This window comes from Ruegeria sp. YTSA144 (assembly GCF_059610125.1).
Genome location: NZ_JBXWNA010000003.1, coordinates 281,825 through 337,706, shown reverse-complemented (window position 1 = coordinate 337,706; position 55,882 = coordinate 281,825). Strand labels below are relative to the sequence as shown.

Sequence of the window (55,882 nt, the reverse complement as noted above, 5' to 3'; positions counted from 1 at the left end):
CTGCGCAGGCTGTTTGCCTTGCCGCATGGTCAGGTCAAAACCTTCACGCATGACATCAACGACTAAGACACAGTGACGCTCACCCGAGCGTCACTCCCCCACTGGACGCTGTTGCAGGTATTCCCTATATAATCACTCAGGCAACTGACCCGAGGCAAAGATGACCCACCCGAGCGAACAGTTTGAAGGCACCCCGCTGATTGCGCCGTCAACGATTGAACACCCGCTTTACGAGGCTGTCGTCGAAGCGTGCCGCACGGTTTACGATCCGGAAATTCCGGTCAACATCTATGACCTGGGCCTGATCTATACGATCGACATTTCTCCGGACAACGCAGTGAAGGTCATCATGACCCTGACAGCACCCGGATGTCCGGTCGCAGGCGACATGCCCGGCTGGATTGTCGAGGCCATTGAGCCTGTTGCAGGCGTCAAGGAAGTTGATGTCGAACTGACCTGGGAACCGCCCTGGGGCATGGAGATGATGTCAGATGAGGCGCGCCTGGAATTGGGCTTTATGTAGCCATCCGGCACAGGCCCCAGCCAACTGTCACGAAACTTTGGCATTTTCGTCACCTTATCATGCAGTCCCTGTCACATTCCTGACGGATAACATCTGACGGTGGCATTCGCGTTTGCTGTGCCATCGGCTGGGTATGCCATGACCGCCCCCCGCGTCCCAGCTCAAGAACATGGGCCGTTCTTGCCCGAGAACGGTCCTTTTTTCATTTGCCGTTCCGACAACGGCGATCAATTCAGTTTGCAGGTTTCCTTGATCTCTGCCGCTCTGGCGTCCAGTTGCTTGATGTAGTCACCTGACAGCATTTGCAGCCTTTTTTGCTCGGTCCCCGTGACCAGCCCCAACAGAGCACCGGCAGGAGTTATGGCAGCAATGCTTTCCAATTGTTTGTCTTCCGCATGTTTCTTTTCCGATGCAATCGCACGCAGATCCCCTTCCGCCGTTGCGCAATTCACCGGATGCCGTTCTGATCCCGTGGCTGCCAAAGCCTCGACAGACACCACACAGGCGGTCATGGAAACCAGTGCCATCATGAGCGTTGATGCCTTAATATCGACAGTTAACTTATTCATTTTATTTCTCTTTCTTTCTGCACGAGCGCCCAAATGAAGGGTCATCAATCCATTGGGCCAATGCTACTCCTGCATCGTGCATCAAAGCAAGTTTGCGGATCGGCTGCGCGGACACACCAGAGCTTTACAGCGAATTCGGATTCTTTGCGCTTCATTGCCTTGAGCATAAGAGCCTTGGACCCTAGATTGGGTGTAACGCGCGACAACGGAGACTTACATGTTCGGCATCCCCGGCAAACAGGCTGTGACCATGACGCCCAAAGCCGCAGAGCAGATTACCCGCCTGATGAAATCAGGCGGTCACGCTGGTTTGCGCATCGGCGTCAAAAAAGGCGGCTGTGCAGGCATGGAATACACCATGGAATATGTCGATCAGGCAGATCCTCATGACGAAGTCGTCGAACAGGATGGCGCGCGCATCATGATTGCGCCCATGGCCCAGATGTTCCTGTTCGGAACCGAGATCGATTACGAAGTGTCGTTGTTGGAAGCCGGCTTCAAATTCAAGAACCCGAACGTCGTCGATGCCTGCGGCTGCGGAGAATCGATCAAGTTCGATGAAAACATCGCCCAACAAGGCTAAGCCCGCCTCATTACCTTTCAATTGAACGTCGCATGCGGACCGATCTTCGATTTTTCCGCCCGGGATCAACCTGCGAGCAGAATTGTAAGATGGTCCTGACAATGCTATCCGCATCCCAAAATCATCGGATGATCAGGGAGATACCGAAATGCGGCAGAAACTGGCGGCTGGGAACTGGAAAATGAATGGGACCGGCGCTGAGCTGACCGAGTTGAAGGCGCTGTCTCAGATCCACCCGGCAGCATCGGTGGATATCCTGATTTGCCCGCCGGCCACATTGCTCAGCCGCGCATCAATTGCCGTTCAGGGCACTGCCATCTCTGTCGGCGGTCAGGACTGTCATGCCGAAAAATCAGGCGCGCATACCGGAGATATCAGTGCGGATATGCTGGTGGATGCCGGTGCAACATCGGTCATCCTGGGCCATTCCGAACGCCGTGTGGACCACGGAGAACATGACGAGGATGTGCGGGCCAAGGCGCGCGCAGCGATGGATGCGGGGCTGAAAGCGATCATCTGCGTCGGCGAAAGCCTTGAGCAGCGCGAAGCGGCCAATACGCTCGACATCATCGGCGGCCAGATGTCCGGGTCGATCCCGGATCAGTCGACCGGCGAGAACCTGATCGTCGCGTATGAACCGATCTGGGCAATTGGCACCGGCAAAGTTCCCACCCTGGAAGAAATCGGGGAAGTTCACGACTTCATGCGCGCCCGACTGGAGCGCCGCTTTGGCGAAGGTGTGGGCCGTTCCGTCCGCCTGCTTTATGGCGGTTCGGTGAAACCCGGCAATGCGGCCGAAATTTTCGGCGTGTCGAACGTGGACGGTGCGCTGGTCGGCGGGGCCAGTCTGAAGGCCCGTGATTTCTCGGGCATCATCTCGGCGCTCGAACAGGCCTGACCCATCTACTGCCACTTGAATGCGGCCTGGCCGCACGATCACCCGAAACCTGGGACCGGAAACAATGAAAGTCTGTGTCATCTGCATGAAATGGGGCGATGCCTATGGCCCCGAATACGTGAACCTGCTGTACAGGGCGGTTCAGGACAACCTGTCGCTTGAACATGATTTCATCTGTATTTCCGATGATTTCACGGGGCTCGAACTCGGCATCAAACAGCAGCCCTTTGCCTTTCCCCAGCTGGACCGCCCGCTGTGGGCGCATGGAAAATGGCCCAAGCTTCAGATGTTCGACCGCCGGATCGTCGGCCAATACGATGCGGCACTGTTCCTGGACCTCGACCTGCTGATCACCGGTGATCTCGATCCGCTGTTCCAGATTACGCTGGACAAGGGCGGGCTGTATCTTATGCCCAAGTTCCGGGGCTTCGTCTGGCGGATGATTCCGGCTGGCGTCTGGGATCTTGTGCCGTGGCTGATGAACAAGGTCACCCGTGGCAATTCATCCGTGGTGGCCTTTTTCCCGTCAGAGCAGTTCCACCTGTTCGACGCCTTTGACGGTGACATCCATTTGCCGAAATACGAAAACGACCAAGACTATATCTCGGCCCAGGCCTACAAACGCCGGTGTTTCCCCAAGAACTGGTGCACCGGCCTGATTCACCTGGTGCCGTACTGGCCGTTCGGCCTGATCTACAAGCCATACCGGAAACTGCCGCGACGTCCCAAGATCGTGATCTTCAACGGACGGCCCAATCCGCACGAACTTGTCAATGACGACATCGGATCCTGGGGCGCGCGCCGGCGGCGGGCGTACGGAGGCATCCGGTGGGTCAGGGACTATCTGGCGAAATACGGCCACCCGACCTGAGGGTTCCGAACCGGCGCGCCGGTTCGGAACGGGTTTTTCCTGCTAGTTCGTTATGATCTCGGGGCCCATGAACGTGTTGGGCAGGAAGGTCGAAATCCACGGAATATACGTCACCATGATCAGGAAGACGAACAGCACGGCCAGGAACGGCAGCGCCGCCTTCACAACGCTCATCATCGGCATACCCGCAACGCCCGAAGTCACGAACAGGTTCAGACCGACCGGAGGCGTGATCATCCCGATCTCCATATTGACCACCATGATGATACCCAGATGGATCGGGTCGATGCCCAGCTCGATAGCGATCGGGAATACCAGGGGCGCCACGATGACCAGCAGGCCAGACGGTTCCATGAACTGACCGCCGATCAGCAGGATCACGTTCACCACGATCAGGAAAGCGACCGGGCCAAGACCCGCCGACAGCATCGCCTCGGCAATATGCTGCGGTACTTGCTCGTCGGTCAGAACATGCTTGAGGATCAGCGCGTTGGCGATGACAAACAGCAGGGTGACCGTCAGCTTGCCCGCCTCGAACAGCGTATGCTTGGTGTCCGGATGAAAGAACGCCGTGATCAGCGCATAGGGCTTTTTCAGCAGCGGCAGGTTCCGTGAGCCTTCTTCCGTACTCAGCGGGCCCATGTCCTTGTACACAAAGCTGGCAATGAAGAACGCATAGACCGCGGCGACTGCGGCGGCTTCGGTCGGGGTGAAGATACCACCATAGATACCACCCAGAATGATGACGATCAGGAAAAGCCCCCAACCGGCTTCACGGGCCGAGGCAAAGACCTCTCCCCAGCCTTTCCATTCACCCTTGGGCAGGTTCTTGACCTTGGCCATGACGTAGATGGTGATCATCAGCATCAAACCGGCCATCAGACCGGGGATGACCCCTGCAAGGAACATGCGCCCAACCGAGACCTCAACGGCTGCGGCATACACGACCATCACGATGGATGGCGGAATCAGAATGCCCAACGTACCCGCGTTACAGATCACACCGGCGGCGAACTCCTTGGAGTAACCCACCTGACGCATCCCTGCGATGACGATCGAGCCGATGGCGACCACGGTCGCCGGGGACGACCCGGACAGTGCTGCGAACAGCATGCAGGCAAACACACCGGCAATCGCCAGACCGCCGGGCAAATGCCCGACACAGGCAATCGAGAACCGAATGATCCGCCGCGCTACACCGCCGGTCGTCATGAAAGACGAGGCCAGAATGAAGAACGGGATCGCCAGCAGGGTAAAGTGCCCTTCAAAAGCCTCGAACAGAGTGCCCGCCACAGATGCGAGCGAACTGTCGGAGTAGATCAGCAGGAACAGAGTCGAGCTGAGGCCAAGCGCAACTGCAATCGGAACACCGATCAGCAACAGGCCAATGACCATCGAGAAAAGAAGTACGACGTCCATCAGTTGTGCTCTCCCTGCTGAGCGCGGACTTCTTCGATCTCGTCCTCGACTTCGTGGCTGGCAACAAGGCGGTCTGTTTCACCACGCCAGATCTGAACGGCAACCTGGGCGAACCGGATCACCAGCAGCAACATCGACACCGGAAGCACCAGGTATGGCACAACCTTGGGCAGCTTCTCGTACCCTTCGCCATAGTTGATCAGGTCTTCCAGAAACCGCAGCGGAGCGACCATTGGGATATCGTCCACTTCGTAGAAACTCTGGCTGCGGGCGTCGAAATTGAACCCCGTCGGGAACCAGCGTCCGGATGTCGGCGGCAGATCCGCGAAGACGGCCCAGTAATCGTAGGCGCCTTTCAGCAACAGCAGCGAAAACACCAGACAGCACCCCACGGCGATCAGCGCGAGAATGCGACGCGGCGCCGGGGCCAGCATGTTCAGAATCGCGTCAACACCCAGATGAGAGTGTTTCTTGACCGCATAAGAAGCGCCAAGCAGCACCAGCCAGCCAAAAGTGAACACCGTCAGTTCAAGCGCCCACAGGATATTGGAATTGAAAACAAACCGCGCGATCACGTTGGCAAATGTCACGACCGTCATCAGGCCCAACAGGCACGCGATCAGGGTTTCTTCGATATGGTCGACCAGCCCGCCTTGGCCGGAATTCGCACCAGACATCTCTCTGTCCCCACATTTTTATTGATGAGAAGGGTTGGGGCGGGCTTCGTCAGCCCGCCCGGCCTGCGCGTCGATAACTCCCCAGTCCCCGGACGCGCGGCCTTATCCGGATCAGAATCCGGCGTTGATTGCCTGTGCGGCGTCGATCTTGTCCTGACCCACGTCACCAGCGAACTGTTCCCAGACCGGCTTCATCGCATCAACCCATGCCTGACGCTGTTCCGGGGTCAACTCGCGGATGACACCACCTGCTTCAACGATCGAAGCTTTGGCTGCTTCGTTCACTGCAAAGGCTTCTTTGTTCCGCGTCTCGGTCACTTCGGCCAGAATGGTCAGGAACTGGTCACGCACGTCCGGATCCAGGCTGTCCAGCCAGTCCACAGAGGTTACTACCAGATAGTCGATGATGCCGTGGTTGGTCTCGGTGATGCCGTCCTGCACCTCGAAGAACTTCTTGCCATAGATGTTCGACCAGGTGTTTTCCTGCCCATCCACAACCCCCTGTTGCAGCGCGCCGTAGACTTCCGAGAACGCCATTTTCTGCGGGCTGCCTCCAATGGCCTCCATCTGTGCCACCAGAACGTCCGAAGACTGCACGCGGAATTTCAGGCCGTTTGCATCCGACGGATCGACCAGCGGCTTGTTGGCCGACATCTGCTTCATGCCGTTGTGCCAGAAGGCCAGCCCCTGAAGGCCACGGCGCTGCATGCTGTCCTTCATCGCCTGACCATCAGCCGAAGCCTGGAATGCATCCACAGCGTCGACATTCTTGAACATGAACGGCAGGTCAAACAGGCGGAACTGCTTGGTGAACTTTTCGAATTTCGACAGCGAAGGTGCGGCCAGTTGAACGTCGCCCTGCAACATCGCTTCCAGTACCTTGTCGTCGTTGTACAGGGTCGAGTTCGGATAGACCTCCATGCACATCACGCCGTTCATCTCATCATTGACGCGCTGTTCCAGCAGCGATGCGGCGATGCCCTTGGGGTGCTTGTCAGTGTTGGTCACATGCGCGAACTTGACGACGATTTCACCATCGTCACAGGCTGCCATGCCTGCGGTGGCTGTAACTGTCAGCGCCAGAGCGGTTGCGGCTGTTGTCAGGAATTTCATCTGTCTTTTCCTCCCAGACTTCCTTGAAACTGTTCTTCGACACCAATTCGGTATCAGATGCAGCGAAGTGAAACGAATCGGCACAATCCACTCAACGTTTTGTTTTTTGCCCCTCGATTTTCTATTTAGCTATTTTGTTTCAAGAGCTTAAAAAGCACTTTGCAATGCACCGTCGACGCACTCAAAACCCCGAGTGCGAGATTCCGCACAGCAATTTTCCAGTTTGTGCGAAAATCCGCACACCCTGCGAATCAAATCCCCCGAATCAACCGAGGCGAATCCGCAGCCCGCATCTGCGGGCTGCCCGGCCCAACAGCTTTAGACGCATGTTTATGCGGAAAAAGGTGGCGGGAGCCGGGCCGTTACCGCCGATAATCTTCGGCCCGAATCTGGTACCGTGCCAGTTTGTCGTAAAATGTCTTGCGCGGGAGTTTCAACGCCTTCGCCGCATCTGATGCCTTGCCGTTGTGACGACCCAGCGCCGCGATGAGCAGCGACCGCTCCACCCGCGCCATCTGTTCGCTGAGGCCCAGGTCTGTTGCCTGCGCGACTTCTTCCGGCATTCCCAGCACGAAGCGCATCGCGGCTGACATCAAGGATCGCGCATTCCCCGGCCAGTCGCTGGCCATAAGCGACGCCAGATGCTCGGACGAGATGTCCGGCGCCACGATCCCCGCCTGTTCCGCGGCCTGTGCAACGTAATGGCGGAAGATCACCGGAATGTCGTCGGGACGTTCTGCCAGCGATGGAATACGCACCCGCATGACATCCAGCCTGTAAAACAGGTCAGCATTGAACCGGCCTTCGGAACTCAGCGCCGACAGATCAGCGGTCGTTCCCGCAATGATACGCCCGCCCGGCCCCTGCTCGATGATCTCCAAAGCCGCAAATTGCGTGGCATGGGGCATGGCCGAGACTTCGTCCAGAAACAATGACCCACCTGCCGCATCCTCGCAGCTTTTGGCCAGGTCGTCGGGGCTGAGGCTGGAGGCCGTGCGTTTGACAAACGGGCCCTGCCCTGCCGGCGACATCAGATGCACGACCTCGGCGACCTTCGAGATGCCGCTGCCTGGCGGTCCCGTCACAAGAACTTCGGCACCTGTCGGAGCGACGGTCCGAACCCGCTCGCGCAGGGCCTCGGCCTGCGGCGACAGACCGAACAGCAAACGCGCGGCGGGGTCTCCTCGTTCCAGCTCGGATTTCGCCGCCCTTTGCTCCAATACTTGCGAACGGGATGCAAAGGCGCGTTCAAGCACCTCCAGAAGGTCGGACGCGGCACATGGCTTTTCCAGAAAATCGAACGCACCCTTTCCCATGGCATCGACGGCCATGGGAATATCGCCCTCACCCGTCAGAAGAACCACGGGAAGATCCGGATCGACCTCTCGGGCATATGACAAAAGATGGAATCCGTCCCGCCCCGGCATGCGGATATCCGAGATGATGACACCGGGAAAATCGCGACTGATGTGATCCTTGGCCGCCACAAAAGACCCCGCAGTCGTTGGCAGATAGTCCGCCAATTCCAGAGTCTGAGACAGGGCCTCGCGTACGGCTGCATCATCATCGACCAACAAAACCCTGCGCATCATGCGGCCTCTTCCTTGTCGCAAGGTTCCAGTTCGACGGTGAACATGGCCCCATCCTCTGTGTTCGCGCCCCGAATATCACCACCGAAACTTTGAACCAGCCCGTATGAAATCGAAAGCCCCAGCCCCAAACCTTCCGACGATCCAACGCTTTTCGTCGAATAGAAGGGCTCGAACATCCGATCGGGGTCTTCAATGCCGGGGCCTGTGTCCTGTAGGGAAACACTCAGCCGGGCACCTTTTCGCAGCGTTATCGTTATAATCCGTTTTGGTCGCCCCAGCATTGCATCCGCCGCATTGTTGATCAGATTCACGAATACCTGCACCAAACGTACTTCACCCCCCCAAACATACACAGCGCCATTCGGGGGGGCCCAGTTCAGGGTTACATCGTCGTCTCGCAGGCGGGCCTCTGTCAGTTCAACAGCGGTGTTGAGTACCTGTATCAGGTCAACCCGCCCCATCGGTTCGCTTTCGTTGCGGGCAAAGGCGCGAAGGTTCTTGATGATCCGCGCCATCCGCGCCGCCATTTCCGAGATCCGGCCCAGATTCTCGGCGGCCATTTCAGGTTTTCCCCGCGTCATGAACGCTGAGCCGTTATCAGCAAATTGCCGTATGGCCATAAGCGGCTGGTTCAGTTCATGACTGATCCCCGCCGACATTTGCCCCAAAGCGCTGAGCTTCCCCGCCTGAACCAGGTCCGCCTGGGCCCGCCGCAGCGCCGCTTCGGCTTCTTCCCGTTCCGTCACTTCCTTGCGCAAGCTGGCATTTGCTACCGTCAGGTCATGGGTACGTTTGGCCACGCGGCTTTCCAGAACGGTATTCGCTTCAGCCAGTGCCCGCCGCCGCTCCATCGCAAGAAAGAGCATTGCCCCGAAGGCCAGACAGATCGCCGCGACGGCCGCCGCCTGTAGCCTGGCAAGCTGAAGGGCCGGTGCCACGTCCACCAGAACCTCGGCAGTCATGTCGATAACCGGCAAATCAAGGGTCAGATGCAGCGCATCGCGTGGCAGGTAACGCCCCCAGTTCAAATGCCACAACTCGTGCCTGCCGACCTGTTTTGAAGAAAAATCAACGGTCGCGCCATCTGGCGGCATCAATCCCGCCTCACCGTCCGCCCGGCGCCAGAACAACAGGTCGGATCTGTTGGAAATGAAAACGACACCATCTGAATCGACAAAGAAAACCGCCTCGGTACTGCCGCGCCACGTCTGTTCAACGTCCTGAACATCAGCAACAACCATCAGCGCGCCTTCGATCTGGCCAGACGGGCCAAAAGCGGGGGCGGCGTAGGAATAGATCCGGTCATCGCCCGAAGGTACAACCTCATGCGCACTGCCCAGGGCGCCCTGCATCGCGCGGCGGAAAGCTGGGTGCCCGGCCATGTTGCGCTGGGAGACCGGCTGCGCCGATACCAGCACCTGCCCGTTCGTATCCAGGTACATCATGTTTACGGCGGCAGTCTTGTCTGCAACGTCCAGCAGCATTTCCCGAGCCTGGCGTCTGTCGGCCTGTGTTTCCAGTTCATGCAAAACGGGATGTGTCGCCATCAGCACGGCAAGTTCCTGGTACACCTGCATCTGCGTGCTCAGCCGGTCTGCCGCCAGCTCAAGATCGGCCTCTGCCTTCTCGCTCAACTGAGACAGGGCCTGTCGATAGCCATAAGACCAGACAAACCCCGACAATAGCCCGACGGCGAGCAAAAAACCGGAAATGAACCAAACCCTGTGCATAGACAGGGTCTTGCATTCAACGCGCCGCATGGCAAGTGTGCGGCGCATGAAGTCTTTTTCGCAATCGCCGACAGACCCGGGTTTCGTCCAAAACCCCTACCCGTTCTACGACAAGACACGACGCGCAGGCGATCTGTTCTATTGGCAGGACTACGATATGGTCGCCGCGGTTTCATACCGCGCGGTTCGCGCCCTGTTTCGGGACCGCAGGTTTGGCCGCGAGGTACCGCCCGAACTGGCAGAGCAAGGTCCAGCCCATCTGGCGCCCTGGCTGGCCATCGAGGCCCATTCACTGCTTGAAGCAGAACCACCCAGGCACACACGCCTTCGGTCGTTGGTTATGCGCGCCTTCACGTCACGGGCGATTTCTGCGCTGCAACCGTCCATCGAAGACCTTTGCCACGACCTGATCAAAGGCTTCCCTCATAAGTCGTTCGATCTGTTGGAAGCCTATTGCACTCAGGTGCCCGTGATCACGATCTGTCGGCTTCTGGGCGTCCCTGAAGCCATGGCGCCCGACCTGTTACAGTGGTCACACGATATGGTTGCCATGTATCAGGCCAACCGCACGCAGGACACCGAAGACAGGGCCGCCAAATCATCACGGGAGTTCACCGAATTCCTGAAGGAATACATAGCGTTGCGGCGCAATGATCCACGGGACGATCTGATAACCCGGTTGATAAGCGCCGAAGAAGAAGGCCAGAAACTGTCACTGGACGAACTGGTTGCCACCTGCATCTTGCTGCTGAACGCAGGCCACGAGGCTACCGTGCATTCACTGGGGAACGGGGTGAAAACCCTGTTGCAGACTGGTGCCGCCCCCGACGTCCTGGCACCGGATGGACTCGACGCAACCATCGAAGAGATCCTGCGCTATGACCCGCCTCTGCACATGTTCACGCGTTACGCCTATGAGGACGTCGACCTGTTCGGCCATTCATTCAAACGCGGCGATCAGGTGGCATTGTTGCTTGGCGCAGCCAACCGCGACCCCGCTGTCTGGGCTGAACCGAACACGTTTCAGCCAAGCCGTCCGATTGAAGTCAACACAAGCTTTGGGGGCGGGATTCATTTCTGTGTGGGGGCACCTCTGGCGCGTCTGGAAATGCGTATCGCATTGCCGATCCTGTTCGAAAGCTGTCCAGACCTGCAACTGGCTGCACCACCGCATTATTCGGACAGCTATCACTTTCACGGGTTGAATCAGCTGTTGGTCAGAACTTGACCATTCCAACTCGCGCAGATTGGCGATGCCTCTGGCGCTTATGAATCCGGCCGGATGAAAACCCCCATCAACTCATCTGACTCAAAACACCTCGAAGGACGCGCGCGGAACGGGTGGAGGCGGCAGAGCCTCGATTTCTAAGCCCCTTTGGCCAACGCATTCAGCGGCAGCATCGTCGTGGATTTGATCTCTTCCATGGACAACAACGCCGTGACGTTGTGCACGCGCACCTCCGAGATGAGCGACTGATAGAACTGATCATAGGCACGTGCGTTCTTGACCCGGACCTTCAGAATATAGTCGATATCACCCGCCAACCGGTGCGCCTCTTGCACTTCGGGGTGATCCTTCAATGCTTTCAGGAATTTACGTTGCCAATCCGCCTCATGTTCCGAGGTGCGGATCAAAACAAAAAAGGTGGCTTCAAACCCAAGTGCCTCGGCATCCAGCAGAACCGTTTGCTGGCCGATGATTCCCGCCCCTTTGAGCTTGCGAATGCGATTCCAGACAGGCGTCTTTGAACTGCCGACCCGAGCCGCAATTTCGTCCAATGATTGGCCTGCGTCCCGTTGCAACTCGGCCAGAATTTTTCGATCCGTGTCGTCTATCCGCACCGACATTCCAATTTTCCTTCTGTTTCGATGCCCCTGTTCCGGTTTTCCCGAATTTCGGAACATTTGTCCTTATTTCAGCGGCGATATGGCGCTTTGGTGGGAATATTTCCTATATTGAGGGTCAAGTCAAACAACACCCGAGACGATCCGATGCAGGATTTTCACACACTCAACCCCATAGGCCATGTCGACTTTGTCGGCGCTGGGCCCGGTGACCCCGAGTTGCTGACGCTCAAGGCGCTGACTGCGTTTGAGCAGGCGGATGTGGTGCTGCACGATCGCCTCATCAGCAAACCCGTGCTGGACATGGCCGCTCAAAAGGCCGTTTTGGTAGATGTCGGCAAGGCCGGGTTCGGCCCCTCGTGGAAGCAAAGTGATATCGACGCGCTTCTGGTTGAATACGCCCTGAATGGCAACCGCGTGGTGCGGCTGAAATCGGGTGATCCCACGGTCTTTGGTCGTCTGGACGAAGAAATCGAGGCCGTGGATGCGGCCGGTATACCCTGGCAGATCATTCCCGGCATCACGGCGGCCTCTGCCGCAGTGGCTGGCATCGGTCAAAGCCTGACCCGCCGCGGGCGCAACTCATCGGTGCGGTTTTTGACCGGGCACGACATGCAAGGATTCGCGGATCACGATTGGAACGTTTTGGCTCAGCCGGGTTCCGTGGCAGCGATCTACATGGGCAAGAAATCCGCTCGGTTCATTCAGGGCCGTCTGATCATGCACGGCGCCGATCGCGCCACGCCCATTACCCTGGTCGAGAATGCATCGCGCCCCGACCAACGGATTTTGGCCACCACCTTGGACCAGTTGCCCACCGATCTGGCCGCCGCTGAAATGGATGGACCGGCCCTTACCTTCTATGGCCTTGCCCCGCGCCAAGCGGCGCAGGCTGTAACCGAATTCAACAAGGAGCTTGCCTGATGGCCCGCGCTTTTACCCCCAAAGTCGTCACTGCAAATGACTTGCTCGAAGGTGACGTGATTTATCTGACCGAAGATGACCGCTGGTCCCGTGACCTGAGCGAAGCAGAACTGATCACCGACGAGGCACATGCGCAGGTTCGCCTGCTGGATGCCGCGCGTCAGGCAAACAAAATCGTGGGCGCCTATCTGGCCGATGCCGTTGCTGGCGAAAACGGCCCCGAGCCCACCCATTTCCGGGAAGACTTCCGCCGCACTGGTCCGTCCAACTATGCCCACGGCAAACAGGAAGCTTCCCCGCAGCCCCGGGCCTGACCTCTGGCCCTTCTCTCTCCCCTTCAAGGCCCCGGGTTCGGGGCTGCAACCAAGGACAGCTAGACATGTATCGCTACTCCGAGTTTGACAAAGATTTTCTGGCAGAGCGTAACGCGCAGTTCCGTGCTCAGGTCGAGCGCCGCATCGACGGCTCGCTGACCGAAGACGAATTCAAGCCGCTGCGCCTGATGAACGGCCTGTATCTGCAACTGCACGCATACATGCTGCGGGTGGCCATTCCCTACGGCACGCTGAACAGCGCCCAGATGCGCCAATTGGCCCTGCTGGCAGAAAAGTGGGACAAGGGCTATGGCCATTTCACCACCCGTCAGAACATCCAGTACAACTGGCCGAAACTGAAAGATGTGCCGGACATGCTGGACGCACTGGCCGAGGTCGGCATGCATGCCATCCAGACCTCGGGCAACACCATCCGCAACGTGACCGCCGACCATTTCGCCGGTGCCGCAGCGGATGAGGTCGCCGACCCGCGCCCCTATGCTGAGCTTCTGCGCCAGTGGTCGACCGACCACCCGGAATTCCAGTTCATGCCGCGCAAGTTCAAGATCGCGATTACCGGTTCGGAAAACGACCGCGCCGTGATCAAAGCGCATGACATCGGCCTGCAACTGGTCGAACGTGACGGCGTTCTGGGCGCGCGCGTCATCGTCGGTGGCGGCCTGGGCCGGACGCCCATGATCGGCAAGGAACTGTCCGAATTCGTCGCATTCGATGATCTGCTGGCCTATCTGGAAGCCACCGTGTCGGTCTGGAACCAGATCGGTCGCCGCGACAACAAGTACAAGGCGCGCATCAAGATCACCGTGCATGAACACGGCATCGACGCCATCCGCGCCAAGGTGAACGCGCGTTTCTTGCAGGTTCGCCCGCAGTTCAAGGGCGCCGACATGGCGCTTCTGGATGAGATCAAGGGCCATTTTGCGACTCCGGCCTTCCGCGAAGGTTCGGTTGCGTCGTTTGAAAGCGCCTATACCAACGATCCGGTTTTCCGGTCGTGGGTCGATACCAACATCGCGCCGCACAAGCAGGCGGACCACGCGATCGTCACGATCTCGATCAAGAAGCACGGGGCAACGCCGGGTGATGCGACGGCCGAGCAGATGCGCGTGATGGCCGATCTGGCCGAAGAGTTCGCCTATGACGAGCTGCGTATCAGCCATGAGCAGAACGTGATCCTGCCGCATGTCCACAAATCGGACCTGCCTGCCATTCATGCGAAGCTGAAGGAATACGAACTGGCCACCGCCAATATCGGCCTGATCAGCGATATCATCGCCTGCCCCGGCATGGATTACTGCGCGCTGGCGACGGCCCGCTCGATCCCGGTTGCTCAGGAAATCGCGGCCCGCTTTGAGGATTTGAAGCTGGAGCATGACATCGGGCACCTGAAGATCAAGATCTCGGGCTGCATCAACGCCTGTGGCCACCACCATGTGGGCCATATCGGCATCCTGGGTCTGGATCGTGCAGGCGTCGAAAACTACCAGATCACCCTGGGTGGTGACGCCACCGAGACGGCCGCAATCGGCGACCGCACCGGTCCGGGCTTTGCCTATGACGAGATCGTGCCGGCCGTGGAACGCATCGTCGACACCTACCTGGATCTGCGCGAGAGTGCTGAAGAGACCTTTCTGATGACCTATCGCCGCGTCGGCATGGAGCCGTTCAAGGCCGCCCTCTACCCCGAGGCTCGGGCGAATGCCGCTTGACCTGATCCAAACGGAACTGGGCAAAGACCGCAGCGACCTGACTGAGAAGGTCAACGCATTGAATGCCCGGTTCCGTCACCACAGCGCCCATGACGTGATGCATGGCGCCCTTGAAGAGATCGACGAACTTGCTCTGGTCTCAAGCTTCGGTGCGGAATCGGTGGTGTTGCTGCATATGGCTGCGGTGGTCGACAAGATGACACCGGTGTTGTTCGTGGATACCCAACTGCTGTTTACCGAAACGCTGGAATACCAACAGGAAGTCAGCGAGCGCCTGGGGCTCAGGAACATCAAGATCATTCGGGCGGATGACGAAGACATTCGACGCGACGACCCCTATGGAGCGCTGCGCCTGCGGGATACGGATGCGTGCTGCAACCTGCGCAAGACCTTTCCGTTGCAACAAGCCCTGACAGGGTATTGCGGCTGGATTACCGGGCGAAAACGGTTCCAGTCCGGAACGCGCGCCGCGCTCGAGTTCTTCGAGGTCGAAGATGGCACGGGCCGGATCAAGGTCAATCCGCTGGCCCATTGGGCGCCGGACGATGTGCGCGCCTATATGGAAGAAAACAACCTGCCCCGGCATCCGCTGGTGGCCAAGGGATACCCATCGATCGGCTGTGCGCCCTGCACCTCGCCGGTCAAAGAAGGCGAAGACCCCCGCGCCGGACGCTGGCGCGATCAGAACAAGGAAGAATGCGGCATACATTTTGTCGATGGCAAGATGGTGCGCATCGGAGAGAAAACATGAACGTAATCGTAACGGATGAGGGCTTTTCGCCCGATGACTGGACCGACGGCTTTGTCACTCTGGACGATGCCGCAAATGACGTGGTTGCGCTGGACGTCAGCTCGGACACGGACCCGGATGAGCTTTTTGACCGTTTGGGCAGTGCCAGGTTGGTCCGGGTGGATTTTCCATCCTTTGCCGACGGTCGCGGCTTTACCATCGCCCGCACCCTGCGCCTGAAGGGCTATACGGGACGCTTGCGCGCCAAGGGTCATGTTCTGGCAGACCAATACGCCATGGCGCGTCGCAGCGGCTTTGACGAAGTTGAGATTGACGGAGACCTGGCAGACCGCCAGCCCGAAGATCAGTGGCTTTCCCGGGCCAACTGGAAAGAGAACAACTATCAGGCCCGTTTGCGCGGTTAAAAGCCGCACATCGCCGGCTTGTGACACAAAGGGGGCAATCTGTCCCCTTTTCCTGACCTGGATCAATGATTAAACGGAGATGTCGGTTTAGCAGACCGGCAGGTAAACGATGACAGAGATGAAGCCCGTGAGCGAAGCAACTGCTGTGAAGGCCCCCGTCCTGCCGGACGCGCAAACCGTAACCGAGGTCAAACACTGGACCGACAGCCTGTTCTCTTTCAAGGTGACGCGCCCCGCCTCGCTGCGTTTTCGCTCGGGCGAGTTCGTGATGATTGGTCTGCTGGGCGACAATGGCAAGCCATTGCTGCGCGCCTATTCAATCGCCTCGCCTTCGTGGGACGATGAGCTCGAGTTCTATTCGATCAAGGTTCAGAACGGCCCGCTGACGTCGAAGCTTCAGCATATCAAGCCCGGTGACCAGATCATCCTGCGCCCCAAGCCGGTTGGCACATTGGTGCATGACGCCCTGCTGCCCGGCAAACGTTTGTGGTTCTTTGCAACCGGCACCGGCTTTGCCCCGTTTGCTTCGCTGCTGCGTGAACCGCAAACATATGAAGATTATGACGAGGTCATCATCACCCACACCTGCCGCGAAGTGGCTGAACTGGAATATGGCCGCCAATTGATCGACAGCATCCGTCAGGATGAAATGCTGGCCGAACTGATTGGCGAAGGCTTCGCTGACAAGATCCGCTATTACCCGACGACCACGCGCGAAGAGAGCCCCAAGATGGGTCGGATCACCGACCTGCTGAAGGATGGTACCGTGTTCAGGGATCTGGGCATCGAAGGCGGAATCAAGCCCGAAACCGACCGCGCCATGGTCTGCGGTTCGCTGGCATTCAATCTGGACATCAAGGAAATCCTTGAGGGTTTCGGTCTGCGCGAAGGCGCGAATTCCGAACCCAAGGAGTTCGTGATTGAAAAAGCCTTTGTCGGCTAAAGGCAGGCTGCGTTCAGAGCTTTGTGGCCCCGAACGCAAAAAACACCGGACAAAACACTGTTTTTTCGCAACTGCCGGTGTTTATGACGCTTGAAGTGCGGCTCGGCCCGGTTTAAATTCCGGGCTCGAAATTCTGCAATTATCAAAGGAATGAACCCATAGCCCGCAGACCTCACAACGCGCCGCCACAACGTGACACCGGCCCGCGCGTCAATGACAAGATCCGTGCCCCCGAAATCCGCCTGATTGGTGCCGAAGGTGAAAATGTCGGGGTGGTTCATCCCGCCAAAGCCATGCAGATGGCCGCCGATGCCGGTCTTGATCTGGTCGAAATTTCGCCCAATGCGAACCCACCGGTCTGCAAGATCATGGACTTCGGCAAATTCAAATATGAAACGCAGAAACGCGAAGCCGAAGCCCGCAAGAAGCAAAAGATCATCGAGGTGAAAGAGGTCAAGTTCCGACCCAACACCGACACGCATGACTATGACGTGAAGATGCGCAACGTCTTCAAGTTTCTGGAAAACGGCGACAAGGTGAAAGTCACCCTGCGTTTTCGTGGCCGCGAAATGGCACACCAGAACCTGGGCCGCGAATTGCTGGAGCGTGTCGCTGAGGACGTCAAAGAACTGGGTAAGATCGAAAACATGCCGAAAATGGAAGGCCGTCAGATGATCATGATGATCGGCCCCCTTCCGCAGAAATAACCCGGCCCAAATACCGAAACGAACAAAGCCCCTTCGCCTTTGAAGGGGCTTTTTTTAAGTCGCCTTCCTGCTTTTCAACCAACGGGCCGCGTCCCGGAAATCGAACACCAGCGAGGTGATATCGACGATCAGAAGCACCCGGAGAAAGCCGGCAAAGGCTGGGCTCAGGGGGTCTTCGGAAAACAACAGAAGCGTCACGATGATGACCAGTGGCACCCAGCACAGAATGTGCGGCAAGGCCATCGCACCGCTTATCCCGCGGGCAGCCACCATGATCGGTACGTTCAGCGCCATGCCTGAAACTGCAAGCAATGCAATCAGGTACCCCTGTGGCTGATCCAGAAAAGCCAGCGGAAGCAGGTTTACCGGCACCAAAACAACGGCCACCCAGATCTGCACCCAGGAAGCGAGCGCTCGGAAACTGCGCCAGATATCCAGCACCATGGACGTCGCCTTTTCCAGATCCATTGCCCACGACACATAGCAAACGTGTCGCAGGCAAACAGGGTGCTCACGGTATTGTCAGAGAACGGCTGAAAAAGAGCGTTCCAGTTTGCTGACAAGTTCGCCTATCTGGTCCTCTTCTATGATGAAAGGCGGCGCGAGCAGGATATGGTCTCCGTTCCGGCCATCCCGGGTGCCCGCCATGGGATAACAGATCAACCCTTCGGCAAGTGCTGCCTTCTTTATCTTTCCGGCAATGCCCAGGGATGGATCAAAGGGGGTCTTCGTCTCGCGATCCGCCACCAGTTCCACACCCCGGAACAGGCCACGGCCACGCAAATCGCCCACATTCGGGTGCTGTCCAAACGCGGCCTCCAGGGCGGATTGCAGTTTGCTGCCCATGCGTCCGGCGCGCGCCGGTAAATCACCCTCTGTCAGTTCACGGACCACCGCAAGAGCCGCAGCCGTGGCGACAGGATGGCCGATATAGGTGTGCCCATGTTGGAAAAACCCTGACCCATCCCGAATCGCACCGAAAATCTTGTCGGTGCACAGCATCGCCCCGATCGGTTGATACCCTGCGCCCAACCCTTTGGCGATGCACAGAATATCCGGTGCAACACCGTCGTGATCGCAGGCGAACAGATGACCGGTGCGCCCCATGCCGCACATCACCTCATCCAGAATCAGCAACACGCCATATTGGTCGCAGATTTCCCGGATGCGTTTGAAATACCCCTCAACCGCCGGAACCGCGCCAAGCGTAGCGCCGACAACCGGCTCGGCCATGAAGGCCATAACCGTTTCAGGCCCAAGGCGCAGAATTTCCGCCTCCAGCTCGTTGGCGACGCGCTGACCATAGTCAAAGCTGCTCTCATCCCCGGGCTTTTCGGCATATTCATAGCAGGCCGAGATATGGGTCATTTCGATCAGCATCGGCGCGAATTGGGCCCGTCTCCAGGCATTTCCCCCGGCAGACAAGGCCCCTAGGGTGTTGCCATGATAGCTTTGCTTGCGCGCGATCACGTGGCGGCGCTCGGGCTGCCCGATTTCCAGAAAATACTGGCGCGCCAATTTGATGGCCGCTTCGGTCGACTCGGACCCGCCCGAGACGAAATACACCCGGTCCAGATCCCCCGGCGCGTGCTGGATCAGCAGATCCGCCAATGCCTCGGCCGGTTCCGAGGTCATGAACCCGGTATGGGCAAATGCGATCTGTTCCACCTGCTGTTGCACGGCCCGGATCACTGCCGGATTGGAATGCCCCAGACAGGACACGGCCGCATCGCCGCAATCCAGATATCGCTTGCCGTCGGCATCGATCAGGTAAGCGCCGTCGCCACCCGCCGCGACGGGAAGTTCAGATTTGGTGTGGCGTGGGAAAACATGGCTCATGTTCCGGTCCTTCCAAGTGTTTCAACCAAAGCCGCGACCGAGGCCGCGTTGTCAGCCCAGAGCGTGCCATCCGGTGCCGTCAGGCTGTTTTCGAATCCAACACGCAGATCGCCGCCGCGCCGTGCGGTTTCGACCAGACAGTCATGTTCCTGCGTCCCAAAAGCGCACACCATCCAATTGGCCGGGCTGGACGGAAACGCATCCAGATCCGTTGGCACGGATTGCTGATTCTGACTGTAGCGCCCCAACACAAGCAACCGGTCTGTCTGGTCCGTCTGGACGATACCTTTTGACTGCCAGTCTTCCAGCAGCTTCACATCTTCTGAATCGTAGAGAATATGCTGAACCCGCGTGCCCTGAGCCGCACATAGCGCATAGACCCGAGGCGCAAGATCAAGGGCCCGCGCGATTTCCCGGACTGAAATCGAGGCCCATTCAGGCCGGACCCGTTGCAGACATTCAAACTGTGACGATACGTCGAACACGCCTGCTGCCTCGGTGGTGATCTGAACATCCATGCCCGGCACCACACTTTTCAGTTCCGCGATTGTTTCGCGATACAATCCGGCATCCAACGTGTGGTGTCCGTCGGCATCCCGTACATGCAGGTGTATGCCATTCGCCCCGGCCTCGTGGCAGCTCTGCGCCGTTGCGACGATCTGATCCGTCGTGACTGGCAAGCCCGGGTGATCCGCGCGGCCCCGCCGGGCCCCGTTCGGAGCAACCAGTATATATGGCTGCCCGGTGGTTTTCACTGTACTCTCGGTCATTGCGCCCTCGTGTTCGTCTGTCCTCAGCTAATGAGCTCAAGTTTCGTTTTCAATTTACCAACTGGAAAACATATGTTTTGCTTGCCGCATGACCCGCGCTCTAACTGCCATCGTTACGCAAATGCGCCGCGAGATCGATGAAATGCCTGCGCAAATGCAGGTCGCTGTAAAGTACATCATCGATCATCCCGGCGAGTTCGCGTTGAATTCGATCCGAACCACCACCGATCGCATCGGCATCAGCACGAACGTTCTGATCCGGCTGGCGCAACGCATGGGGTTTGACAGCTTTGACGCTTTTCGACGCCCATTTCGAAACGCTCTGACAACTGACGGTGAGGACAGGTTTGGGCAGGACTGGCTGGAACACCTAAAGGAACAAGGGCAGTCTGGTGCGGCGCAGGCACGGTTTGCGCAGAACGAAATAAACGTCGTGTCCAGATCGCTGCGCCTCATGGCCCCCCATTTGACGGAACAGGCCGTCGCGCACATCAGGTCGGCGCGCCGCTGTTATGTGACGGCCACACGATCCAGCCATGCGCTGGCCTATTACTTTCACTACGCCGGACGCATGGCCCATCCCGGGCTTCAGCTGGTGCCCCGCCACATGGGTTCGGCCATTGACGATCTGGTCGAAGCCACCGCCGAGGATTGTCTGTTCGCCATCACGGTTCACCCCTATTCGGCCGACACGATTCAGGCGATGCGGTATGCTCGGGACCGTTCGATGCGCATCATCCTGTTGTCGGATAGCGAGGTTATCGCGCCGGGGGTGGAACCGGATGTCGTCCTGCCTGTCAGCACACGAACCTTGCACCCGTTTTCAAGTTTTTCAGGAGCAATGGCCGTCCTGGAGTGTCTGCTGGGGCATCTGTTTGACGCCGGCGGAGAGACCGCCAGAGAAAGAGTGGATGCCTATCAGAAAGCGCGGGAGGATACCGGAGCATATTGGCGACCCGGCGTATTGCCCAAGCTCAGAAAACCATAGGCCGGGTCCGTCAAAGCCTCTGGCGTCAACCTCAGAATTCAGCCCCGCTCAGGATCAGCGGCGGATCATTCTTTCCGTTTGGCGCGCGGCTGAGGTCTGGTCGGGATTTCCTTCAGCAATCCCCCGACACCCATTCCGGCAATATCTGCCCCGGTCGTTTCGATCCCGCAGGCAACCCGTGACAGAACCCAATCCGCCCCGTTCAACGCCGGAGATCGCGCGCACCCGGGCAACCCGATCACCGGTCGATCCTGCATCGAACCCAGAAACAGCAGGTTCCCCGGATCAACCGGCATACCGAACCGATCCACCTGCCCGCCGGCAAGCCGAACAGCAGACGGCGCAACATCGTCCGGGTCCGAGGTCGCGGAACCAGTCAGGATCATCAGCAAATCACCGGTCGTTCTGGAAACCGCCTTGGCCAGCGCATCCACGCGATGCGGCACGATCTGCACATCACACAAATCCAGACCCAGGGCTTCGGTCCGTCCGCGAATGGCGGCGATCCCCTTGTCATTGGGGGGGCCTCCGGGGATATCCGTAACGATCAAACCTGCCGTCTTGTGAACGGGTCTTGCCAGACGCACGGCCCCTTGCGCCAGATTGGCGGCCCGCCGAACATCTGCTTCTGGCACGGCATACGAGATTACCTTGATGGTAGCGACCATGCCCTTCGGGCCCATCTGCTGGTACTGCGGAACCGTCGCAACCGTAATCATCGGGTTGACCCGATTGAACATTTCAAGCGCATCCACATCCAGAACCGCTACGCCCGGCCCGTCCGCCAACAGGTTGACCCGGCCGGTGAACGCATCGGTCACGCGCAGATTGGCCGACGCCGCATCTGGCGCAAGAGCTGCGGCCAAATGACGTGCGGCCTCGTCTTCGTGGCAATCGCCGGGTTCAAGGCGGGCAACGATCACTTCGCGGATGTCCGCCTGCGTCAACTGCGCCACATGCTCTGCCCGCAGTGACAGCCCCTTGCGCAGCTTTTGCCCGTCAGCCGTCACCGAATGGGCCAGAATGGCACCTTTCGCTTCGGAGACTGCTACCGGACCAAACCTCATGCCCTGCCTCGTAGAACGGCCGTCATCTGCGCCAGAATTGCAACGGCAATCTCGGATGGGCCGGCAGCCCCGATATCCAAACCGATTGGCCCATGAATCCTCGAGATTTGCTTATCACTGAAACCCGCCGCCTTCATACGTTCGACGCGTTTGGAATGGGTGCGTGTCGATCCCAATGCACCGACATAGAACACATCCGCATCCAGTGCAGCTTGCAATGCCGGATCATCCAGCTTTGGATCATGCGTCAGCAGGACAATTGCGGTGCGCGCATCCAGCCCGAGTTTTGCAACGGCCTCATCCGGCCAATCCGTGAGGATCGTTTCCCCCGGGAAACGGGCGTTGGAGGCAAATGCGTCGCGCGGGTCGATAATGGTCGGATCATACCCGGCAATTCGCGCCATCGGCACCAGCGCCTGCGCGATGTGAACCGCACCGACAATGATCAATCGCAGCGGCGGGTTGTGAACGGCCACAAAGGTCCGGCCATCTTCTTCAAAACCTGATCGATCCATGCGCAGCCGTTCGGCATAGGCGTTTCGGCGCAAGGCTCTGTGCCCGGTATCGGTATTGACTTCATAAGCGATGGGTTCGCGTCTTGCGCGGGCTGCAACCAGTTCCGCCAGCATCGGTTCGGGCAGAACCTTTCCAACGGGTTCGACGAGGATGCGAATGGTTCCACCACAGGCCAGCCCGACCGCAAAGGCATCTTCGTCGCTCACCCCGAATTCCAGCAAGCGGGCTTCGCCTTCGTCAATGGCCTCAAGCGCTTCGACGATCACCGCGCCTTCGACACAGCCGCCCGACACAGAGCCTTCGATCCGGCCATCGCCGCCGATCACCAGCTGGGAACCAACCCGGCGCGGCGCGCTGCCCCAGGTTTCGACAACCGTGGCAAGCGCGGCACCGCTGCCATCGCGGTGCCACTTCAGTGCCGTTTCCGGGCTGTTGTCGAATCGCTCCATCAGAACCTCCAGACGTCGTCTGTTTCCCAACATAAGCAGGATTGGCGTGATGAAAAGCGCGACGCCCCTGTCAAAACGTCTATATTGAACCCAGCGAGCAGAAGCTAAGGCCTGAACTGCATTCAAGAAATCACAGCATTGATTGTTAGTGCCACGGGTTTTAGCCTGCGCGGGCAGCCGGCCAAGCGACCGAGCCGCGTATCAAACACATTTTTTTGGAGACAAGCAGTTGAAACACTTTCTTGCACTGGGCGCAGTGATTAGCCTTTTGACTTCAACCGCAGCGTGGGCTGACACATTCGAACGCTACGGAGAAGTAGAAGGCTGGAAAGTCTTCATCGACAACAAAAAGAAGTCCTGCCTGATCGAGGCCGTGGACGATGCGGAAAACGTCGTTCAGATGGGCCTGACCGAAGATCGCGGCGTGGGATATGTGGGGGTGTTCACTAAAGCCGAGACCGACATCAAACGTGGCGAGACGCAAGAAGTGGCCATCCTGATCGGGGACAACATCTATCTGGGTGAAGCCACAGGCATGAAAGGCAATATCACCAAAGGCTATTCCGGTGGCTATGTCCTGTCAGACAGCCCGCAATTCGCGGATGATCTGGCCAAGAAAAAGGTCATGATCGTGTTTCCCGAGACATCCTATGCATTTACCGTCGATCTGACCGGCACGTACAAAGCCATGGAGATGGCGCGTAAGTGCAACGAAGAACAGTTGTCATAGGCAACTATTCGGAAAGCGCGGCCAACAGCCGTGCTTTCTGCCCCTGGTCATCGGGTTGTGAGATCACGGAAGCCAGATCTTCGAGCGAGGCTATGGAATGCCCTGCCCTGAAACTGTCGACATGGGGCAGCATGGCCGCCACCCCCTGAGCTTTGGGGGCAAACCCGTCCCAGCGCAGCAGCGGATTCAGCCAGATCAGGCGTTTTGAGGACAGGTGCAGCCGCTCGATCTCTTTCTCGAGGCTCTCCGGGTCACCCCGCTCCAAACCGTCGGTGATCAGCAGAACAACGGCCCCCTGCCCCATGACACGTCTTGACCAGTCTCTGTTGAACTGATGCAGACAGTCGCCGATGCGTGTGCCCCCTTCCCAATCCTGCGCCTCGGCCCCGGCAGCTGCAAGCGCTGCGTCAACGTCCCGATGATGCAGGTGGCGGGTAATATTGGTCAGGCGCGTGCCGAAAGTGAAGGCATGAACCTTGGCCCAACCTGCCCCCTTGGCGTTCGAGACCGTGTGCAGGAAATGCAGGATGGCACGGCTGTACTGGCTCATTGAACCTGAGATGTCGCACAGGGCCACAAGGTTTGGCCACCGCGGTTTGGGCTCTAGCCGGGCGATATCGCGCAATTCGCCCCCTTGCCGCATGGCTGCGCGCAAGGTGCGGGCGCGGTCGATACGGTGCCCCAGATGACTGGCCTGTCCGCGGCGCGATTCAATCGGTTTGACCGGCAGGGTCAACCGCGCCAGAACGCGCTTGGCTTGCGCGATTTCGGCGGTGCTCATCTGTTCGAAGTCCAGATTGCGAAGACGCTCCTCGGACGATGCCGTCTGCGTTGCATCAATCTCGATTTCGGTTTCGCCTTCGTCTTGCACCGGCTGTTCGGGCGCGTCCTGTTCGACACCGTCGAGAAGGGCCTCAGCCGCGCGTTTTTCGCCAGCATCCGCCTTGCGATCCTCCTGCACGCCCCGAATGGCAGGAAGCATCATGGCCATCATGTGTTCCATGTATCGCGGGTCGCGCCAGTACATTCGGAAGACCTGTGCAAACACCGTGCGATGTTCGGGGCGGTTCACGAAACAGGCGTGCAGCGTCCAGTAGAAATCCCGTTTCTGGGTGAAACCCGCAGCTTGTACCGCGCGAATTGCATCGATCACGCGCCCCGGACCAATCGGCAGCCCCGCCTTCCGCAGCGCGCGGGCAAAATGGGTGATGTTATGCGCCAGCTTCGGGTTGTCGGGAATATCCAGCGGGATTTGCTCGGCCATCAGACGTAATGGGAGCTCTGCCCCCATGCCCCCGGAGTATTTGGAAAAAGATGAAACATCAGACCGGTTCGAGCGTGGCCTTGGCCTCGTCGAGGATGCGTTTGGCCTCGGACCCCTGAAGTTTTTGAATGTCGTCCTGATATTTCAGGATCGCCCCCAGCGTGTCACCGATCACCTCGGGGCTGAGGTTCATCACGTCCAGCGCCAGCAGACATTTGGCCCAGTCAATGGTTTCGGCCACGCCGGGCTTCTTGAACAGATCCTCGGTGCGCAGACGCTGAACGAAAGCCACGACTTCGCGGCTGAGCGCATCGGCGGCCTCGGGCGCGCGCGCGTGCAGAATTTCGATCTCGCGTTCGAAATCGGGATAATCGACCCAGTGATACAGGCAGCGACGCTTGAGGGCATCGTGCACTTCCCGCGTCCGGTTCGACGTGACAATCACAATGGGTGGATCGGGTGCTGCAACAGTGCCCAGTTCAGGGATCGTGACCTGAAAATCACTGAGGGCCTCCAGCAGAAAGGCTTCGAACGGTTCATCGGTCCGGTCCAGTTCGTCAATCAACAGAACCGGTGCACCGTTTTCGTCGGGGCGCATTGCCTGAAGCAGCGGGCGTTCGATCAGGTATTCATCCGAAAACAGTTCCGCCTGCAACGCGCCCCGGTCGGCCCCGCCCGAAGCCTCGGCTGTTCGGATCGCGACCATCTGCGCCGGAAAGTTCCATTCGTAAACGGCCGTGGACGCGTCCAGACCTTCGTAGCACTGCAACCGGATCAAGCGGCGGTTTAGACCGGATGCCAGCGCCTTGGCGATTTCCGTCTTTCCGACACCTGCTTCGCCTTCCAGAAACAACGGGCGTCCAAGCTTCAGCGACAGGAACACAACCGTGGCAAGGGCGCGTCCGCAGACATAGCCCTGACTTCCCAGCATCTGCTGTACGGCATCGATGGAATTTGGCTGCGTCATGGAACCCCTCTCTTCTTCGCGGACAAACAGGTCACGCATGCGCCTTTGCGTCAAGGCCCTAGCCCCTGTCAGAGCTACGACGTTCCGGTTGGTTGACAAGTTTTTTCGCCAACACGTTCCGGGCTGGTTGGTCTTTCAGGGCAGCTATGCTAGCGGAAGATCATGACTGACACCCTCACGATCCACCGCCCCGACGACTGGCATCTGCATCTGCGCGATGGCGCCATGTTGCAGGCCGTTCTGCCCGAAACCGCCCGTCATTTCGCTCGTGCGATCATAATGCCGAACCTCGTGCCACCGGTTGTACGCGGCGATCAGGCCGCCGCTTACCGTGACCGTATCATGGCTGCGTTGCCCGACGGCATGACGTTCGAGCCACTGATGACCCTGTACCTGACCGAGGATACAGATGCGCAGGACGTCGCGGCCGCCCATGCCAGCGGGCTGATTAAAGCGGTCAAGCTGTACCCGGCGGGGGCCACGACCAATTCGGCCTCGGGCGTGCGTGACTTTGACAAGGTGCGCCCCGTACTGGAGAAAATGGCCGAGATCGGCCTGCCCATGTGTGTTCATGGTGAAGTCACCGACGCCGAGATCGACATCTTTGACCGCGAGGCCGTGTTCATCGACCGCGTTCTGGACCCGATCCGCATGTCGACGCCGGGCCTGCGCGTGGTGATGGAACATATTACCACGTCCAATGGCGTGGACTATGTCAAAGCCAACGAGGCGGATCTGGGCGCGACGATCACCGCGCACCACCTGATCATCAACCGAAACCATATTCTGGTTGGCGGGATCAAACCGCATTACTATTGCCTGCCGGTCGCCAAGCGCGAGGAACACCGCCTGGCCCTGCTGGCGGCCGCCACGTCGGGTGACGCGCGGTTCTTCCTGGGCACGGACAGCGCTCCGCACACGGATGCCAACAAGGAAATGGCCTGCGGCTGCGCGGGGTGTTTCACCGCGACGAATACCATGTCTCTGGTGGCCGAGATGTTCGACCGCGAAGGTGCGCTGGACAAGCTCGAGGCGTTCGTCTCTCTCAACGGGCCGGGCTTTTACCGCCTGCCCGTGAACGAAGAGACGATTACCCTGACCAAGGGCGAGCCGGTTGCATACCCGTCAAAGATCGACACGGGCGATGGACCTGTCACTGTGTTCGACCCGGGCTTTCCGCTGCACTGGCGCGTGGCTTAACCCGCCATACGTTCGGCCAGATCACGGGCGCGACCTCCGGTGCGCAGCATCGACCAGATCGCGTCCGCCTCATCCGTTCCGATCAGCTTCGACGCTTTGGCGCGCACACGATCCTCGCGGTCAGACAGCGACATTGGGGTCATCAGGTCATGCGTTGCCTCGCGGCGAATACCGTCACGACGCAGCAAGGCCAGATGCGCCTGCGTTTCCGACAGGCTTTCATCCGCTTCGACCGTGATGCGGTCTTGCAGAGACGTAATGCGCGGGTCCGCGCAAACCTTGTCGGTGTAGCTGCCCGGCAAAGCCGTATCGTACCCCAGCGCCTGCATCGCGATGACCGTCCGGTAAGAGAACTTGGTCCCCAGCCCGGTTGTGGGCGACAGCTGATTGCACACACTCATCCAACGGGGATGGGTTTTGATTTTGATCTCGGCCACTTCGGGTTCCGCGATGTCCAGCGCGCGCGCCGCTTCCAACGCCGCGTGCAGGCCGTGACAACAGGCGTGGAACTTGTGGCTTACCGTTTCGAACAACCATTCATCGCCCAAACCCTCCAGCGCGCCTTGATCCGCTGCACCCTGATGGGTCGCGCCAAATCCATACGTGCCTTCCAACGCGTCGGCGTTGGGCTGAAATCCACGCTGAACAAGCATAGCCGCCTCGACCCCGGCCGAAGCGGCTAGCCCGGCATTGTAAGGCTTGCCCATGGTTCCGAACTGGGCCTTGAGCCCGGCCGCGCGCGTTGCCGTCAAACCCAATACGGAGCGCATCTGGGTTTTATCCAATCCTAGCAACCGCCCCACGGCAACAGCGGCCCCGAATGCACCGGATGTCGCTGTCTGGTGAAACCCGGCCTGATAATGCCCCCTGCCCAGCCACAGGCCGACACGGATTGACGTTTCCATACCGACCAGCGCGGCTTCGAGAAGATCGACCAGAATGCGGTCATCCCACTCGGCCACGGCAAGGGCCGCAGGCAGAATGGCGACTGACGGATGCCCGATATGCGCGAAATGCGTGTCGTCGTAATCCAGTGCGTGGGATATGGTTCCATTCACCAAAGCCGCGCCGCGCAATGGGGCCGCGCCCCCTCCGAACAGATGGGCCTGGGCGTTCCCGCCCTCGGCCAGGACCATATCGCGAACTATACAGGACACCGGCTCGGTCGCCCCAGCACGACCAACTGCCATCCAATCCAGAACGGACAGCGACGTGACAATCCGCGCCTGAGCCGTCGTTGAAACCGGGCCCGCCGCGAAGGTGGCCAATGCTGCCGTGAAATCCGTCATGGGCGCAGTCTAGCGTGCGCCCTTGCAGGGTAAAGGCCTAGCCGTAGAGTTCTTTCGCACGCGCCTCGAAGGCGCGGACGATCCGCTGCATGGCTTCGTTGAACACAACGCCGATGATCCCTTGCAGGATGGCGTTCTTGAACTCGAAATCCACATGGAACGAGATGTTGCAGCCCCCATCGGGCGCGTCCTCGAACTGCCAGTCGGATTTCATGTATTTGAAAGGCCCGTCCAGATACTCGGTATCGATCTTTTTCTGATCGGAAAACAGGGTCACCCGGCTGCCGAACCGTTCGCGGAACACTTTGAACGAGATGACCAGATCGGCCTCCATCACCTCGGCCTCACCAACCGCATAGGTCTTGCGGATCCGGGCCGCGGCGCACCAGGGCAGAAACTTGGGGTAACTGCCCACATCCGCAACAAGATCATACATCTGCTGGGCTGTGTATGGCAGGTGGCGGGTTTCCGAATGGATTGGCATGATGTCCGGTATTTGCAGGTGACAATGGCGCGTCATGTCGTATGTTGCGCGCCAAAGATCAAGGGGGCTGCGATGACTAACCACGCATATGTGATAGATGAGATGATCTCGGCCAAGGCCATCGCCGCCCGAATCGAAGAGTTATGCCGCGAAATTACGGATGAGTTCGGCGATACGGACAAGCTTGTCGTCGTGGGATTGCTGCGCGGCAGTTTCGTCTTCATCGCCGACCTGGTGCGGGAACTGGATCTTCCAATCGAGGTAGATTTTCTTGAGGCGTCCTCTTACGGCGATTCGATGGAGAGCAGCCGGGAAGTGCGCATTCTCAAGGACTTGCGCGGCGCGATCGAAGGCCGTGACGTGCTTGTTGTCGAAGATATCGTCGACACCGGACACACGCTGAACCATGTCACCAAGTTGCTTCAAAGCCGCAAGCCGAAACGGCTCAAGTCGATTGCCCTGCTCGACAAACCCAGCCGTCGCGAAGTTGATTTCCGGTCAGACTGGATTGGCTTTGAAATTCCGGATGAATTCGTCGTGGGTTACGGGATCGACTACGCGCAGCGCAACCGCAACCTGCCGTTTATCGGCAAGGTTCGGTTTACCGACAATTAGATGTACTATTGTCGGGCAATTTGAGGCTCTACCCAGCGCCCCAAATTCAAAAACCCGAATAACAATAGACAGGCATCATTGCCCCCCTTACTCTTCCTATCAGCTTGGGAGGACTATGGATGAAGCGTGTAGTCGCGACAGCTGCTGTCGTTATGGCGATCGTGGCACTTGCAAGTTCGGGTGCTGCAAAAGACAACAAGGGCAAAGGGCAAGGTGCCAATAAAAACAAGGTAGAGAAATCCATCAAGTCAAACGGCAAAGCTGTTCCGCCCGGTCAAATCAAAAGATATACGCGTGGCCAGAAATTGCCCGATGATCTGAGTTTCGATTACATTGACGACCTCGGCAACTGGAAGCTTAAGCCGTTGGGCCCCGGCCAGCGCTATATCCGGGTGGATGATGAAATTCTCTCTATATCTGATGATACGAAGACAGTTATAGAAGCCGTTGGAATCGTTGGTGATCTGGTCAAGTAAGTGGATCGCGTCTAGCAGGTTTTGCGAAGCACGACATCAATCGCGCTCAGGAAAATCCCGGTTCCAATCGGAATAAGCGCATCCGGGAAATCGTAATCCGGGTTGTGCAGTTGCGGATGGTCCTGCCCCGCCCCCAACCAGAACATGGCCGCCTGCGCGCCTTTGCCAAACTGGCCGAAGTCTTCGGAAAAGCGCTGTGGCTGATGGACCAGCCTGCACGCGACGCCCCGATCGGCACAGGCTTTGGCCAAAACCGAAACGGTTTCAAGGTCATTGACGCAGGCTTCGAACACCTCGTGATATCTGATTTCCACCGCCAGCCCTTCGACCTTCGCCGTGTTTTTTACCAAAGCTTCGGCCTCGGCCATCAGGCTCTCCATCCGCGCGTCCGAAACCGTGCGCAGGGTCACCCATAACTCGGCCTGCCCCGGTGCGACGCCAACTGTCCGCTCGCCCAGTGTGGCATGGGTGACCGTGGTCAGAGCGTAGGTGTCATCCAAGTCGCCACCCGCCCCCAGGTTGGCCAATGCCGGCATCAACGTGGACAAAGCACCTGCCGGTGACACGCCGTCCTGGGGGGCGGCTGCGTGTGAGGTCTTGCCTGTCAGAACGATTTGCATCCCGCGCGAGGCACAGTTCGCGGGACCTTCACACAGTTCTACGGCGCCCAGCTCCAGCCCCGGTAAATTATGCAGAGACAGCACCATGTCAGGCGAAACCTCAGCGAACTGAGGATCGGCCCGGCAAGCAATCGCACCATGTCCGGTTTCTTCGGCGGGTTGGAAAATCAGAACCACGCGGCCGGACTTCGGGCGCTGGTCCTTCAACGCTTCTGCCACCCCGAGGACCATCGCCATGTGGCCATCATGGCCGCACAGATGCCCTTTGCCTGCAATCTGAGACGCATAAGCCAGATCCGAGAGTTCCTGAATTGGCAGCCCATCCAGTTCGCATCGAATTCCAACTGTGGGGCCGGGAACACCGCTGTCGTAAACGGCGGCAACACCGTGCCCGCCGATGCCGCACAGAACCCTGTCCGCATCCGCTTGGCGCAAAAGATCCGCAACCCGCGCTGCGGTATTCTCCTCCTGCCCCGAAAGCTCTGGCTGTTGATGAAACTCGTGGCGCAGGCGGATGAGCTGCGCGATCCGCTCTGGCGTCACGCTTGCTGTAGCTTTGCTTGCCGGGCCGCGCGAAGCCGGGCGAAATCGTCGCCCGCATGGTATGAAGACCGGGTCAGAGGTGTCGCGGATACCATCAGGAACCCCTTGCCATAGGCCGCCTTTTCGTAAGATGCGAACTCTTCTGGGCTTACGAACCGATCCACTCCGTGATGTTTCGGGGTCGGTTGCAGGTACTGGCCGATGGTCAGGAAATCGATATCCGCCGCGCGCATGTCGTCCATGACCTGACGCACTTGCTGTTCGTTTTCACCCAACCCGACCATGATGCCCGATTTGGTGAAGATCGACGGATCAAGCTCTTTCACGCGCTGTAGCAGGCGCAGGGAATGGAAGTATCGCGCACCCGGGCGCACTTCGGGGTAGAGACCCGGCACCGTTTCCAGATTGTGGTTGAACACATCCGGTTTCGCTTCGACCACAATCTCAAGGACATCCTCATCACATTTCAGGAAGTCAGGCGTCAGAATCTCAATCGTGGTTTTCGGAGACCGATGACGCACCGCACGAATGGTCTGCGCAAAATGCTCGGCCCCACCGTCTTGCAGATCGTCACGGTCCACCGAGGTGATCACCACGTGGTTCAGGCCAAGTTTTTCCACAGCATGGGCCACGCGACCGGGCTCAAACGCGTCAAGGTCGTCGGGGCGACCGGTTGCAATGTTGCAGAAAGTACAGCCGCGCGTACAAATCTCGCCCATGATCATCATGGTGGCATGACCCTGGCTCCAGCATTCCCCTACGTTGGGGCACCCTGCTTCTTCGCAGACCGTCACCAGATTGTTGTCGCGCATGATCCGCCGCGTATCCGCATAGCCTTTGCCGCCAGGTGCCTTGACCCTGATCCAACTTGGTTTCTTGGGCTGTGCATTGTCCGGACGGTGGGCTTTTTCCGGATGGCGCTGTTCGGGGATCTTCAGATCTCGCACGGTCGTTTTCCTGACTTTGGGTCAACTCTTGTCGCTCATAACATAGACAGAAGCGCGGTGTTACACCAGCGGCGCATAGCCGCTATGCGTCGCATCCTCGCAAGCGCAGAAGGGCATCATGCGCATATTCGTATTTGCGATTTAAATCCGATATTTAGCAAGAGGTTGGCCTTATTCGCCATCCCAGCGTTTACGCGATTGAATGCGGTTTGGAACTGTTTTAACTCACACCAAAATCATATGTGAATCACAGGAGTTTGACTATGAAAACCGGCGCAAAACTGCCCGACGTGACCTTTCACACCCGTGTCCGCGACGATTCCATCGAAGGACCAAACCCATTCCGTTGGGAAGACAAGACGACAGCCGACTATTTCGCCGGTAAGCGCGTGATCCTGTTCTCATTGCCGGGTGCGTTCACCCCGACCTGTTCGACTTACCAGTTGCCTGGATTTGAGAACGGCTATGCCGATTTCAAGGCCATGGGGATCGACGAGATTTACTGCATGTCCGTCAACGACAGCTTCGTGATGAACAAATGGGCCCAGGATCAGAACCTGAAGAACGTAAAAGTCATCCCCGACGGATCGGGGGAGTTCACCCGGAAAATGGGCATGTTGGTCGAAAAGGACAATCTGGGTTTCGGAATGCGTTCGTGGCGCTACGCGGCCATCGTCAATGATGGCGTTGTCGAGGCGTGGTTCGAAGAGCCCGGACTGATGGATAACTGCCCGGAAGACCCCTATGGCGTGTCCTCGCCGGAAAACCTGATGAAGCACCTGAAGGCGTCAGCAGAACCTGAAATGGCCTAAGCCGCGAATCCAAAGAAAAGGCCCGTATACACCGGGCCTTTTTTCTGTTCAGCCGATCATCCGGTCTCGTTCCGCCTGTTCCTGATAATGCCGTTTCAGCCGTTGCAAGGCGATCCGCAGGACGATCTTTCCGGACCGTGCTGACCAACCCATTCGCTTTTCCGCCAGCTCCAACCCTTCCAGATAGCAACAGCATCGCAACGCAACATCACTCAGCCCCGGCCCCAGGTCGGACAAGGCGCGAGCAACGCGGTCCTTCGCATCAGAAGCCCCCTTTCCTCCATGGCTTTCACTGTCAAAGCTGCTTCGACCACCTGTCGTCAGAAAACGATCCCAGTTCTGTGAAACCTGAGGCCCAATCTGTGCCAGCTCGAAATCTTCGCGCAAGCGCTCGCCGGCGCTGACAAGGGATTCATCCAGAAACGGTTTTCCGTCACGATCCCGTCTGCGCGACAATGCAATCAACGGGCTTTCCGCGGCACTGTACCGAATGCGCTTGACCCGCTCGGCGGACCCGCCTGAAGACCTGCCCTGAAAGGGAGTTTGAGCTTCGGCAAAACCAAAGTCAGTCCCGGCACGCGCCTTGTTTTCTGCCTTGGCGATCAGATGACTTAGCGCCGTTCGCCCGGCTGCGGAAATCCGATATCGCGAAATACGACCGGGATTGTCACAGGTTATCCAGTCTTTCAAGGCCAAGGCCTGCGCGATCCTGCACTCTACGACCGCGGTTCTTGTTGCCCCAGCATTGCCGGTGTCGCGTACGACGACCGCCTTGTCCATTTCCTCGGCCACGGCAAGGACCGAACCCGTCTCGCTCAGGCGGCGCAACACACGCAATGCCTCATTTTCAAATTCTTCTTCAGCCGCGTTTTCTGACCCGCTTGCCGGACCGTCGGCGCAATCCGAAGCTGAAAAATGTGTCTCTGCAAGCGATTGCAACGCCGCATCCACCAATGGGTCGTCGCGGCGCATTTCGATGCGTCGAATTTGCCTGAGGATAGTTGACGCATGGCACCCGGCTGATCGCGCGATATCGCGGATCGAGCGACCGGTCTCGGTATGAGCAAGGTATCTTTGCGCCCCTTCTGGAACCCATGCCGGAATGGTGAAAGCCATGTTGTTTTCCATAATTATTTGCCCTCGTCGACAAAACAAACTGCCACTTTTCGCCCTCGGAATGTGGGTTAACCAAATCTAACTAGAGGTCCATTCGTTACTCGTTCGTTAACCACACAAGGCAAGAACCAGATTTGATTCAAAAAGATAAACAGTCGTGAAACCATCGTTCGGGGAGACTCTGACTAAGGCAACACCCGCTTAGGTTGTGCCAAACAGGACCCATCAATTTTCTGAAAAGGGACACATGACATGCAGGACCTGATGACAATGATCGCAACCCTCCGCCGCCCACGCATGTTGGCGCGTGCTGCCAGATTCGGGGCGCGGGATTACAATCGGGACAGGCATCTGCAACGCATCCTGGGATACGGGTCGCTGCCCGGTTCAGGTCAGGCGCTGCTGCGTTTGCTCGAGATGGAAAGAGAGGTAAATGAACTGCGAAAAGAAGATGATGCCACCTATTCATTGGTGCGGCATCTGGATCTTCTTATTGCGCTGTTGGGTGAGGCGCAGCTGTATCAGGCCAGCCGCGCCTCGGTTCTTCAATGATCAACCGAATGCATCCGGCATGGAGGCCTTTTTCTCGGCGATATAGGCTTCCAGCGCCGCTGCGATATCCGGGTCAATCTGGGGTTGCTGATAATTGGCCAGCAAATGTTCAACCCGTGCCGTCGCCAAAGCCCGTGTGTCACGCGCGCCTTCTTCCTGCCAGGTTTCATATGGCTTGTAATCCAGCACTTCGGATTTCCAGAAGGATTCCTTGAAGTTGGCCTGCGTGTGGGCACAACCGAGATAGTGACCACCCGGCCCGACTTCGCGGATCGCATCCATGGCCTGCGCGTTTTCATCATATGCAACGCCCTTGGCCAGCGAATGCAGCACTCCCAACTGATCCGCATCCATGACGAACTTCTCGAAATCGGCGACCAGACCGCCTTCCAGCCAGCCGCAGGAATGCAGCATGAAGTTCACGCCCGACAGCAGACCCATGTTCAGCGAATTCGCTGTTTCATACGCTGCCTGCGCATCCGGCAGCTTCGAGCCGCAGAACGACCCGGCCGACCGGTATGGCAGGTTCAGACGACGCGCCAGCTGGCCTGCACCATACGTGATATGCGCGGCTTCTGGTGTGCCGAAGGTCGGCGCACCCGAGTTCATATCGATCGATGTCACGAATGCACCGAAAATCGCGGGGGCACCCGGACGGATGATCTGGCTGTAGGCAACGCCGGCCATGACCTCGGCCAGAACCTGCGTCAAAGTACCGGCCACCGAGACCGGCGCCATCGCACCGCCCACGATGAAGGGCGAGATGATGCAGGCCTGATTGTTGCGCGCATAAACTTCCAGCGAGCCCATCATCACATCGTCGAATGTCAACGGCGAGTTGATGTTGGTCAGCGAAGTCATCACTGTGTTTTCCTGCACGAACTCCTTACCGAACAGGATTTCGCACATTTCAACCGAATCCTGTGCCCGGTTGGGATCGGTCACAGAGCCCATGAAGGGCTTATCCGACAGGGTCATATGCGCCTTCAGCATGTCCAGATGGCGCTTGTTCACCGGAATGTCGGTCGGCTCACACACCGTACCGCCCGAGTGGTGCAACCACTTGGACATATAGGCAAGTTTCACGAACTTGTTGAAATCGTCCATGGTTGCATAGCGGCGTCCACCCTGCGCATCACGTACGAACGGAGGACCGTAGACCGGCGCCAGAACCATGTTGCGGCCACCGATCACAACCGATTTTTCGGGGTTGCGGGCGTGCTGGGTAAACTGGCTGGGGGCTGTCTTGATCAGTTCACGGGCCAGACCTCGCGGAATGCGCACACGCTCACCGTCAATATCCGCGCCTGCGTCGCGCCAACGTTCCAAAGCGGCCGGGTTGTCGACAAAGTTGACGCCGATTTCTTCCAGCACGGTTTCAGCGTTGTTTTCGATAATCTCAAGCGCCTCTTCGTTGAGGATCTCGAAATTCGGAATGTTGCGTTCGATGTATTTCGCAGTCTCGATACGAACTGCGGTACGCTCGGCACGGCGGGCAGCGCCACCGCCACCTCTCGCCCTGCGCCGGGTGTTTGCCTCTGCCATGAGAAAATCCCGTCTGATTGGTTAGATTGAGCGTTTTGATACAGGTTTGCCGGAACTCAAGCATAGGGATTGCGGCGCTCTGGGGGGAAAAGCGACATTGCCGCCCCACCAAGAAGCAACCGGTCAGTCAGGATCGACCGCCAACGCTTTCTCCATGGTAAGGCCGCTGCCCGCCTGATCCGTCACTTTCCAGCCCATGTGCCGATACATCGCAATCGTGTCTTTCATCATTTTATGAGTTCGCAACTTCAACTTGGAGAGATTCCGCGCCTGTGCTTCTTCTTCGGCAAACTGCATCAATCGCCGCGCAACCCCCTGCCCTTGGGCTTCGGGCGAAACCGCAAGGTTGAACACCATGATTGCGTCGTCAACTTGGTCAAAAACGATGACCCCGACTATACCACCGGATATCGCAAGCACGACGCGGTGGGTCTTGATGTCATCCGCGATTCCGGCAGTAACGTCCGGCAGATCCTCGATCCGGCTCATCGCATCTGCATAGGCACTTCCCAGACAACGCGTTACCTCGTCTGCTTCCCCCACAGCAGCCGTTCTGAACTCGATCTTTGACATGGCACCTGATCTTTCCGCCGGATTGACTCAGCTTTTGCACCAAATGACGCCATACCGCTTGCACATGCAAGGCTTGCAACTTATGAGCCGGTTATGACCCAGACATCCCACGACCGCCTTCTGATCATCGACTTCGGCAGCCAGGTTACGCAGCTTATCGCCCGCCGCCTGCGCGAGTTGAATGTCTATTGTGAAATTCACCCTTACCAGAATGTCACGATGGATTTCGTGCGGGAAATGGCGCCACGCGCCGTGATTTTCTCGGGCGGTCCGGACAGCGTGACGCGCGAGGGCTCGCCCCGTGTTCCGCAAGAGATTTTTGATTTTGGCGTTCCGATCCTGGGCATCTGCTATGGACAGCAGGTGATGATGCATCAGCTTGGCGGCAAGGTCGAAAGCGGCCATGGCACAGCCGAGTTTGGTCGCGCCTTTGTTACACCCAAAGACAAACTGGATATCCTGGAAGGCTGGTTCGCGGACGGCGATGAACAAGTCTGGATGAGCCACGGCGACCATGTCAGTGAAATCGCACCGGGGTTCGAGGTTTTCGGAACCTCGCCCAACGCACCATATGCGATCACGGCTGATCCATCGCGGCATTTCTATGCCGTGCAGTTTCACCCCGAGGTACACCATACGCCAAAGGGCGCGAAACTGTATGAAAACTTCGTCAAGCTGGCCGGGTTCAAGGGTGACTGGACCATGGGCGCCTATCGCGAAGAGATGATCCGCAAGATCCGCGAACAAGTCGGAGACAAAAAGGTCATTTGCGGATTGTCCGGCGGCGTTGACAGCTCGGTTGCCGCGATCCTTATTCACGAAGCAATCGGGGATCAGCTGACCTGCGTGTTCGTCGATCACGGGCTGCTGCGCAAGAATGAGGCCGAAGAAGTCGTCGGCATGTTCCGGGACAACTACAACATTCAGTTGATCCACGCCGACGAATCCGAGCTGTTCCTTGGCGAACTGGAAGGTCAGAGCGACCCCGAGACCAAGCGCAAGATCATCGGAAAGCTGTTCATCGACGTGTTCCAGAAACACGCCGATACCATCGACGGCGCCGAATTCCTGGCTCAGGGCACTCTCTATCCTGATGTGATCGAATCGGTGTCGTTCTCGGGCGGGCCTTCTGTAACGATCAAGTCCCACCACAACGTGGGTGGCCTGCCGGAAAAGATGGGCCTGAAACTGGTCGAACCGCTACGCGAATTGTTCAAGGACGAGGTACGTGCCTTGGGTCGCGAGCTTGGTCTGCCGCAGAGCTTCATCGGGCGCCACCCCTTCCCCGGACCGGGCCTGGCCATTCGCTGCCCCGGCGAGATCACCCGCGAAAAGCTGGAGATCCTGCGCGAGGCCGACGCGATCTACATCGATCAGATCCGCAAACACGGGCTTTATGACGACATCTGGCAGGCTTTCGTCGCCATCCTTCCCGTCCGCACCGTCGGCGTGATGGGCGACGGGCGCACCTATGACTACGCCTGTGCGTTGCGCGCCGTCACATCGGTCGACGGGATGACGGCGGATTACTACCCGTTCAGCCATGAGTTCCTTGGTGAAACGGCAACCCGGATCATCAACGAGGTCAAGGGCATCAACCGATGCACATATGACATCACCTCGAAACCACCCGGAACCATCGAGTGGGAATGATCGGGCAAAACGCACCTGCGTTTGACGCCAAAACGACCCGATTCCAGGAATTCTTCCCAAGCCGTGCCTGAAAATGTCAGGCACGACCTTGAACCTGACGCTTCATAAGCGTTTCAATGATTCAACGAATTCAATCTTTTTGATCGCGTAGCGAAGGCCCTGATACCGGGGACGTGACCGCGCGGCCAGGTCGGGGTGCGGCACGTGAATCAGACACAAAAAAACACCTTCAAGGCCGCCTTGTGGATGACCGGAGCCATTGCGTCCTTCTCCTCGATGGCGGTTGCCGGTCGCGAACTGAGCCTCGTGCACGACACGTTCGAGATCATGATGTACCGGAGCCTCGTCGGGTTTCTTGTTGTCGCCCTCGTACTCACGGCCACAGGCGGTTGGGTTCAGGTTTCCACGCAACGCCTGGGGTTGCACGCTTTGCGAAACACCTTGCATTTCACGGGGCAGAACCTCTGGTTCTATGCGGTCGCTGTTGCGCCTTTGGCGCAGGTGTTCGCATTGGAATTCACACAGCCGCTTTGGGTGATCCTGCTGTCGCCGCTGCTGCTGAATGAACGTCTGACGACCCTCAAGATAACAGCAGCGCTTATCGGTTTTGCGGGCGTTCTGATTGTCACGCGCCCGGGTGCGGCACCGTTGAGTCCCGGCCTTGCAACCGCAGCCGCATCTGCGGTTTTCTTTGCATTTACAACGATCACGACCAAAAAGCTCACACGCTTTGCCAGCATCGGATGCATCGTTTTCTGGCTTACTTCCATGCAAGCGGTGCTTGGGGCCGTCGCGGCCGGTTTTGATGGGCAGATTGCATTGCCTACGGCGCAAACCGTTCCGTTTTTGGTTCTGGTCGGGCTGGCAGGGTTGCTGGCCCATTTCTGTATAACCAATGCATTGGCTATTGCCCCGGCGACAGTCGTGATCCCATTTGATTTTGCAAGACTTCCTACGATCGCGGTGGTCGGAATGATCCTGTACCACGAACCCATTGACCATTGGGTTCTGATCGGTGCGGCGGTCATCTTTTCGGGAATTTTCCTGAATATCTGGTCTGAAAGCCGTAACAGTTTAGCAACAGTTGAAAACACTAGTCGCAATACGTAACGCACCGTCACCAGTTGACCTTAAAGTAACCAAAAAGAGAGTATTGCTCATCATACACGGGATCGGCGTTCGTCACACTCAGCCAGACGCCATTGAAGCCCGCCAGGGATTGTTAGGGAGGACAGAATGAAAAAAACACTACTCGCGACCTGCGCTTTGTGTGCTGGAGCGACGGCAGGATACGCAGGCGGACTGGATCGAAGCGGTCAGGGCATCAACCTGATCTTCGAAGAAGGATCAGTGGTACAGTTTCGGTTGGGATACACCAACCCCAGCGTAACGGGCACCATGCCAGCTTTGGCCGGACCAAACATTGGGCAACCGGTCGATTCCGGTGAGGTTGCGAACGACTTTTTCACTCCGCATCTGGGCTACAAAACGTCACTGACCGAAAAACTCGATTTCGCGATCATGTATGACCAGCCCTTTGGGGCAGACATTGAATACGCAAACACCTACCCTCTTTCGATCAACCCTATTCCGGGTGGTCGCACCGACACTCTGAGGGCCACAGCGGACACGGACGCAATCACCGCATTGCTGCGCTACAAATTCGATGGCGGGTTCAGCGCAATCGGCGGTATTCGTGCGCAGCGTGTGAAGGCTTCGGTAACCGTCCCGCTTGCAGCCGGATACCAGGTTGACACAAATACCGACACAGCATTCGGCTACGTGATCGGGGTTGCATGGGAAAAACCGGAAATCGCGGCACGTGTGGCACTGACATACAACTCCAAGATCAGCCACGATCTGTCGCAAACAGAAACTCTGAACCCACCACCGGTCCCGCCGATTCCGCCGGGAACCGTGGCCACCTTCAACACAAACAGCGAAATCGAGACACCCCAGTCGATCAACCTGGATTTCCAGACAGGCGTCGCACCCAAAACGCTGTTGTTTGGTTCCATCCGTTGGGTCGACTGGCCACAGCTGGTGTACAATCCGCCAAACTACCCGCCGACCAGCAACCTTGTTGACTACGCCGATGCGACCTTCACCTATTCGTTGGGCTTGGGATATCAATTCTCGGAAGAGTTCAGCGGCGCTGTGACGTTGGGCTACGAGACATCCCAGGGCACGCCAGTATCAAACCTCGGCCCGACCGACGGGTTCTGGAGCGTTGGTCTGGGCGGAACGTACTCGCTGGAGAATGCCAAGATTTCCGGCGGTGTTCGTTACACCGACATCGGTGACGCGACAGCCAATGGCGCTGGCCCGAATGCGCGCGGAACATTCACTGGCAACAGCGCCTGGAGCGTTGGCTTCCAGATTACATACGCGCTGAACTAATCCAAAGGTGACTAACCTCAAGGCTCCGCTGTTTCAGCGGGGCCTTTTTTATGCGCAGGTTTCGGGTCGTATATCTGTCGAATGAATGGAATTGTGCGGCCATGAACACGCAAAAACACCTTTCTCGGCGCGCCTGGGTCGAACTTCTTCTTCTGGCCGTCATCTGGGGCGCGTCCTTTGTGGCCATCCGGATCGCCCTGGATTCCATTCCCGTTATGACATCGGTTTTGCACCGCACGTTCTGGGCGATGCTGGTGCTTTGGCTGGTGGCCTGGGCAAAGGGACTATCCCTACCCCGCTCAGCCCGCATCTGGGGTGCATTTCTGATCATGGGGTTGCTGAACAATGTCATCCCATTCAGCTTGATGGCATGGGGTCAGCTTTACATCGACTCGGGGCTTACGGCCATTCTGAACGCAACCACGGCCATCTTTGGTGTTCTGGTTGCGGCGCTGTTTTTCAAGGATGAACGTTTGACACAAGCACGCGTGATCGGAGTCGTTTTGGGTTTTCTCGGTGTCTCGATCATCATCGGAATACAGACCTTCACGTCTTTCAGCCTGCAAAACACAGCCCAGCTTGCCGTGTTGGCCGGAACGCTCTCGTATGCTTTTGCCGCGGCTTGGGCGCGGTATCATCTGTCTGGCCTTCACCCAGTTGTCGCGGCAGCGGGAATGCTGACGGGTTCGACCCTGCTGATCCTGCCGCTGACGCTCATGACGGACGGGGTGCCAACGCTTGCTCTGCCCGCAATCACCTGGGCTGCGATTGGCTATTACGCCATTGTGGCAACAGCGGGGGCATACCTTTTGTACTATCGCGTGCTGGCGATGGCGGGCAGCGGCAACCTGATGCTGGTGACGCTTGTCATCCCTCCTGTCGCCATCGTGCTTGGCGCGATTGTGCGGAACGAAGCGCTGCCGTCGAATGCCTATTTCGGCTTTGTCATCCTTGCCATGGGTCTTCTGGTATTGAACCGAGCTGGCCGCCGTGATTGACGCCGTGCGCTGCCCGATTTAGCAAAGGCAAAAAAGGGACAGCACAAGATGATCTACAACTCAGCCGAAGACTGGCGCACGGCACGCCGCAAGAAGGTGCTGTTCTTTGGCATGTCCGGTCTGGGCAAGACATATGTCTCGAACATTCTTCGGGACTCAGGGAACTGGTTTCACTACTCGATCGATTATCGCATCGGCACCCGGTACATGGGCGAATACATTACCGACAATGCAAAGGCCGAGGCGATGAAAGTCCCGTTCTTGCGTGACCTGTTGTTGTCGGATTCGATTTATATCGGCTCCAATATCTCGTTCGCAAACCTGACCCCGGTCGCAGCCTATCTGGGCAAACCGGGCAACCCTGACCTTGGCGGATTGGAAATGCCGGAATACCGCCGCAGGCAGGAACAGTTTCGACTGGCCGAAATACACGCTCTGCTGGATACCGAGTATTTCATCGACCGGGCCGAGCGTCTGTACAAATACCCCCATTTCATCTGCGACACCGGTGGATCGATCTGCGAATGGGTGGACCCCGACGATCCGAACGACCGGGTACTGTCCGAGCTTTCGCAACATACCCTGATGATCTGGCTGAAGGGGGATGAGGAACACACGGCAGAGCTTGTACGCCGTTTTGACAAAGCCCCAAAGCCGATGTCCTATCAGGCCGAGTTTCTGACCAAGGCCTGGACGGATTATTTGGATCTGCAAGGCTGTTCGGAAGCTGAAGTAAATCCCGACGATTTCGTCCGTTGGACCTATGCGCAGGCCTTGGCACACCGTCAGCCGCGCTATGAAGCCATGGCGAACAACTGGGGCGTGACGATTGCCGCCAACGACATCGGACAAATCCGCGATGCGGCGGATTTCGATGAGTTGATCGAACACACCCTTGAGACCACGCGCAATAACGCCTAACTATCAGTTTTCACTGATCTCTTAGAAGCCTGACATATGCCCATCAAAATCCCATCGGAACTGCCTGCTTTTGACGTCCTGACCAAAGAGGGCGTCATGGTCATGGACGAAGATCAGGCAATGCGTCAGGACATCCGCCCGCTGCGCATCGGATTGCTGAACCTGATGCCCAAGAAAATCCAGACTGAAAACCAGTTCGCGCGTCTGATCGGGGCAACCCCGTTGCAGATCGATCTGTCTTTGATCCGAATGACCGAACACCGGACCAAGAACACCGCCGCCGAGCATATGTCCGAGTTCTATCGCCCGTTTCAGGAGATCAAGGATCAGAAGTTCGACGGCCTGATCATCACCGGTGCCCCGATCGAGCATCTGGAATTTGGTGATGTCACTTATTGGGATGAAATCTGCGAGATCTTCGACTGGACCCAAACCAACGTACATTCCACTTTTGGTGTGTGCTGGGGCGGGATGGCGATGATCAACCATTTTCACGGCGTCAAAAAGCACATGCTGGACGCAAAAGCCTTTGGGTGTTTCCGGCATCGCAACCTGGATCCGGCGTCTCCGTTCCTGCGGGGGTTCTCGGATGACTGCGTCATTCCGGTCAGCCGATGGACGGAAATGAAACAGGATGAAATTGATCGTGCACCCGGTTTGAAAACCCTGTTGGGCAGCGACGATGTCGGCCCCTGTCTGGTCGAAGATCCCGGCCATCGCGCTCTGTATATCTTCAATCACTTCGAATATGACAGCGACACGCTGAAACAGGAATATGATCGTGACGTCAGCAACGGCACGCCTATCAACGTGCCGATAAACTATTACCCAGACGATGATCCATCCAAAACGCCGCAGAACCGGTGGCGCAGTCATGCACATCTGCTGTACGGTAACTGGATCAACGAAATCTATCAGACCACGCCTTTCGACATAACGAAAATTGGCCACTAAAGTTCTGATATCCCTTGGCTTGGCCGTTCTGGGCCTTGTCATACTGACAACCTGGCGCAGCGCCCGGAACGAAGCGCTGGCCGAGGCTTCTTTCCCCCCCGAAGGTCGGATTCTGGATGTGGGCGGCATCGCCGTGCACGCCGTGGTCATGGGGGACGGTCCCGATGTTGTTCTGATCCATGGATCCAGCGGGAACACGCGTGACATGACCTTCGCGCTGGCCCCCATTCTGGCCAGGTCATACCGTGTGATCGTTTTTGACCGACCGGGCCTGGGCTATTCCGAAAGCTTCAATCCGGATGGCGAAACCCTCATTGAACAGGCGGATATCCTGCAACGGGCGGCGGCTCAGCTTGGTGCGATAAAGCCCATAGTGGCCGGGCAGAGTTATGGCGGATCGGTCTCGCTGGCCTGGGCCGTGACCCGACCCGAGAATATCTCGGCTCTGGTTCTGATCGCTCCGGCCGCTATCCCATGGGAAACACCTTTGGATGGGTTCAACCGGCTTGCGTCAACCACGGCGGGCAATGTGCTGGCCTTGCCCCTGATCAGCTCTTTCGTGCCCGAATGGTACGTTACGCAGGCGTTGGACAAGGTGTTTGCACCGCAAACGGCACCGGAAGGCTATGCCGAACATTTCGGGCCCGGGCTGACGATCCGGCGTGGCTCGATGCATGCAAACGCCAAGCAACGCGCCAACCTGCTGGACGAAGTTACCCGTCTGCAACCCAGATATGGCGAGATCTCCGTTCCGACCGAAATCATTCACGGAACGGCCGACGACACCGTTGGTCTTGAATGGCATTCTGAACGTCTGATCGAACAAATCCCCGGGGCCGAGTTGATCGAGTTACCGGGTATCGGTCATATGCCGCAGGTGGTCGCAGCACCCGAAGTTGCCGCCGCGATAGATCGCGCGGCGCAGCGCGCGGGTTTGCGTTAGCCCACGCTCTAATCCATAGTCAGATATGGATTTTATCGCGAGGTGACATATGGCCCGGTCAGGAAAAGGCTCAATCGAGAAGTATTTTCGGAAAGACGCGCCCAAATCTGTGCGGGAAGAGATTCAAAACGCGAAAAAGGGCGATATCCTGAACCCGACCTACCCGTATTCCGAAAAATTGAAGACCAAGGATTATGATGAGCAGATGGACCTGCTTCAGATTGAATTGGTCAAAATGCAATCCTGGGTCAAGGAAACCGATCAACGTGTTGCCATCATATTCGAAGGCCGCGATGCCGCGGGCAAAGGTGGCACCATCAAGCGGTTTCGCGAAAACCTGAACCCCCGCGGCGCGCGCAATGTGGCTCTCAGCAAGCCGTCAGACGCCGAACGCAGCCAATGGTATTTCCAGCGCTACATCCCGCATCTGCCCGCCGCAGGAGAGATCGTGTTCTTTGATCGCAGTTGGTACAACCGAGGCGTCGTCGAGAATGTCTTTGGTTTCTGCACACAGGAACAGCGTGAGCGGTTCTTTCGTCAGGTCCTGCCACTTGAAACGGGCCTGGTGAATGACGGCATCCATTTTTTCAAATTCTGGCTCAATGTCGGTCGTGCAGAACAACTGAACCGTTTTCTGGCGCGCGAAAACGACCCTTTGAAGCAATGGAAGCTCAGCGCGATCGACGTGGCCGGGCTGAGCAAATGGGACGAATACACGCAGTCGATCTCGGAAACCCTGACCCGATCGCATTCTGATGCCTGCCCGTGGACAATTGTCCGTTCTGACGACAAAAAACGCGCACGCCTTGCGGCCATCCGAACGGTTCTGCATGCCTTGGATTATGATGAGAAGGACAAGAAGAGTATCGGCGAGGTTGATGCCCATATCTGCGGTGGCCCGGACGTGTGGGAGGCATAAAATGCTGCTCTGCCCTGCCCTGTTGATGCCATCACGAGCATGTATTGGACGGCAATGCATCGGTGGTCTATGTCCTTGTCTTCCAACACCCAATCAATGCACCTGAGGCCGGGATGACGAAACGCGGTTATCACCACGGAAACCTGAAGCAAGCCCTGATCGAGGCAGCCTTGTCCCTGATCGAAGACAAGGGCCCAACCGGTTTCACGTTGTCCGAGGCCGCAAAAACTGCCGGTGTCACGCCTGCCGCCGTCTACCGTCATTTTCAAGGGCGCGAGGACCTGATCGCCGAAGCCGCACGGCAGGGGTTTGAAATGTTCGCAGACCTGATGCAGTACGCCTATGACGAGGGACAGCCTTCAGCCCTTGCGGCTTTTGAAGCAACGGGGCGTGCTTACCTGGCCTTTGCGCGCAAAAATCCCGGGCATTACATCGCCATGTTCGAAAGTGGAATATCCCTGAACCGCACGCCCGAATTGTCCCTGGCCGCCAATCGGGCGAAGTCCGTTCTTGAAAAAGCGGCCGCGGACCTGTCCCAGCATATTCCGCCGGAAAAGCGCCCGCCCGCGTCGATGTTCAGCGCCCATATCTGGGCGATGAGCCACGGAGTCGTCGAGCTATATGCCCGAAACACCGGTGCAACTTCGCCTTTTCCCCCCGAAGATTTGCTGGAAAGCGGTATCGGCATCTACCTGCGCGGTCTGGGTTTGATCCCCCAGGATGAGTGACGCGGTCAGAACGAACGACTGCCCTGAGGCATACTCAAGCCCGATGTCACGTTGATCAGATCCATCTCACCCATCCCCTTGATATCAACGCACCCAAGCTCCGAGACCTGAAACTCGTCGATCAGGGCATATTTCATCTCTTCCGGGGCCACGATGTTCATGGGGTTGGCAAAGACCTGCAACCGGGATGCGATGTTCACGGCAGGGCCAAACACGTCATAGACATATTTCTGAATGCCCACGACCGATCCGACCGCCGCCCCCATCCCCAATCCGATCCGGGCCTGCCACTTGTGCGGATGGCTTTCGTTGCGGCGTTCAAGATAGCGCAGGAACCTTACCGCACAATGCGCCACGGCGGTCGCATGATCCGGTGTGGGATCGGGCATGCCCGACACGGCCAGATAGGCATCGCCAATCGTCTTGATCCGCTCACACCCGAATTGTTCGACGATCCGGTCAAAGGCCGTGAAGATGTCGTTCAACTCACTCAAGGTGACTGTCGGGTCGGTCTTGGCCGCAAAATCCGTGAACCCGACAAAATCCAGCATCACCACCGAAACCTGCTGATACAGCTGCGGTGTGACAACGCCGAACGTCTTGAACTCTTCATACACCGCTCGTGGCATCAGGTTCAGCAACAGCCGTTCCACCCTCTCCTTTTCGCGCTCAAGCTCTCGGGTATTTCGCTCGACCATGGTGGAATAGCTGTCGATCATGCTTTCCAACTCGCGAATGCGGGTGATGTTCTGACATTCAACGATCAACACCTGTTCGGACAATCCGCTGGCCAGCGAGACCGTGACCGCAAAGATCAGTGTCCTTCGCTTTGGTTTGATCTGCAATTCGACCGAGTACCGAAGGCCGGACTGCTTTACATCCTCCAGTTCCTTGGGGTCGAGATCCGACAGAACGTCGCTCAAGGCGCTGCCCTTTTCAGGAGTACCGAACCATTCCGTGAAAGGCCCGTTGTAAAACACGAATTGCAGGTCGGATGCGCGCACCACGGCGACGCCCACTCCGATCGCACGCAGCAATTGTTCGTTTATTGCAAGAATGCTCATGCCGCATTCCGGGCGACGATGATCGAACGTTTTCCCTCGATCGCGTTCAGCGCAGTTTTGATGTCGCCGTCCGACATACCATGCTGGCTGAGCGCGTCGCCAAACAGCTCGGCCATGACGTCGAATTCATTGTGCGAAATGTTCAGATGCCGATGAACTGCTTCGATCCTGTCATCACTGAAAGATGCGGGCCCGCCAATCAAGGACGAGACGAACTTGGTTTGATGGTCGATCAAACGCGGCATATCAATGTCTTCGAAATGATGGCCGATCTCATCCGAATCCAGCGCCATTTCATAGAAGGTCATCACGACCCGGCTGATCGTTTTGAAACCGCCATATTTCTCATAAAGTGTCTGTGCCACACGAATACCCGCGCGTTACCAATCAATAACCCCACAACTCTATATCAAATCGATATTTTTGTTAACGCTTATGATTTTCCGGCCGGGAAGGATCAAAAACCGTCTTTCCGCACAGGAAAACCTGCCAGAGCATCACTGAGACCGAAACAAAGTTTCATACGTTCTTTGGGGATGGGAAGCGAAGGAAAGGCAAACCATCAGCGGGATTGTCTTTTGACTGATCTTGAAGCGCTCTGATGGGCTGGGCCGGGTCAGTTTTGAATGCACGCCAGCCCGCCCTTCTGGAAGAAAGCTTCCTCTGATACCCTCAGCAACCCGCCATCAAAGAGAATTTAGTTTCAATACGGCGTGTCCTCATGTTCACATGCAGAAGATGTGACACAACCATTGAAAGGACCAAAAGTGCAGGAACATGGATATGCGTCCGGGCGCCTGAATCTTCCTTTCGTCGGAATATCGACCTTCGCGAAATCTCCATACGTCGAAAACTGGGACGGAATTGAGGCCGATGTTTGCGTGCTCGGCGCGCCGTTCGACTTTGGAACGCAGTGGCGCCCCGGCGCCCGTTTTGGTCCTCGGGCCGTTCGAGAGGCATCGACCCTTTTCAGTTTTGGCCATGCCGGCGCCTATGATCATGAGGATGACGCAACCTATCTGGAAAGCTCGGTTCGGATCGTCGACCTGGGGGATGCGGATATTGTCCACACCAAGACCGAGGCGAGCCACGAGAACATAGCCTTTGGTGTGCGAAAGATCCTGGAGGCCGGGGCACTTCCGCTGGTGATTGGCGGTGATCACTCGGTCAACATCCCCTGCATTTCCGCATTTGAAAGCAACTGCGCCGAAAACGGACCGATACATGTCGTTCAAATCGATGCGCATTTGGACTTTGTCGATGAACGTCATGGCGTCACCAGCGGGCACGGAAACCCCATGCGCCGCGCGATAGAAAAAGACTATGTTTCGGGGATGACCCAGTTGGGTATTCGGAACGTTTCGTCCACGTCCAAGGAAGGGTATGACGACGCGCGTGCGCGCGGATCGGATATCCTGTCGGTACGGCAGGTTCGCAGATTGGGAACACAGGCTGTTCTTGACCGCATACCCGAGGGAAAACGGTACTACGTGACTATTGATATCGATGCGTTCTGTCCCTCGATCGCACCAGGAACCGGAACTCCAAGCCACGGAGGGTTTCTGTACTATGACGTTCTGGAGATTCTTCAGGGGCTGGCGAAAAGAGGGGACGTGGTCGGCATCGATCTTGTCGAGGTGGCTCCTGCCTACGATCCCACCGAAAGCACTCAGATTCTGGCGGCGCAGCTTCTGCTGAATTTTCTGGGTTTCATATTTCACGAACGAGCTCGGCGCACGTGATAAGCGGGTGGAGCCAAAGCTCCACCCCAAAGCATCAGGCGCCGATAATGTTGTGCCCCGGTCCGTAGGGGAATCCGGTGATGTTTTCGGCTCCGTCTTCACCCACAACCAGAATATCGTGTTCCCTGTAGCCGCCCGCACCGGGCTGGCCTTCAGGGATCCACAGCATCGGCTCGATCGAGACCACCATGCCGGGTTCCAGCACTGTGTCGATGTCTTCGCGGAGTTCCAGACCGGCCTCGCGACCATAATAGTGGCTCAGAACACCAAACGAGTGGCCATAGCCGAAGGACCGATATTGCAGCAGGCCTTCGTCGGCAAAGAACCGGTTGATCTCGGCGGTGATACCGGAACAGGTGGCACCGGGTTTGATCAGGCTCAGGCCAAGTTCATGTGCGGCCACATTGGCCTTCCACAGGCGCAGACTGTCGGCATCCGGCTCGCCCAGGAACAGGGTCCGTTCCAGGGCGGTGTAATAGCCGGAAATCATCGGAAAGGTGTTCAGTGACAGGATATCGCCTTTTTGCAACGCGCGTTTGGTGACCGGATTATGGGCGCCGTCGGTGTTCAAACCCGATTGAAACCAAACCCAGGTGTCACGGTATTCGGCTTCCGGGTAGGCCCGCGCGATTTCCACTTCCATCGCGTCTCGGCCGGCCATCGCAATTTCGATTTCGGTTGCGCCTTCGCGGATTGCGGCATGGATCGCAGCACCACCCACATCGGCAGTACGGGCACCGCCTTTGATTAATTCGATTTCTTCAGCGGATTTGATCATCCGCGCGGCCATGGTGTCGGCCGCGATGTCAACCAACTCAGGCTCACCCAGCATGTTCAGCGCCGTGTCGCGCGCCGCAAGCGTCATGTGGTCGCCTTCGATGCCGATCCGCTTTGCGTTCCCGATCAGGCTCGCAACTGCACGCCAGTAGTTGTCGCGCTTCCAGTCGGTATAAATCACGTTGTCTTCAACCGACCGGCGCCAGGGTTGCCCGGCATCAATATTGGCGGACACGGTGGTGCAACTGTCCTGGGTCACAACACAGCCATAGGGGCGCCCGAACGCACAATACAGAAAGCCAGAGTAATAGGCGATATTCTGCATCGACGTCAGCAGCACCACCGGGACATCCCGCTGGGCCATGATGGCGCGCAGTTTGCCAAGACGGCGGTCATACTCGGCTTTGCTGAACGGCAACGGGGCCTTTTCACCATTGTGGCAGGTGAAGAACTGAGGGCGGTTAGAAATGTCAGTCATCCTTGGTCTCTCATCTATGCCGGGCGTGCATTTCCCGGCCACATGTCCCGGCGTTCAGGACAGGCGGTCTCGGGGTCCGAGAGCCGATCACCTCCGTAGTCGCCGCGACGCCATCGCAGCGGAGATGAACAGGTGAATCGTTAGATCAGACGGTTTGCTGCGTCAAGCGGGCGAAAGACCCCGCAGACGTTCGGACCGACGCCGCAACAGTTCGACGGTCGTCAGCAAAGCAATGGACAGGACCACAAGGATTGTCGCAACCGCAAGAATGGTTGGACTGATCTGCTCCCGCAGGCCGGTGAACATCTGCCACGGCAACGTCTTTTGGCTGGCAGAGCCTACAAACAGCACCACGACCACTTCGTCGAATGATGTGATAAAGGCAAAGAGACCGCCAGATATCACACCCGGCAGGATCAACGGCATCTGAATCTTGAAGAAGGTTCGCACCGGTCCCGCGCCCATATTGGCCGCCGCCCGGGTCAGAGATCGATCAAAGCCCACCAGGGTCGCCGTCACGGTAATGATCACAAAGGGAATACCCAGAACCGCGTGGGCCAGGATGACTTTCAGATAACCTACGAAGTTCTTGTTCATGCCCAGCGTACCTTCGAGGAAGCGCCCGATATCACTGTAGAAAAAGAACATGCCCGTCGCCGAGATGATCAGCGGAACAATCATCGGCGATATCAGGATCCCCATGATCGCACGGCGCCCGGGAACGTGAGACTGGCTGAGCCCAATGGCGGCCAGCGTTCCCAACGTTACCGAAATAACCGTCGCAATCGGCGCGATGATCAGCGAGTTCTTGAAGCTGCGCTGCCATTCGTTGTTGGTGAAGAAATCTCGGTAATGCTTCAGCGAATAGCCTTCCGGATCCAGCCGCAGCATCTCGGGGGTGAATGTAAAGAAATCCTCTGCGTTGAAAGACAGCGGCAACACCACAAGGATCGGTGTGATCAGGAAGACGAAGATCGCACCACAGATCACGCGAAACAGGTAGTGATAGAAAACCTGTTGTGCCGTGAGGTATGGCAGCAACTTGCGCCGATACCGCCCCTCATACAACCAGAAGATAAACCAGGCAAAAAACCAGCCGCCGAGCAGCCCCAATACACCACCCATCAGCCCGGCCACTATGAACCCCACGACACCGAACCCGATGATATTGATCCAGCGTGCGAGGTTTTCGTTCTTCACGATGTTTATGTAGACCCAAGCCAGCCCCGCAATCAGGACGGCTCCGGCCAGTATGCCCAGAAGGACCGAACCATTTCCGGCCCCGACGAAAATACCGGCAAATGCCCCGGCAAGTGCGACACTGGGCAGAACCATGGACATGGGTTTGCGGGATATCGGTGTCAGTGCGGCCATCTTGATTATCCCAACTTTACGTTATCGATGCCCACGATCTTGTCGTAGACCCAGTAGAGCAGCAGCACGACCGCCAGAAGGATCGTACCCAAGGCCGCGGCCAGCCCCCAGTTAAGTGAGGACGAAATGTGATAGGCGATCCGGTTCGAGATGAAGACACCCTTGGTGCCGCCCACGATCTCGGGCGTGATGTAGTACCCAATTGCCAGAATGAACACGAGGATCGAACCGGCCCCGATCCCGGGCACGGATTGCGGGAAATAGATACGCCAGAATGTCGTCCAGTTCGTCGCGCCCATGGATTTGGCCGCACGCGTATAAGATGGCGGAATGGTCTGCATCACCGAATACATTGGCAGGATCATGAACGGCAAAAGGATATGCGTCATCGCTATGATGGTGCCGATCTGGTTGTTGATTATGATCAGCCGGGCATCATCAGCGACCAGCCCCAGCCAAACGAGGGTATCGTTAATAACCCCCTGTTGCTGCAACATGACCTTCCACGCGGACGTTCGCACCAGAAGAGACGTCCAGAAGGGCAAAAGGACCAGTATCATCAACAGGTTCGACACCCGCATCGGAAGTGTCGCCAACAGATAACTGACAGGGTAAGCAAGCAGGATACAAGCGCCCGTTATCACGAGCGACATGAACAGAGTACGTCCGAAAAGCTTGATCAGGATCCGCTTGTCTTCGGGTTGGGCCTGCGCGCCTTCCGGGGTTCTGCGCATATCGACGGCATTCAGGAAGTAGCCATTGGTAATCGCCGGTGAGTGGGTCTTGATCACGCGCCAGGTTTGCGGATCTCCCCATCCTTCGTGAATCTCGATCAACTTTTCCTTGAAAGGCCCATCCGTTTCAGGATCCAGTTTTTTGATCTGACGCCCGGATTTGCGGAACAGCGAAGACATACCTGTTTCTTCATAGTTCAGACGCGAACCAAGGCGAGTGTGTTCTTTGTTTTCGACCGCAACGACCATATCGCGAACGAAAGCATCGTAAACCGCTTCATCCGGAAGCTCGCCGCTTTGAGCATCCCAACCCTTCAGAGCTTCCACAGTAAGTGGAAGGGTTTCCGACACCATGCTGTTTTCCACCGAACGAAACAGCATCGACGCAATCGGCACGATGAAGGAAAACATGACGAACAGCAGAAGCGGAGCGACGAGCATCAACGCCCGCAATTTCTGCCGCCGCAGTGAGCGTGCCAGCGATTGCTTGAGCGGCGTTCCGTCCGCTGCCAGCATCGGCCCTGCATTTTGGCTTGCGTCAGTCATCTGTGCCCCTTGGCTCTGCTTGAGTCTGAGGGCGGCGCGCCGCCCTCGACTTTTTCATGAAAACGCGCGCTTATTGCGCCAACCAAGCTTGGAACTTGGCTTCGATGTCGTCGCGGTAATCCGCCCAGAACTCGTAGTTGTAAAGGAACGTGTTCTTGGCGTTTTCCGGATCGGTTGGCATATGGGGCGCCATATCGATACCCAATTCGGCATGCTTACCCACCAGCGGAGCCGACGATGCACGGGCCGGACCGTACGAGATGTACTTGGCCTGATCCGCCAGACGCTGGGTATCGGTCGCGAACATGATATAGTCCAGCGCGCGCTGCTGACGCTCTTCGCTCAGACCAGCAGGGATGATCCAACCGTCCAGGTCAAAGATTTGCGCGTCCCACAACATGGCAACGGGCTGCTTCTGCTCTTCGATCACGCTGAACAGACGACCGTTATAGGTCGAACCCATGACGATCTCGCCATCAGCCAGAAGTTGCGGTGTATCCGCACCAGCGGACCACCAGACTACGCTGTCTTTGATCGTGTCGAGCTTGGCAAGCGCCTGATCCTGTCCTTCCGGAGTGGCCAGAACGTCATAGACATCGTCCTTTGCGACGCCGTCGCACAACAGGGCCCATTCCATGTTGTTGATCGCACGCTTTTCAAGCGAACGCTTGCCCGGATAGGCTTCCAGGTCAAATACGGCGCAGACATCGCTGGGCGGAGTGTCTCCGACCAGATCGGTGCGGTACCCGAAGGTGGTTGAATACACGATCTGCGGGATAAAACAGTCGCTGACCAAAAGGTCGCCGAAATCTTCGGAGGCAGGTGTGCCATCCGGCGCCGGCGCAAGCTGGGTGTCAAAGTCGATTTCCAGGGCAAGACCTTCGTCACACAGACGAATTGCGTCTGCGGCCACAACATCAACCACATCCCAGGTGATGTTGCCGGCTTCGTTCATCGCGCGCAGTTTCGCAACTGCTTCGGCCGAGCTGTCATCATTCAGGATGGTGACACCTGTCTTTTCCGAATAGGGCTCGTGATACGCCTTAAGCTGCGATTTGGAATAAGCGCCGCCCCAGGAAACGATCGTCATTTCCTCTGCGAATGCACCCCCAGCAACTGCCCCAAGTGCCGCTGCTGTCAACAATGTTTTGGTTGTCTTCATGAATTGCTCCCAGTTTTTCCCGTTTATGTGTGTGGTCGGCTGATGCACGGGTTTTCACCAGCCGGTCCCTCAGTGAGGTCGCGCTTGTTCCGCGCGACTTGGCCTATGCGTCGAGCGCACGACAATCCTGAGCCAGCCAGCCGATCTCGATCTCCTGCCCCGGGGACAGGCGGATTGCGTCTGGCGCGTTCCGGGTCTTGACGATGAACTCATCATTTCCGGCAACGGACATGCGGAAACGGAACACGTCACCCATGTAAATGAATTCCTTGACGGTTGCCTTCAGCGTATGTGCATCGGCGTGCAGGCGATCCTTGTTGAATTCTACCCGCTCGGGCCGGATCGATACTTTTGTCCGTTCGCCGGGTTCGCGAACATTGATCGGAACAGCGTCAATTTCCGAGCCATCATCCAGCTGGACGAGGCATGTATCGCCATCGATCGTCTTGATGACGCCTTCCATTGTGTTGTTTTCCCCGATGAACTGCGCAACGAAGCTGTTTTCGGGTTCTTCATAGAGCTGATCGGGCGGTGCAAGCTGCTGAATGCGGCCATCGTCGAACACGGCAACACGATCCGACATGGTCAATGCTTCGGTCTGGTCATGCGTTACATAGACCGTGGTAATCCCCAGCTCATGCGCGAGACGCGTGATTTCGAACTGCATATGCTCACGCAGTTGTTTGTCCAAAGCGCCCAGAGGTTCGTCCATCAACACCAGTTCGGGTTCAAAAACCAAAGCGCGCGCCAAGGCTATTCGCTGTTGTTGACCGCCGGACAACTGAGCCGGACGTCGCCCACCAAACGCACCCATCTGAACCATGTCCAGAGCACGTTGAACCTTTTCCTCCCGTTCAGACTTGCCCAATTTGCGGACCTCCAAAGGGAACGAAAGGTTTTCGGCCACCGTCATGTGTGGAAATAGTGCATAGTTCTGAAAAACCATGCCAATCCCGCGCTTGTGCGGCGGGATATTATTGATGGGTTTCCCATCAAGAAGAATTTCGCCATGGGTCGCGGTTTCGAATCCGGCAAGCATCATCAGGCAGGTTGTCTTTCCAGACCCGGACGGCCCGAGCATGGTCAGGAATTCGCCTTTTGGCATTGCAAGGTTGAGATCTTTGACAACGAGATTCTCGCCATCATAAGATTTTTGTACGCGTTGAAACTCAACAAACGCGGCATCGGTATTTGTGTCGGTCACAAGACCCCCTGTTGCGTCAAATGATTATCCGAGAGTTGCGGATTTCATTGATCTGTAGTCAGCAGTTAAGACCATGCAGAGGGCACTTGGCAACAATAGATGACGCAATTACGAATTTTCATGTCATATTTGCTGCTTCACTCAGCAAGATTGAGGCGGCACATATGCCATGCAAGGCTTTGATTACTTGAAAGAACAGGCTTGCCAATCCGCTTGCGAATCTCGGGGATGGCTTCAATCGTGCGCAGATTGGTGCAGCTAATGAAAACCGCTTCCACCGATGGATCAGATCCCAGTTTCGTCGCGGCTTCGATCACGGACTGCACCGAA

The 55,882-nt window shown here is 57.6% G+C and carries 59 protein-coding genes (2 of these 59 cut by a window edge); 30 read left to right on the top strand and 29 right to left on the bottom strand.

Annotated elements, in window-relative coordinates; translation table 11 throughout:
* Together AC2FF8_RS10460 and AC2FF8_RS10455 are read left to right on the top strand one after the other, a co-directional pair.
* A protein-coding gene (locus AC2FF8_RS10460) for an NfeD family protein (RefSeq protein ID WP_170344509.1) crosses the window boundary here: on the top strand, positions 1 to 66 show its 3' end. The gene continues 213 nt to the left of window position 1, outside the view; the window shows 66 of its 279 coding nt (coding positions 214-279); its start codon lies off the left edge, out of view; its stop codon occupies positions 64 to 66.
* Between the two features lie 94 nt (positions 67 to 160).
* Positions 161 to 523, top strand: coding sequence for an SUF system Fe-S cluster assembly protein (locus AC2FF8_RS10455; RefSeq protein ID WP_152457849.1), 363 nt, complete (start codon positions 161 to 163; stop codon positions 521 to 523).
* A 227-nt stretch (positions 524 to 750) separates the two neighbouring features.
* Here AC2FF8_RS10455 and AC2FF8_RS10450 read toward each other — a convergent pair whose 3' ends face one another.
* Positions 751 to 1,137: a hypothetical protein gene (locus AC2FF8_RS10450; protein WP_496872938.1), complete on the bottom strand. Its 387-nt coding sequence runs from the start codon at positions 1,135 to 1,137 to the stop codon at positions 751 to 753.
* A gap of 172 nt (positions 1,138 to 1,309) precedes the next feature.
* On the opposite strand from AC2FF8_RS10450, the gene AC2FF8_RS10445 reads away from it, so the two are divergent.
* The 3 genes from AC2FF8_RS10445 (at position 1,310) to AC2FF8_RS10435 (ending at position 3,444) form a co-directional block, all read left to right on the top strand.
* Positions 1,310 to 1,675 (top strand): HesB/IscA family protein, encoded by a 366-nt coding sequence (locus AC2FF8_RS10445; protein WP_170344510.1) that lies wholly within the window; start codon positions 1,310 to 1,312, stop codon positions 1,673 to 1,675.
* Between the two features lie 148 nt (positions 1,676 to 1,823).
* Positions 1,824 to 2,573, top strand: a complete 750-nt coding sequence (tpiA, locus tag AC2FF8_RS10440) for a triose-phosphate isomerase (protein WP_496872939.1) — start codon at positions 1,824 to 1,826, stop codon at positions 2,571 to 2,573.
* A 64-nt stretch (positions 2,574 to 2,637) separates the two neighbouring features.
* Positions 2,638 to 3,444, top strand: a complete 807-nt coding sequence (locus AC2FF8_RS10435; protein WP_496879638.1) for a hypothetical protein — start codon at positions 2,638 to 2,640, stop codon at positions 3,442 to 3,444.
* Between the two features lie 42 nt (positions 3,445 to 3,486).
* On the opposite strand, the gene AC2FF8_RS10430 is transcribed toward AC2FF8_RS10435, so the two are convergent.
* The 5 genes from AC2FF8_RS10430 to AC2FF8_RS10410 form a co-directional block, all read right to left on the bottom strand.
* Positions 3,487 to 4,863: a TRAP transporter large permease gene (locus tag AC2FF8_RS10430; protein WP_170344513.1), complete on the bottom strand. Its 1,377-nt coding sequence runs from the start codon at positions 4,861 to 4,863 to the stop codon at positions 3,487 to 3,489.
* Entirely contained in the window at positions 4,863 to 5,540 is a 678-nt protein-coding gene (locus AC2FF8_RS10425; protein ID WP_152457843.1) for a TRAP transporter small permease, read from the bottom strand. Before AC2FF8_RS10425 ends, AC2FF8_RS10430 begins: the two co-directional genes overlap by 1 nt.
* Before the next feature lie 111 nt (positions 5,541 to 5,651).
* Complete coding sequence (locus tag AC2FF8_RS10420; protein ID WP_496879637.1) at positions 5,652 to 6,653, bottom strand: DctP family TRAP transporter solute-binding subunit; 1,002 nt, start codon at positions 6,651 to 6,653, stop codon at positions 5,652 to 5,654.
* Between the two features lie 362 nt (positions 6,654 to 7,015).
* Entirely contained in the window at positions 7,016 to 8,245 is a 1,230-nt protein-coding gene (locus AC2FF8_RS10415; RefSeq protein ID WP_425078187.1) for a sigma-54-dependent transcriptional regulator, read from the bottom strand.
* Positions 8,242 to 10,023 (bottom strand): sensor histidine kinase, encoded by a 1,782-nt coding sequence (locus tag AC2FF8_RS10410; RefSeq protein WP_496879636.1) that lies wholly within the window; start codon positions 10,021 to 10,023, stop codon positions 8,242 to 8,244. Before AC2FF8_RS10410 ends, AC2FF8_RS10415 begins: the two co-directional genes overlap by 4 nt.
* On the opposite strand from AC2FF8_RS10410, the gene AC2FF8_RS10405 reads away from it, so the two are divergent.
* The gene (locus tag AC2FF8_RS10405; RefSeq protein ID WP_496879635.1) at positions 10,022 to 11,203 is read left to right on the top strand and encodes a cytochrome P450; all 1,182 of its coding nucleotides are present in this window, start codon (positions 10,022 to 10,024) and stop codon (positions 11,201 to 11,203) included. The genes AC2FF8_RS10410 and AC2FF8_RS10405 overlap by 2 nt on opposite strands.
* Before the next feature lie 137 nt (positions 11,204 to 11,340).
* Here AC2FF8_RS10405 and AC2FF8_RS10400 read toward each other — a convergent pair whose 3' ends face one another.
* Complete coding sequence (locus AC2FF8_RS10400; RefSeq protein ID WP_170344518.1) at positions 11,341 to 11,823, bottom strand: Lrp/AsnC family transcriptional regulator; 483 nt, start codon at positions 11,821 to 11,823, stop codon at positions 11,341 to 11,343.
* A 144-nt stretch (positions 11,824 to 11,967) separates the two neighbouring features.
* Here AC2FF8_RS10400 and cobA point away from each other — a divergent pair, with 144 nt between their 5' ends.
* From cobA to infC, 7 genes are all read left to right on the top strand, one after another.
* On the top strand, positions 11,968 to 12,744 hold the full coding sequence (cobA, locus tag AC2FF8_RS10395) for a uroporphyrinogen-III C-methyltransferase (RefSeq protein ID WP_496879634.1): 777 nt from the start codon (positions 11,968 to 11,970) through the stop codon (positions 12,742 to 12,744).
* Positions 12,744 to 13,058, top strand: coding sequence for a DUF2849 domain-containing protein (locus AC2FF8_RS10390; protein ID WP_171328572.1), 315 nt, complete (start codon positions 12,744 to 12,746; stop codon positions 13,056 to 13,058). The genes cobA and AC2FF8_RS10390 overlap by 1 nt, the downstream gene beginning before the upstream one ends.
* 65 nt (positions 13,059 to 13,123) lie before the next feature.
* Positions 13,124 to 14,788, top strand: coding sequence for a nitrite/sulfite reductase (locus tag AC2FF8_RS10385; protein ID WP_496879633.1), 1,665 nt, complete (start codon positions 13,124 to 13,126; stop codon positions 14,786 to 14,788).
* Positions 14,778 to 15,539 carry a phosphoadenylyl-sulfate reductase gene (locus AC2FF8_RS10380; RefSeq protein WP_496879632.1) on the top strand — a complete coding sequence of 254 codons (762 nt, stop codon included), beginning with the start codon at positions 14,778 to 14,780 and terminating at the stop codon, positions 15,537 to 15,539. The genes AC2FF8_RS10385 and AC2FF8_RS10380 overlap by 11 nt, the downstream gene beginning before the upstream one ends.
* The gene (locus AC2FF8_RS10375; RefSeq protein ID WP_170344527.1) at positions 15,536 to 15,943 is read left to right on the top strand and encodes a DUF934 domain-containing protein; all 408 of its coding nucleotides are present in this window, start codon (positions 15,536 to 15,538) and stop codon (positions 15,941 to 15,943) included. The genes AC2FF8_RS10380 and AC2FF8_RS10375 overlap by 4 nt, the downstream gene beginning before the upstream one ends.
* A 109-nt stretch (positions 15,944 to 16,052) precedes the next feature.
* The gene (locus AC2FF8_RS10370) at positions 16,053 to 16,886 is read left to right on the top strand and encodes a ferredoxin--NADP reductase (protein ID WP_171639581.1); all 834 of its coding nucleotides are present in this window, start codon (positions 16,053 to 16,055) and stop codon (positions 16,884 to 16,886) included.
* A 116-nt stretch (positions 16,887 to 17,002) separates the two neighbouring features.
* On the top strand, positions 17,003 to 17,593 hold the full coding sequence (gene infC, locus AC2FF8_RS10365; RefSeq protein WP_438826516.1) for a translation initiation factor IF-3: 591 nt from the start codon (positions 17,003 to 17,005) through the stop codon (positions 17,591 to 17,593).
* A 54-nt stretch (positions 17,594 to 17,647) separates the two neighbouring features.
* On the opposite strand, the gene AC2FF8_RS10360 is transcribed toward infC, so the two are convergent.
* Genes AC2FF8_RS10360 through AC2FF8_RS10350 form a run of 3 tightly spaced genes read right to left on the bottom strand, consistent with a single transcriptional unit; the run spans position 17,648 to position 20,202 of the window.
* Complete coding sequence (locus tag AC2FF8_RS10360; RefSeq protein ID WP_496879631.1) at positions 17,648 to 18,061, bottom strand: hypothetical protein; 414 nt, start codon at positions 18,059 to 18,061, stop codon at positions 17,648 to 17,650.
* A gap of 54 nt (positions 18,062 to 18,115) precedes the next feature.
* Entirely contained in the window at positions 18,116 to 19,432 is a 1,317-nt protein-coding gene (locus AC2FF8_RS10355; protein ID WP_496879630.1) for an aspartate aminotransferase family protein, read from the bottom strand.
* Positions 19,429 to 20,202 carry a beta-keto acid cleavage family enzyme gene (locus AC2FF8_RS10350; RefSeq protein WP_496879629.1) on the bottom strand — a complete coding sequence of 258 codons (774 nt, stop codon included), beginning with the start codon at positions 20,200 to 20,202 and terminating at the stop codon, positions 19,429 to 19,431. The genes AC2FF8_RS10355 and AC2FF8_RS10350 overlap by 4 nt, the downstream gene beginning before the upstream one ends.
* Before the next feature lie 88 nt (positions 20,203 to 20,290).
* On the opposite strand from AC2FF8_RS10350, the gene AC2FF8_RS10345 reads away from it, so the two are divergent.
* Complete coding sequence (locus AC2FF8_RS10345; RefSeq protein ID WP_496879628.1) at positions 20,291 to 21,190, top strand: MurR/RpiR family transcriptional regulator; 900 nt, start codon at positions 20,291 to 20,293, stop codon at positions 21,188 to 21,190.
* A gap of 65 nt (positions 21,191 to 21,255) precedes the next feature.
* Here the strand turns inward: AC2FF8_RS10345 and AC2FF8_RS10340 are convergent, their stop codons facing one another.
* Both AC2FF8_RS10340 and AC2FF8_RS10335 read right to left on the bottom strand, forming a co-directional pair.
* A complete protein-coding gene (locus tag AC2FF8_RS10340; RefSeq protein WP_257600631.1) occupies positions 21,256 to 22,257 on the bottom strand; it encodes a molybdopterin-binding protein in 1,002 nt (333 codons plus the stop codon).
* The gene (locus AC2FF8_RS10335) at positions 22,254 to 23,222 is read right to left on the bottom strand and encodes an XdhC family protein (RefSeq protein WP_496879627.1); all 969 of its coding nucleotides are present in this window, start codon (positions 23,220 to 23,222) and stop codon (positions 22,254 to 22,256) included. The genes AC2FF8_RS10340 and AC2FF8_RS10335 overlap by 4 nt, the downstream gene beginning before the upstream one ends.
* Before the next feature lie 229 nt (positions 23,223 to 23,451).
* Between AC2FF8_RS10335 and AC2FF8_RS10330 the strand changes: the two genes are divergently transcribed.
* Complete coding sequence (locus tag AC2FF8_RS10330) at positions 23,452 to 23,952, top strand: hypothetical protein (protein WP_496879626.1); 501 nt, start codon at positions 23,452 to 23,454, stop codon at positions 23,950 to 23,952.
* A 4-nt stretch (positions 23,953 to 23,956) separates the two neighbouring features.
* On the opposite strand, the gene AC2FF8_RS10325 is transcribed toward AC2FF8_RS10330, so the two are convergent.
* Entirely contained in the window at positions 23,957 to 25,216 is a 1,260-nt protein-coding gene (locus tag AC2FF8_RS10325) for a vWA domain-containing protein (protein ID WP_496879625.1), read from the bottom strand.
* Positions 25,217 to 25,274: 58 nt separating this feature from the next.
* The gene (locus tag AC2FF8_RS10320; protein WP_496879624.1) at positions 25,275 to 26,183 is read right to left on the bottom strand and encodes an AAA family ATPase; all 909 of its coding nucleotides are present in this window, start codon (positions 26,181 to 26,183) and stop codon (positions 25,275 to 25,277) included.
* A gap of 162 nt (positions 26,184 to 26,345) precedes the next feature.
* Between AC2FF8_RS10320 and pyrC the strand changes: the two genes are divergently transcribed.
* Positions 26,346 to 27,383 carry a dihydroorotase gene (gene pyrC, locus AC2FF8_RS10315; RefSeq protein WP_496879623.1) on the top strand — a complete coding sequence of 346 codons (1,038 nt, stop codon included), beginning with the start codon at positions 26,346 to 26,348 and terminating at the stop codon, positions 27,381 to 27,383.
* Here the strand turns inward: pyrC and AC2FF8_RS10310 are convergent.
* Both AC2FF8_RS10310 and AC2FF8_RS10305 read right to left on the bottom strand, forming a co-directional pair.
* Positions 27,380 to 28,672, bottom strand: a complete 1,293-nt coding sequence (locus AC2FF8_RS10310; RefSeq protein ID WP_496879622.1) for an MmgE/PrpD family protein — start codon at positions 28,670 to 28,672, stop codon at positions 27,380 to 27,382. The two genes, pyrC and AC2FF8_RS10310, sit on opposite strands and share 4 nt — an antisense overlap.
* A gap of 37 nt (positions 28,673 to 28,709) precedes the next feature.
* Positions 28,710 to 29,156 (bottom strand): type II toxin-antitoxin system RatA family toxin, encoded by a 447-nt coding sequence (locus AC2FF8_RS10305; RefSeq protein WP_117869114.1) that lies wholly within the window; start codon positions 29,154 to 29,156, stop codon positions 28,710 to 28,712.
* 72 nt (positions 29,157 to 29,228) lie between these two features.
* On the opposite strand from AC2FF8_RS10305, the gene hpt reads away from it, so the two are divergent.
* Both hpt and AC2FF8_RS10295 read left to right on the top strand, forming a co-directional pair.
* On the top strand, positions 29,229 to 29,771 hold the full coding sequence (gene hpt / locus AC2FF8_RS10300; protein ID WP_496879621.1) for a hypoxanthine phosphoribosyltransferase: 543 nt from the start codon (positions 29,229 to 29,231) through the stop codon (positions 29,769 to 29,771).
* A gap of 119 nt (positions 29,772 to 29,890) precedes the next feature.
* Positions 29,891 to 30,247, top strand: coding sequence for a hypothetical protein (locus AC2FF8_RS10295; RefSeq protein ID WP_496879620.1), 357 nt, complete (start codon positions 29,891 to 29,893; stop codon positions 30,245 to 30,247).
* 11 nt (positions 30,248 to 30,258) lie between these two features.
* On the opposite strand, the gene AC2FF8_RS10290 is transcribed toward AC2FF8_RS10295, so the two are convergent.
* Positions 30,259 to 31,410, bottom strand: coding sequence for an amidohydrolase (locus AC2FF8_RS10290; RefSeq protein WP_496879619.1), 1,152 nt, complete (start codon positions 31,408 to 31,410; stop codon positions 30,259 to 30,261).
* The gene (lipA, locus tag AC2FF8_RS10285; protein WP_496872953.1) at positions 31,407 to 32,357 is read right to left on the bottom strand and encodes a lipoyl synthase; all 951 of its coding nucleotides are present in this window, start codon (positions 32,355 to 32,357) and stop codon (positions 31,407 to 31,409) included. The genes AC2FF8_RS10290 and lipA overlap by 4 nt, the downstream gene beginning before the upstream one ends.
* A 263-nt stretch (positions 32,358 to 32,620) precedes the next feature.
* On the opposite strand from lipA, the gene AC2FF8_RS10280 reads away from it, so the two are divergent.
* Positions 32,621 to 33,169: a peroxiredoxin gene (locus tag AC2FF8_RS10280; protein ID WP_171116196.1), complete on the top strand. Its 549-nt coding sequence runs from the start codon at positions 32,621 to 32,623 to the stop codon at positions 33,167 to 33,169.
* 48 nt (positions 33,170 to 33,217) lie between these two features.
* Here AC2FF8_RS10280 and AC2FF8_RS10275 read toward each other — a convergent pair whose 3' ends face one another.
* Entirely contained in the window at positions 33,218 to 34,297 is a 1,080-nt protein-coding gene (locus AC2FF8_RS10275; RefSeq protein WP_257600621.1) for a DUF6456 domain-containing protein, read from the bottom strand.
* 240 nt (positions 34,298 to 34,537) lie between these two features.
* On the opposite strand from AC2FF8_RS10275, the gene AC2FF8_RS10270 reads away from it, so the two are divergent.
* The gene (locus AC2FF8_RS10270) at positions 34,538 to 34,837 is read left to right on the top strand and encodes a DUF6477 family protein (protein ID WP_496879618.1); all 300 of its coding nucleotides are present in this window, start codon (positions 34,538 to 34,540) and stop codon (positions 34,835 to 34,837) included.
* Here the strand turns inward: AC2FF8_RS10270 and AC2FF8_RS10265 are convergent, their stop codons facing one another.
* Together AC2FF8_RS10265 and AC2FF8_RS10260 are read right to left on the bottom strand one after the other, a co-directional pair.
* Positions 34,838 to 36,382, bottom strand: a complete 1,545-nt coding sequence (locus AC2FF8_RS10265) for a trimethylamine methyltransferase family protein (protein ID WP_496879617.1) — start codon at positions 36,380 to 36,382, stop codon at positions 34,838 to 34,840.
* A 123-nt stretch (positions 36,383 to 36,505) separates the two neighbouring features.
* Positions 36,506 to 36,955, bottom strand: coding sequence for a GNAT family N-acetyltransferase (locus AC2FF8_RS10260; RefSeq protein ID WP_496879616.1), 450 nt, complete (start codon positions 36,953 to 36,955; stop codon positions 36,506 to 36,508).
* A gap of 93 nt (positions 36,956 to 37,048) precedes the next feature.
* On the opposite strand from AC2FF8_RS10260, the gene guaA reads away from it, so the two are divergent.
* From guaA to AC2FF8_RS10215, 9 genes are all read left to right on the top strand, one after another.
* Positions 37,049 to 38,608 (top strand): glutamine-hydrolyzing GMP synthase, encoded by a 1,560-nt coding sequence (gene guaA / locus AC2FF8_RS10255; RefSeq protein WP_496879615.1) that lies wholly within the window; start codon positions 37,049 to 37,051, stop codon positions 38,606 to 38,608.
* Positions 38,609 to 38,812: 204 nt separating this feature from the next.
* Positions 38,813 to 39,718, top strand: coding sequence for a DMT family transporter (locus AC2FF8_RS10250; RefSeq protein ID WP_368040341.1), 906 nt, complete (start codon positions 38,813 to 38,815; stop codon positions 39,716 to 39,718).
* A gap of 126 nt (positions 39,719 to 39,844) precedes the next feature.
* Complete coding sequence (locus AC2FF8_RS10245) at positions 39,845 to 41,008, top strand: OmpP1/FadL family transporter (RefSeq protein WP_170344558.1); 1,164 nt, start codon at positions 39,845 to 39,847, stop codon at positions 41,006 to 41,008.
* Positions 41,009 to 41,109: 101 nt separating this feature from the next.
* A complete protein-coding gene (locus tag AC2FF8_RS10240; RefSeq protein ID WP_496879614.1) occupies positions 41,110 to 42,006 on the top strand; it encodes a DMT family transporter in 897 nt (298 codons plus the stop codon).
* Positions 42,007 to 42,054: 48 nt separating this feature from the next.
* Positions 42,055 to 42,927, top strand: coding sequence for an ATPase (locus AC2FF8_RS10235; RefSeq protein ID WP_496879613.1), 873 nt, complete (start codon positions 42,055 to 42,057; stop codon positions 42,925 to 42,927).
* A gap of 36 nt (positions 42,928 to 42,963) precedes the next feature.
* Complete coding sequence (gene metA / locus AC2FF8_RS10230) at positions 42,964 to 43,881, top strand: homoserine O-acetyltransferase MetA (RefSeq protein ID WP_496879612.1); 918 nt, start codon at positions 42,964 to 42,966, stop codon at positions 43,879 to 43,881.
* Positions 43,871 to 44,824 (top strand): alpha/beta fold hydrolase, encoded by a 954-nt coding sequence (locus tag AC2FF8_RS10225; RefSeq protein ID WP_496879611.1) that lies wholly within the window; start codon positions 43,871 to 43,873, stop codon positions 44,822 to 44,824. The genes metA and AC2FF8_RS10225 overlap by 11 nt, the downstream gene beginning before the upstream one ends.
* A 49-nt stretch (positions 44,825 to 44,873) precedes the next feature.
* Positions 44,874 to 45,743: a polyphosphate kinase 2 gene (ppk2, locus tag AC2FF8_RS10220; protein ID WP_496879610.1), complete on the top strand. Its 870-nt coding sequence runs from the start codon at positions 44,874 to 44,876 to the stop codon at positions 45,741 to 45,743.
* Positions 45,744 to 45,856: 113 nt separating this feature from the next.
* A complete protein-coding gene (locus AC2FF8_RS10215; protein ID WP_170344749.1) occupies positions 45,857 to 46,471 on the top strand; it encodes a TetR/AcrR family transcriptional regulator in 615 nt (204 codons plus the stop codon).
* A gap of 5 nt (positions 46,472 to 46,476) precedes the next feature.
* On the opposite strand, the gene AC2FF8_RS10210 is transcribed toward AC2FF8_RS10215, so the two are convergent.
* Together AC2FF8_RS10210 and AC2FF8_RS10205 are read right to left on the bottom strand one after the other, a co-directional pair.
* On the bottom strand, positions 46,477 to 47,535 hold the full coding sequence (locus AC2FF8_RS10210) for an adenylate/guanylate cyclase domain-containing protein (protein ID WP_257600613.1): 1,059 nt from the start codon (positions 47,533 to 47,535) through the stop codon (positions 46,477 to 46,479).
* Complete coding sequence (locus AC2FF8_RS10205) at positions 47,532 to 47,900, bottom strand: group I truncated hemoglobin (protein WP_170344571.1); 369 nt, start codon at positions 47,898 to 47,900, stop codon at positions 47,532 to 47,534. Before AC2FF8_RS10205 ends, AC2FF8_RS10210 begins: the two co-directional genes overlap by 4 nt.
* 402 nt (positions 47,901 to 48,302) lie before the next feature.
* Here AC2FF8_RS10205 and speB point away from each other — a divergent pair, with 402 nt between their 5' ends.
* Positions 48,303 to 49,277, top strand: coding sequence for an agmatinase (gene speB, locus AC2FF8_RS10200; RefSeq protein ID WP_496879609.1), 975 nt, complete (start codon positions 48,303 to 48,305; stop codon positions 49,275 to 49,277).
* 34 nt (positions 49,278 to 49,311) lie between these two features.
* Here speB and AC2FF8_RS10195 read toward each other — a convergent pair whose 3' ends face one another.
* The 6 genes from AC2FF8_RS10195 to AC2FF8_RS10170 form a co-directional block, all read right to left on the bottom strand.
* Positions 49,312 to 50,532, bottom strand: a complete 1,221-nt coding sequence (locus AC2FF8_RS10195) for an aminopeptidase P family protein (protein ID WP_496879608.1) — start codon at positions 50,530 to 50,532, stop codon at positions 49,312 to 49,314.
* 162 nt (positions 50,533 to 50,694) lie between these two features.
* The gene (locus AC2FF8_RS10190; protein ID WP_257600611.1) at positions 50,695 to 51,906 is read right to left on the bottom strand and encodes an ABC transporter permease; all 1,212 of its coding nucleotides are present in this window, start codon (positions 51,904 to 51,906) and stop codon (positions 50,695 to 50,697) included.
* 5 nt (positions 51,907 to 51,911) lie between these two features.
* Positions 51,912 to 53,186: an ABC transporter permease gene (locus AC2FF8_RS10185; RefSeq protein ID WP_171204652.1), complete on the bottom strand. Its 1,275-nt coding sequence runs from the start codon at positions 53,184 to 53,186 to the stop codon at positions 51,912 to 51,914.
* A gap of 70 nt (positions 53,187 to 53,256) precedes the next feature.
* Positions 53,257 to 54,348, bottom strand: coding sequence for an extracellular solute-binding protein (locus AC2FF8_RS10180; protein WP_171204651.1), 1,092 nt, complete (start codon positions 54,346 to 54,348; stop codon positions 53,257 to 53,259).
* A gap of 103 nt (positions 54,349 to 54,451) precedes the next feature.
* Positions 54,452 to 55,552, bottom strand: a complete 1,101-nt coding sequence (locus AC2FF8_RS10175; protein ID WP_425078164.1) for an ABC transporter ATP-binding protein — start codon at positions 55,550 to 55,552, stop codon at positions 54,452 to 54,454.
* A gap of 137 nt (positions 55,553 to 55,689) precedes the next feature.
* Positions 55,690 to 55,882, bottom strand: the final stretch of a protein-coding gene (locus AC2FF8_RS10170; RefSeq protein ID WP_496879607.1) for a maleate cis-trans isomerase family protein. Its footprint extends 518 nt past the window's final position; only the last 193 of its 711 coding nucleotides appear in the window; its start codon lies off the right edge, out of view — the gene reads right to left on this strand; its stop codon occupies positions 55,690 to 55,692.

Bases quoted from the DNA above. Each gene is read 5' to 3' on its own strand.
- AC2FF8_RS10435 (WP_496879638.1), top strand. From the start codon at position 2,638: ATGAAAGTCTGTGTCATCTGCATGAAATGGGGCGATGCCTATGGCCCC.
- AC2FF8_RS10270 (WP_496879618.1), top strand. From the start codon at position 34,538: ATGCAGGACCTGATGACAATGATCGCAACCCTCCGCCGCCCACGCATG.
- AC2FF8_RS10385 (WP_496879633.1), top strand. From the start codon at position 13,124: ATGTATCGCTACTCCGAGTTTGACAAAGATTTTCTGGCAGAGCGTAAC.
- AC2FF8_RS10320 (WP_496879624.1), bottom strand. From the start codon at position 26,183: ATGACGCAGCCAAATTCCATCGATGCCGTACAGCAGATGCTGGGAAGT.
- AC2FF8_RS10340 (WP_257600631.1), bottom strand. From the start codon at position 22,257: ATGAGGTTTGGTCCGGTAGCAGTCTCCGAAGCGAAAGGTGCCATTCTG.
- AC2FF8_RS10295 (WP_496879620.1), top strand. From the start codon at position 29,891: ATGAAGCGTGTAGTCGCGACAGCTGCTGTCGTTATGGCGATCGTGGCA.
- AC2FF8_RS10335 (WP_496879627.1), bottom strand. From the start codon at position 23,222: ATGGAGCGATTCGACAACAGCCCGGAAACGGCACTGAAGTGGCACCGC.
- AC2FF8_RS10215 (WP_170344749.1), top strand. From the start codon at position 45,857: ATGACGAAACGCGGTTATCACCACGGAAACCTGAAGCAAGCCCTGATC.
- AC2FF8_RS10195 (WP_496879608.1), bottom strand. From the start codon at position 50,532: ATGACTGACATTTCTAACCGCCCTCAGTTCTTCACCTGCCACAATGGT.
- AC2FF8_RS10415 (WP_425078187.1), bottom strand. From the start codon at position 8,245: ATGATGCGCAGGGTTTTGTTGGTCGATGATGATGCAGCCGTACGCGAG.
- AC2FF8_RS10210 (WP_257600613.1), bottom strand. From the start codon at position 47,535: ATGAGCATTCTTGCAATAAACGAACAATTGCTGCGTGCGATCGGAGTG.
- AC2FF8_RS10450 (WP_496872938.1), bottom strand. From the start codon at position 1,137: ATGACCCTTCATTTGGGCGCTCGTGCAGAAAGAAAGAGAAATAAAATG.
- AC2FF8_RS10310 (WP_496879622.1), bottom strand. From the start codon at position 28,672: ATGACGGATTTCACGGCAGCATTGGCCACCTTCGCGGCGGGCCCGGTT.
- AC2FF8_RS10235 (WP_496879613.1), top strand. From the start codon at position 42,055: ATGATCTACAACTCAGCCGAAGACTGGCGCACGGCACGCCGCAAGAAG.
- AC2FF8_RS10425 (WP_152457843.1), bottom strand. From the start codon at position 5,540: ATGTCTGGTGCGAATTCCGGCCAAGGCGGGCTGGTCGACCATATCGAA.
- AC2FF8_RS10380 (WP_496879632.1), top strand. From the start codon at position 14,778: ATGCCGCTTGACCTGATCCAAACGGAACTGGGCAAAGACCGCAGCGAC.
- AC2FF8_RS10240 (WP_496879614.1), top strand. From the start codon at position 41,110: ATGAACACGCAAAAACACCTTTCTCGGCGCGCCTGGGTCGAACTTCTT.
- AC2FF8_RS10400 (WP_170344518.1), bottom strand. From the start codon at position 11,823: ATGTCGGTGCGGATAGACGACACGGATCGAAAAATTCTGGCCGAGTTG.
- AC2FF8_RS10265 (WP_496879617.1), bottom strand. From the start codon at position 36,382: ATGGCAGAGGCAAACACCCGGCGCAGGGCGAGAGGTGGCGGTGGCGCT.
- AC2FF8_RS10410 (WP_496879636.1), bottom strand. From the start codon at position 10,023: ATGCGCCGCACACTTGCCATGCGGCGCGTTGAATGCAAGACCCTGTCT.
- AC2FF8_RS10390 (WP_171328572.1), top strand. From the start codon at position 12,744: ATGGCCCGCGCTTTTACCCCCAAAGTCGTCACTGCAAATGACTTGCTC.
- guaA (WP_496879615.1), top strand. From the start codon at position 37,049: ATGACCCAGACATCCCACGACCGCCTTCTGATCATCGACTTCGGCAGC.
- metA (WP_496879612.1), top strand. From the start codon at position 42,964: ATGCCCATCAAAATCCCATCGGAACTGCCTGCTTTTGACGTCCTGACC.
- AC2FF8_RS10445 (WP_170344510.1), top strand. From the start codon at position 1,310: ATGTTCGGCATCCCCGGCAAACAGGCTGTGACCATGACGCCCAAAGCC.
- AC2FF8_RS10325 (WP_496879625.1), bottom strand. From the start codon at position 25,216: ATGGCCGAGCAAATCCCGCTGGATATTCCCGACAACCCGAAGCTGGCG.
- AC2FF8_RS10305 (WP_117869114.1), bottom strand. From the start codon at position 29,156: ATGCCAATCCATTCGGAAACCCGCCACCTGCCATACACAGCCCAGCAG.
- AC2FF8_RS10430 (WP_170344513.1), bottom strand. From the start codon at position 4,863: ATGGACGTCGTACTTCTTTTCTCGATGGTCATTGGCCTGTTGCTGATC.
- AC2FF8_RS10275 (WP_257600621.1), bottom strand. From the start codon at position 34,297: ATGGAAAACAACATGGCTTTCACCATTCCGGCATGGGTTCCAGAAGGG.
- AC2FF8_RS10455 (WP_152457849.1), top strand. From the start codon at position 161: ATGACCCACCCGAGCGAACAGTTTGAAGGCACCCCGCTGATTGCGCCG.
- AC2FF8_RS10245 (WP_170344558.1), top strand. From the start codon at position 39,845: ATGAAAAAAACACTACTCGCGACCTGCGCTTTGTGTGCTGGAGCGACG.
- AC2FF8_RS10185 (WP_171204652.1), bottom strand. From the start codon at position 53,186: ATGACTGACGCAAGCCAAAATGCAGGGCCGATGCTGGCAGCGGACGGA.
- AC2FF8_RS10355 (WP_496879630.1), bottom strand. From the start codon at position 19,432: ATGAGCCATGTTTTCCCACGCCACACCAAATCTGAACTTCCCGTCGCG.
- AC2FF8_RS10345 (WP_496879628.1), top strand. From the start codon at position 20,291: ATGACCCGCGCTCTAACTGCCATCGTTACGCAAATGCGCCGCGAGATC.
- pyrC (WP_496879623.1), top strand. From the start codon at position 26,346: ATGACTGACACCCTCACGATCCACCGCCCCGACGACTGGCATCTGCAT.
- AC2FF8_RS10405 (WP_496879635.1), top strand. From the start codon at position 10,022: ATGAAGTCTTTTTCGCAATCGCCGACAGACCCGGGTTTCGTCCAAAAC.
- AC2FF8_RS10190 (WP_257600611.1), bottom strand. From the start codon at position 51,906: ATGGCCGCACTGACACCGATATCCCGCAAACCCATGTCCATGGTTCTG.
- AC2FF8_RS10420 (WP_496879637.1), bottom strand. From the start codon at position 6,653: ATGAAATTCCTGACAACAGCCGCAACCGCTCTGGCGCTGACAGTTACA.
- AC2FF8_RS10180 (WP_171204651.1), bottom strand. From the start codon at position 54,348: ATGAAGACAACCAAAACATTGTTGACAGCAGCGGCACTTGGGGCAGTT.
- cobA (WP_496879634.1), top strand. From the start codon at position 11,968: ATGCAGGATTTTCACACACTCAACCCCATAGGCCATGTCGACTTTGTC.
- AC2FF8_RS10370 (WP_171639581.1), top strand. From the start codon at position 16,053: ATGACAGAGATGAAGCCCGTGAGCGAAGCAACTGCTGTGAAGGCCCCC.
- AC2FF8_RS10260 (WP_496879616.1), bottom strand. From the start codon at position 36,955: ATGTCAAAGATCGAGTTCAGAACGGCTGCTGTGGGGGAAGCAGACGAG.
- AC2FF8_RS10360 (WP_496879631.1), bottom strand. From the start codon at position 18,061: ATGGATCTGGAAAAGGCGACGTCCATGGTGCTGGATATCTGGCGCAGT.
- hpt (WP_496879621.1), top strand. From the start codon at position 29,229: ATGACTAACCACGCATATGTGATAGATGAGATGATCTCGGCCAAGGCC.
- AC2FF8_RS10280 (WP_171116196.1), top strand. From the start codon at position 32,621: ATGAAAACCGGCGCAAAACTGCCCGACGTGACCTTTCACACCCGTGTC.
- AC2FF8_RS10375 (WP_170344527.1), top strand. From the start codon at position 15,536: ATGAACGTAATCGTAACGGATGAGGGCTTTTCGCCCGATGACTGGACC.
- tpiA (WP_496872939.1), top strand. From the start codon at position 1,824: ATGCGGCAGAAACTGGCGGCTGGGAACTGGAAAATGAATGGGACCGGC.
- AC2FF8_RS10350 (WP_496879629.1), bottom strand. From the start codon at position 20,202: ATGACCGAGAGTACAGTGAAAACCACCGGGCAGCCATATATACTGGTT.
- ppk2 (WP_496879610.1), top strand. From the start codon at position 44,874: ATGGCCCGGTCAGGAAAAGGCTCAATCGAGAAGTATTTTCGGAAAGAC.